Origin of the sequence: Bacillus sp. S/N-304-OC-R1 (assembly GCF_019749375.1) — a bacterium.
Classification (GTDB): domain Bacteria; phylum Bacillota; class Bacilli; order Bacillales; family Cytobacillaceae; genus Cytobacillus.
The window spans coordinates 1-47,865 of the sequence record NZ_JACWFE010000002.1; the positions used below are offsets into that span (position 1 = coordinate 1).

A 47,865-nucleotide genomic window follows, 5' to 3' on the forward strand; every position below is an offset into this window, starting at 1 on the left:
AATAAAAACTCTAACTTTAAGGGGTCACTACCTTTTGACTTTACTTTCTGTAGCCTTTTTTTGAGTAACGGAAGAAACGAATCAAGGGATCAAGTGATAGCTGGACTGGATCTAACCTCGTATAACGGACATCCTCCACTGATTTTCTTCAGTATCTGTCCAAAATGGGACGAAAGGTTCCCTTGTCCTACTAGAAAAAATATTATCTATTTTCTAAAAATTGAATTGACACAATTTTAGCAATACATTATATTTCTAATTAGGGACCATTTAGAGACAATTGTCACTAAATAAAAGGAGAATTCATTTTATGGAAGTTAATATTGCGGCTTTTGGTTCAAGGGGTAATATGCAGACAGTCTTAGAAAGTGTTCCTCATGACAATATAAAGATTACTCCCTTCATATATGAAGACCCAAAGGAAAGTCCTGAATTGGTGCGGAAAGCCTATGGTTTTGATGCTTTATTTTTTACAGGTCCTGTTCCTTATTATTTCTCGCTTAAAGAAATTGAAGACAAAAAGCTTCCATCTGCTTTTATTCCTTTTGATGAATATGTTGTATCTCTATCACTGTATTATGTGAGGCATCATTTAGGTATTAATTCTAGTAAGTTGTCGTTTGATATTCATGATTCTCGATATATTTATAGTGTTTTAAAAGAACTAAAGGTGAATCCGGAATCTGTATTTATTAAGGAGTACCAAACGCTTATTAAAGAGGAGCTTCCTTTTAGCGACGAGCTTGTTCAATTTCATTATGATCTATGGATAAAGGGAAAAATCGATTTGGTGATCACTAGTATTAACTCAGTTTATGAAAAGCTAACGGGGCTTGGAGTTAATTGCTTTCGGATGATTGTTCCTCAGAAGAATATTTTAGATACATTGAATACTACATATACTCGAGGCGAGCTCATGCTAAGCAAGAAGTCACAAATTGCGGTTGGATTTGTCTCGATTAAAGAGTACGACGAAATCATGAAGAGAAAAGGGAAACTTGGCAGTCAAGAATTAGTGTTAGAGCTTCATCAACTGCTGCTTCAATTTGGTAAAGAAATAAATGCTTCCATTCACTATCTTGGGAATAACCAATATATTATTTTTGGGACAAGAGGACCTTTAGAGTATATTACAAATCAATACCAGGAGCTGTCCATTTTATCTAAGATTTATGAGTTATTAAATATTCATGTGAGTATGGGCTTCGGGTTCGGCATTAATGCAAATGAGGCGGAAGAAAATGCTCAAATTGCTTTGCATTACGCAGACCAAATACGAAACAAGGGAAGCAGCTATATTATTACGGATAGCAAGCTAGTTATTGGACCTTTAAATGAGAAAGTAACAGATTTCCATCTTCGCAGTGAAGATGACCAGACATTGGGCATTTCAGAAAAAACAGGTTTAAGTGTTTCGAATATTAGTAAGCTAATCAAGTTTTGGGAAATTCGTGATTATAAAGGTTTTACATCAAAAGATTTGGCGGAATATTTTCAGTTTAGCAAAAGAAGTTCCGATCGGATGCTAAAAAAATTATTGGATGCAAATATCATTTATATAAATGGGGAAGAGCAGCCTTTTTCAAAGGGAAGGCCACGCTCAGTTTATAAGGTTAAGAATAACGATACTCAAGTTAACAAGAAAGATAAGAGTGAATTCCTTTCCTTTCCCTCATAGATGAAAGCGTTTACGTTATAGTATTTCAGGAATTCTATAAATCCTTATTGAACATAATTTTTTTACAAAAAAGGAGATGTTTTTTCTTGTACTTATTAAAAGCAGCTAAGGTTATTTTAGGCTTCCCAGGAGATGTAATTAAAAACGGTGCCGTACTTGTCGAGGGGGACAAAATTATTGCAGCTGGGGAATACAGCCAGATTTCTTTTTTAAAAGATGACCAAACAAAGGAAATTGATTTAGGGGATGCTACTCTAATGCCAGGACTCATTGATGCACATGTCCATTTAGGATTTGACGGCAGTCCCAATCCGGTAAAAGAGATGATGGAAGCAACTGATTACCAGCTTCTTACGCAAATGATCTATAACGCAAAATTGCTTTTGCGATCAGGGGTTACTACCGCACGTGAGCTAGGTGCACGAAATTTCCTTGATCTAGTTGTAAAAGAAGCGATTGAAAAGGGAATGGCTGAAGGACCTAGCTTACTCGTTTCAAACCGACCGATTACGACTACCGGCGGACATTGCTGGTATATGGGCTGTGAATGCGATAATGCGACTGAGGTACGGAAAGCCGTTCGAGAGCATGCGAAGGCTGGGGCAGATTTAATTAAAATTATGGCTACTGGTGGAGCTTTAACAAAGGGATCTTCTCCTTGGGAAGCAAGGTTTACATTAGAGGAAATGCAGGCAGCAACGAATGAAGCCCATACTTTAGGACTGAAAGTAGCGTCCCATGCACATGGAACACCGGGGATTGAAACATCCATTGAAGCGGGAGTGGACACGATTGAGCACTGCTCGTGGTTTACAGAAAACGGTATTCAGTATGATGAAGATCAAGCAAGAAAACTAATTGAAAAAAATATATATGTTTGCCCAACGACCAATATTAGCTGGAAGATCGACCAAAGGCGAATTACAGAGCGAATTCCTCAGTTAAAACGGATGCATGAAATGGGTGTGAAGTTTATCTATGGCACAGATGCAGGGATTCCTCATGTGACACATGATAAATATGTCGATGGCTTGGAAGTATTAACGTATGCGGGAATGACTAATGGAGAGATTCTTGAATCAGCAACATCATTAGCTGCGGAAGCACTTGGCGTTTCTGATGTTACCGGATCTATTCAGGCAGGGAAACGTGCAGATCTTATCGCCATCGAAGGGGATCCACTGACAGATCTCGCTGTACTCCGAAATATTCAGTTTGTTATGACCAATGGAAAAATTCCAAGCTTTGTTTACGGGCTAGCAGCTTCTAAGCAGGCATTAGGAAATCAAATATAAAAGGGGGAAATTGAAATGAGAAAGGTTTTATCATTAGTACTTTTAGCAGTCATGGTTTTTGCATTAGCAGCATGTGGAGCACCTAAAGCACCAGTGACCAATCAGAGTGCAGGTGAGAAAAAGGAAGAGTCTTCAAAATCAGGAGAAGTAACAAGTATCACGGTTGCGGGGAACGGCGGAAAAATTGAAACGCTGATTCGTGATGAAATCGCACCAAAGTTCACAGAAGAAACAGGTATTAAAGTTAACTATGTTGCTGGATTATCAGGTGAAATTTATTCCAAATTGGAGCTTCAAAAGGATGCACCACAAATTGATGTAGCGACCTTTACGCCTGGAGATGTGATTAAAGCGGCAGGTGCTGGCCTAGCGGAGCAAATTGATAAATCGAATTTTCCGAACTTAAATAAAATGGATCAAAAATACATTTACAGTGATTATGGAGTACCGATTTTCGGATACACGGTAGGAATTGCTTACAACACAAACATTTTTAAGAAAAATGGGTGGGCAGAGCCGACTTCTTGGAATGATTTATACCGCGAGGAGTTCAAAGGTAAAACAGCTTATCCAGAAGTATCGAACGCATGGGGACATGCTGCTTATTACAATCTAGTAATGGCTAATGGCGGGGACCTTGAAAATATGGATCCAGCTATTGATAAGTTAAAGGAAGTTGCCGCTATCTCAGATACATTCTATAAAAACTCAACACAATTATTACCTGTTATTCAGCAGGAAACAGCAGCTGTATCGATTCTAGCAAACTATGTCGTTACTGACCTAGCGGATAGTAATTTACCTATTAAAATGATTATTCCTTCAGAAGGAGCACCATTGCAATCGCTTACAGCAGTAGTTGTGAAAAACACGCCTAAGAAGGAAGCAGCAGAGAAGTTCATCAACTTCGTTATTACAGAAACGTCACAGGAAGCAGTTGCTGGAGGCGGTTTCTACCCAGTGTTAGAGGGTGTATCTCTTCCTGAAAAATACGAATCTGTAATTGGCATCAAAGAATCGGATAAAGTCTATACACCAGATTTCAATAAGATTGCAGAAGTACATGAAATGTGGATCGAACGCTTTGCGAAGGAAGTTGTGCCAGAGCTGGGCAAAAAGCTGAAATAGCAGCAGGAGGAGGAATCATAGGAATATGCCTAATATTCAGTATGATGTAGACATTCAAGGAGTCAGCATGAGTTATGGTAAAAATACTATTTTGAATCAAATAGACCTCCAAATCAAGCAGGGTGAGCTATTGACCCTGCTTGGCCCATCAGGGTGCGGAAAATCAACAACTTTAAACATTATTGCTGGTTTTCTACATCCTGATCAAGGAGAGTTATTGATAAAGGGAAAGAAAATGAATAATGTCCCTTCTTATAAGAGGGATCTGGGCATGGTGTTTCAGGCATATTCGTTATTTCCACACATGACCGTTTATGAAAATTTAGCATTTGGTCTTAAGCTTAGAAAAATAGACAAGCAGGTCATCGCACAAAAAATCGAAAAAGCTTTAGCTTTAGTTAAAATGACGGGATTAGAGCAAAGATACCCAAGAGAATTATCAGGTGGTCAGCGTCAAAGGGTAGCCATCGCCAGAGCCCTCGTGGTTGAACCTACCTTATTATTGCTGGATGAGCCGCTTAGTAATTTGGATGCGAAATTGCGTGTTGAATTACGTGCAGAAATCAAACGGATGCAGAAGGATGTTGGGGTGACAACCGTATTCGTTACCCATGATCAAGATGAGGCATTATCTATGTCTGACCGAATTGTCGTCATGAATGCAGGGAAAATTGAGCAAATTGGCACACCTACAGAAATTTATCAGAATCCAGCATCGGAATTTGTTTTTCAATTCATCGGCAGCTCTAATTGCTTGGAAGGAACAGTTACTAGTATTGAAAATGAAGAATTTCATATTCGAATTAATGAAAAATGGAATATTCAGCTGCCTAAGGATTCCATTATCGGAAATGCCCAAATTGGAGTCAATGATGAGGTTAAGCTATATATAAGACCGGAACAAATCCATGTTGGCAGCAGCGTAACGGAAAAGCATCATGAGCTTACACATCTTGCGAAAATCGTCCAGATGAACTATTTGGGCTCTGCTTGGGAAGTAGAGGTGTTGATCGAAGGCGAGTATGCAATTAAAATTACTTGTCCAGAAATGAACCCGGCTTTTGCAGTGGGAAATGAGGTGGTCATCGGATGGAAACAATCAGACATGCGGATGACAAAGAAGTCGTAATGCCAACACCTCCAATAAAAAAGCCAAACTCCAATCGCTTGAAAAAGTTTTTACCTGGGTTTTTGCTTTTGCTGCCGCTTTTGCTATTTGTGCTTAGTTTTTTCGTTGTACCGATGCTTTATATCTTTTATTTGAGCTTTATTGATGTAAAAGAAGGGTTAAACGTCGATAATGCCGTTTATAGCTTCAATAATTATGTGAAGTTTTTCTCGGATCCGTATTATTTAAATTCGTTATGGCTAACGATTAAAATCAGCTTCTATACAGTTGTTTTCTGCTTACTGTTAGGCTATCCAGTTGCCTTAACAATGGCTAAATCATCAGCACGAGTACGCAGTATTTTAACATTGCTAGTCGTTTCACCGTTATTGATTAGTGTGGTTGTTCGTAACTTTGGCTGGTATTTATTATTGCTGCCAAATGGAACGATTAACACGTTTCTGATGAAAATGGGGATCATTGAGCAGCCAATTAAGCTGTTATTCTCTGAGATTGGTGTTGTTATTGGCTTAGCGAGCGCTTATCTGCCATTTATGATTTTAGCGATTGCGACAAGCCTTTATAATATTGATCCTTCACTGGAGAAGGCGAGCGGAATTTTAGGAGCAAGCCCATTAAGAACCTTTTTCTCCATCACGCTTCCCCTTAGTTTGCCTGGAATTGTGGCAGGAACAACATTAGTTTTCAGTGTATCAATGAGTGCGTACGTAACACCTGTTTTAATGGGTGGTGCAGGTGTACCAGTATTGCCTGTCGTCACATATGAACGAATCATGACCTTGTTTCAATGGACGTTCGGTTCAGCTATGTCTTACATTTTATTAGCCGCAACACTTGTAATCGTCATGATGTTTACACGATCTTTAGAAAGAAGCAAATTTGGGGAGGTGTTTCGTTAAATGAAGCTCATGCAGCCGTTTAGATTATTTGTTACAGGTATGTGTATCTTGTTTCTCCTATTACCTATTATTGTAACTGTTGTATCTTCCTTTACCGAAACAAGTTATCCAACCTTCCCACAGAAAGGATTTTCATTGCAATGGTATACAAAAATATTAGAGCGTCCCGAGTTTATTACCGCTTTTCTTAACAGTATTAAGTTTGCAGCGCTGGCTTCCTTTTTCGCTGTTATATTAGGGACATTGTGCTCGATCGCCATCGCAAAATATAATTTTTACGGAAAGACATTTCTTATCTCCCTTTTCACGGCACCCTTAACGGTACCGCAAATCGTTCTTGGTGTGGCATTGCTTATTTATTTTACGCCAATGGGACTGTCCGGGACATCGGTCGGTTATGTCATTTCCCATATAATCATTTGTGTTCCGTATATCATCCGGTTTGTCTTAACAGGGTTAAGCGGGTATGACTATACAATTGAACGTGCAGCCGTCATTCTGGGAGCCAAGCCGCTCGTCGTATTTTGGAAAGTCACATTGCCATTAATTCGATCAGCCATGATCTCAGGCGCGCTCTTCTCGTTCCTGATCTCATTTGATAACGTAACCCTATCCATCTTCATGGTATCACCAGAAGTACGCACCTTGCCGCTAGAACTATTTTCAAGAATGCAAGACTCCTACGACCCGCTAATCGCTTCCGTATCCAGCATCGTCGTACTCATAACAGTCATCTTCATTGCCATCCTCGAAAAAGTCTACGGCGTCGGCAAACTTTATGGAAGCCAATAGGGACGGTTCCCTTGTCCCGAATTAGAGTTTAACAACTGACCTGATTATTATTGTCCAAAGAACATGTGAATTTTAGCATGTGTTCTTTGGACTTTTTAGTTTGAGCAAAAACTTTTTCTTTGATTTCCCGGTTTATTTTTAGCTCCAATCATTTCCTGCATATTATAAATCTAGTTAAATACTCATAATAGTTTCCTCTTTAGTAAAAAACACTCGTCCTTGTTATGTGTCTTATAAAGAACAAAAAGATATCTTTTCTCTTGTTTTATTCTATATAAAGAAATATAATTATTTTAATGTTCTTTATAAAGAACTAATTGAGCACAGGTTTTGCCTATTAAAGAACATAACTTGTTTTGTGGAAGGGAGGCAAGCAAGGAAGTTAACGCAAAAAATCTAAAAATACTATAAATAGGGGGAAAGCACATTGAAAAAGAAAATTAGTCTAAGTCTATTTGCGGTTTTATTTGTGGCAATTGCTATTATGGGAACAGTTGCTTATTTTTCTAAGAGCTTTACTAGTACTAATAATACTGCAACAGCGGCTAAATTTGAGGTAGATGCTGTGAATAAAGATGGGTCTACCATTGGGAGTGCTGAATTTAATTTAGATGGTAAGCTATATCCTGGTATGAAAACGATTGAGGCCTATAGCTTCCAAATTCATAAGAATAAAACGGAAGTGCCGGTAGAATACAAGGTAAATTTAACTCCTGACGGGGAGCTTTTTCCTGAAGGAGGGGGTTCACCTATAGCTATGACTTTACAAAGAGAGATTGAGAATGAGTGGGTTAATATTGATTATTCAACTGCCTTTAGACCAAATAATGACATAGAAAGCTTCAAAATTTTAATTGATTGGCCACATGGCGATAACGATATTGATTTTCAAGGAAAGACTGGCAATATTAAATTAGAGGTCGTGGCTACACAAGTAGATGGCGATGAAACTGGTGGACCAACTGATCCTGAAAATCCGAATGACATTACCGCCAATTTAGCAAATACTGTTGAAGGTAAAGCAGCAAGTGAGGGGCAAAGTGCTATTTATAGTTATAAATTTGAAGAGGGATATGCTCCAAAAATGAGCAACTTCAAATTCAATATTTATGATGGTGATGGGTACGTTAATGAATGGTATATGGGTGGAACACAAAAAGTGGTGAACGGGGTTGTGTATCCAAGAACAGGTGCCGAAGTAGCAGAGGCCATTGTGCAGGATTTTTATGTAACACTAAAAGGCTCCTTTACCTCATTAACGAATAAATGGGATGTTACAAATGTAGGCAGTGAAGTCGTTTTTACTTCCAAAGCTAAAAAGGCCTACGATGGATTTAAGATTGTTGTTCCTGAAAAGGACAATCGTTCAGAAATTAAAGGTGAATTTTTTGCAAAACAAGAAGGTTCTGCAGGGCATAGCGGGATTCAGCAAGTGAGCACATTAACAATTCAAGGAACCGCTCAAAAAGCTGGAGCGCTTGATGTATCTTTCTTTGACGGAGTAACTAATGTTACAAAGACTATTAATCTAAATGCCGGTGACACTCCTGAAGCAATTGCTGCAAAAATTGCAAGTGAATTTGGCAGTTTAGCAGATTGGCATACAGCCCATGCAGAAGGTTCAGCAAACGTAGTCTTTACTGCAAAGGCCGCTGGAGAGAACAAGGAACTTACTATTACATTGACAAATAGGTAAATTAAAAAAGTGTACATGCTTTGTAAAATGTACCCTATAGAGTAGACACTTAAAAAAAGTGCTTTCTATAGGGTACTTTTTTTATATAATTTAATAACACAACTAGATCATACTGGAGACGGAGAAACATGAGTAAAAAGACTTTTACAGAGAAAGAAATCGTAATTTTATCTAAAAACCCCTATGTTAAATCTGTTAGTTCAAAAGGAATCACTTATTCAGATGAGTTTAAACAACATTTTGTTTCAGAATATAGTAAGGGGAAGTTTTCAAGGCAGATCTTTGAAGAAGCGGGTTTTGACGTTGATATCATCGGAATGAAAAGAATTAAATCTGCTTCCGAACGTTGGAGAGCTGCTTATAAGGCTGAAGGCGTATTGGGGTTTAGAGACACCAGAAAAGATAGCTCTGGAAGGCCACGATTAAAAGAACTAACAATTGAGGAGAAATATGCGAGATTAGAAGCTCAGATGAATCTTGTAAAAGCAGAGAATGAACTCTTAAAAAAGATTCGTATGTTAGAAAGGGGGCTGAAAAGCTAAAGCTTCCAATTAGTCAAAAGTACATTCTTATTCGTGAAATTATTGAAAAATTCAACTTGAAACACATGGTTAAATACCTCTGTGAGGTTGCCGGTGTGTCAAGAAGTGGTTACTACAATTATTTCTCAGCTAAGGCAGAAGAAAGACGGAAATATCAAGAAGTGAAAGATGAAGAGGCAAAAGTCATAATCTTAAAGGCTTTTCACTTACGTCAATCCATGTCCAGAAGAGGAAACTGTTGGGACAACGCACCTATAGAATCATTTTTTGGTCATCTTAAAGATGAAGTTGATATAAAATTATGTAAAACAATTGAAGAGCTTCAACGGGAAATCGACAAATATATCCGCCACTATAACCATACAAGATATCAATGGAACCTAAAAAAGATGACTCCTGTTCAATACAGAAATCATCTTCTTCAGGTAGCATAGGCCTTTTTTAAAAATGTCCTTTACAAAGGGTACACTTTATTGTAAAGTGTACCCTTTTTATTCTCTTTACATCCTGTCAGAGTGGGACAAATGGGACCAGACCCTATGTCCCACTTTTAAATTCCTGAATCGACATCCGATTTTCATCATATCGCTCAGTATATTTATTATTGGTATATTCGGAAATGACACTTCTCCAAAAAGCTTGGGCAGGATAGTTTTTCTTTACCTGTGTAACAAACCAGTTTCCTGGGAATCTATTGAATAATTCAACCGCTGCCATTTTTCCGTATCCTTTTCCTTTATATTTTTTAATGATAAAAAACTCCTCCATCGCATTTGGAGAGGTGTCTGTTTCACTTTCAACTAGAGCAAAGCCAATAAACTCATCTCCAAGCTTCACAAAAAAAGCATGATACTGATCTTCCGTCCAATATTTATCTAAATCAAACGGCTTATAAAGCCCGTTATCTTCTAATGTAATAGATGAAAGATATTGACTAAATTCATAAATATAAAATTGAATCAGATTTTGTAATATATTCTGCTGGTGCATTTCGACTGGAACTATTCTTAACATATTAATTCTCCTTTTTTGATGGAATAGGGTGACTGGCATTGTACTATACTACCATAATTTTACATCTTACATGTTAACTAGTGTTAAAATGAACTTTTATGTAAAAACAATAAATAACAATATAACCAATTAATAGAATCATAGCGTTATTCGTACTTGGAAATCAACACATGGCCCTATCTATATATCGAAAAAAGCTAACAATCACGGAGTTTTTTATTTTCTCCATTGTTAGCTCTAAGGTTAAGTCTCGAATGAAACTTAATTTTGCTTTTATACAGTGGTTTCCGAAGTATTAGACACCGGTTTATTATCTTCAACGTCTTTTATAAATTGTTTAATATAGTCAAAGTACGCATCTGCGTCATCCCACATGGAGAGGTGACTGCCTTTTTCGCAAATGCAGACACGGGAGTTTGGAATGCGGCGTCCCATTTCTTCTTTGTCTTCAACAGCCATTGTATCGTATTTGCCGCCAAGGAGAAGAGTAGGTACTGTTATTTCTTGCAGGTTATCCCAACGATCCCAGTCCTTAAAAGTCCCCGTCACTAGAAATTCGTTTGGCCCTTGCATTGTATTGTAGATTTGTTCATTAATGTTAGAGAGACCCCTAACAACAGGATCCGGCCATGGGTCGAGTCTGCAAATATGCTTTTTATATAAATGCTCTTCTAAAAGTTTTTCGTATTCTGGGTGTTTATAGTTTCCTTGTTCTTCATATACTGCTAGTTTATTAATGATTTCTGCCGGAAGCTTATTTCTTAAATGATTTATACTTTTTACATACGAAGGAATACTAGCCGTCATATTAGAGATAATTAATCCTTTTAAATTTTTCTGGTATTTAAGAGCATATTCGATGCCGAGAAAACCGCCCCATGAGGAACCAAATAAATAAAATTGATCTAAATCTAAATGCTTTCGAACTTCTTCAACCTCTTCCCGGAATCGTTCCACATTCCATAACGATGGATCATTAGGCTGATCGGAATGATAAGATCCTAGCTGATCATAAAAGTAAATCTCAATACCTTCCTGTGGTAAATAATCTTGGAATGATAATAAATATTCGTGAGTACTTCCAGGGCCGCCATGCAAGAGAAGAATTTTAATTGGGCTATCTCCCACTTTTCTTGTCCAGACATGAAAACCTCCGCTGATTGGAACAATTTGTGTTTGACCTTTCATTCCTAACACCTCGTCATTTGAATTTTGATTTTCAAAAAAATTATATTAACCGTGGCATATTATTAATTTTAGGCATTCTAAATCGAGCAATTACATCTATTGGAGAGGGTTTGCAGCATTGGCACATTTGGACATCCCCAGCGACCGACATAAGTAAATAGGCATCAGTAGGAGAGAGATTCCATTTTTTTACTAAGAGATCCTGCATATCTTCACATGCGATTTGGATTGCACGAGTGGTATCATCACTTGATGCGACAGTATACCAGCTATCATCTGTTTCTACTAAAGGCCGTGAAAGGGATTCTCCCTTTAGAGTAGAAATAGTTGTTTCCACGATCCCTGCCGTCTCCACGCCAGTCCCGCAGATTTCACCATCCCCCATGGAGGCATGAACATCTCCAAGACTAAACAAAGCTCCCGGAACATTTACAGGAAGGTAAACGATTGAACCTTTTGTAATCACATGATTATCAATATTACCGCCGTGATCACCAGGTAAACCGCATGGAACATCTTCGTCAGCGGGAGCACAGCCAATGACACCGATCATAGGTGTTGCATCAAATGAAATTTCCTCATTAAAATGTATAGTTCTGCTGTTTTCGATTTCTACTATTTTTGTCCGGGTTTCTGCTCGATGGACTAATACACCTATATCTGGAAGGGTGCTGATTACTCCCCAGCTCCTTACTGTCACATCATGAATTTCAACCTTCAAAATATCACCAGGACGAGCATCCTCTACAAAAACAGGGCCGGTTGCTGGGTTTACTTTTGAAAAATCGATCGATGTTACAAAATCTTGCTCTGTTTTAATCTGGTTTGTAAAACAATCATAAGTTTCAAAAACTACCTTTTCCCCGCTTCTAATCGTTAACTTGGGCTTATTATTTTTTGAAAAGCTATAAATAGATTGTTCAGGCTTTAACCTATGCACTTTTTCCCCTCCCATTGTTAAAGTACGACAGAATACCGACTAAGATGTCTTTTCGGAAATAACATTAAGGGAGGTGGAAACATTAGTCAATATATTTAGATAAATAAAACTATTTTAAATATTATGATGATTAAATATTTAAGATATCATGATTCATATTTGAAACTTTATAAGTTTCATAGTTGCCATAATGATGACAACATCAAATATAGAAAAAGGAGCTGATTTGTTTGAAGAAGGTAAACTTAGCATTTTTTGCAGTTATTCTTGTACTATCAATCTTTTTAAGTGCCTGCAGTAATGACAACAAAGCCTCGACAAATGATAAAGAAAAAGGGGAGGCAGGATCTGGGGGGACTGTCACGTTTGGATTACCAGGTGATATCGTTTCGTTAGACCCAGCGTTTTCTTATGACTTTACAACAAACCCTGTTGTAACACAGATTACTGAAGGATTATTAAAGTTTGATGAAAATGGACATCTGCAGCCGTTGTTAGCTGAAAGCTGGGAAAATCCCGATCCACATACTTATATTTATAAACTAAGGCAAGATGTAAAGTTTTCTGACGGAACGCCAATGACAGTAGACGATGTTATTTTTTCAATGGAAAGGGTAAAGGAGCCAAGCACGGCATCCTATGTTGGATGGATGTATGCGAATGTTGATAAGATTGAAAAGGTTGATGATTGGACAATTAAAGTAACATTATCTCAGCCGGACACACTATGGCGCTATGTACCTGCTACAACAGGTGGTCATGTTATTAGCAAAGCTTATTACGAAGAACATAAGAATAACTTTGGAAAACCAGACGGCGGCGTCATGGGAACAGGACCGTTTAAATATGTAAGCTGGCAAACAGGTTCTGAAATTGCACTAGCTAAAAACGAGAATTATTGGGATAAAACTGGAGGGCCATATCTAAATCAAGTTGTGTTTAAAGTACTTCCTGAAGGAACTACAAGAGTCACTGGTTTAAAAACAAACCAAATTACCGCTACGATTGGCTTGCCGCTTGATTTAATCCCTGTTGTTCAAGGAATGGAAAATGTAAAGATTGATATGGTAGACAGCTTTTTAAGTGACTTTATTGCTATGAATGTTGAAGTAGAGCCTTTTAATGATGTTAATGTTCGAAAAGCACTTAACTATGCTTTAGATAAGAAAAAAATTATGGATGAAATTGTAAAAGAAGCAGGTTCCCCTGCAAAGGCAGTTCCAATTGGCCCTTCACAATGGTTATTTGCCGAGGATAAATGGGAAAAGGCATATAATGAACTGCCAGATTACACATATGATTTAGCGAAAGCGAAGGAATATATGGCAAAGTCATCGGTTCCTAATGGATTTAATGCTACAATCCTTACTGACAGTGACACTCTAAGATTAAACTCTGCGTTGGCTCTACAAGCTGCAGCTAAAGAACTGGGCATCAATCTAGAAATTGAGAAGGTCACAAATGAAGAGCTAAATACTAGGGCATTTGGTGGTGCTAGAGATTACGATATATTAATGATTGTTTGGGGATCAGATTTCCCGGATCCTGTAGGAAATCTCCAGCCTGTATTCCATTCAAATAATCGTGGGGATGGCGGTTCTAACTTTGCTAATTATAGCAATCCAACGGTTGATAAATACCTAGATGAACAAGCAGTACTAACAGATGATGAAAGACGAACAGAATTGATGATTGAAGCTGAAAAAATTATTGCAGAGGATACACCGTGGATTATGATTGATCATCCAAAGCAAATAATGGCCTCGAACAAAGATTTAGAAGGCTATAATATTTCATCATTCTGGTATTGGGATGCATTTACTAAAAATATGAAATTGAAATAATTCCTAAGAAAGGGGAGGTTTGTAAAAATCTCTTCTTTCTTTTTTGGGTCTAAAGATATATGATGTAATTAATATAATATTCTGACAAAATAAGGGGAATCATGAATGGTTTTGTCACTTTCTATGTTCACAGTTATTATTGTTTTTGGAATTGTTGGCGGTATAGCCGGACTAACGATTTTTGTGTCCCTTCTTATATTTGAACAAGAACATGAATATTTAAAAATAGATAAAAAGAAAACAGAATTAGAAAGTTTATTAAAAGAAGCACAGTTAAGTCATTTAGCCTCCCAAATCCATCCGCACTTTTTATTCAATTCATTAAATACCATTACCTCGTTAATTAGGCTTAATAAAAACCATGAAGCTGAGGATGCAGTCTATGCCATTTCTTCGCTATTACGGTATACCATTAGGGAAAATCACCAGCTTGTTAAAGTTAGTGAAGAAATCCAAAGTATTCAAATGTATTTAAAAATTCAGCAGCTGCGTTTTGGAAGCCGATTAAATTGGGAGATTGATCATAGTAAGGATTTAGATGACTTTAAAATACCAATGCTGACTATTCAGCCTTTGGTTGAAAATGCCTGTAAGCATGGAATCGAACCTAATATAAGAGGAGGGTTCATTAAGATTTCAACTTATAAAAGCAATGGCAGGCTGCGAATTCGAATTATGGACAACGGAGTTGGGATGCCAATAGAAAAGATTGAACACTTTAATCAATGGAAAGAACGTGGAGGAGAGGAAGGGGATTTTGGTATTGGCATTAAAAATACTTATTTGCGATTGAAACATTTTTTTGGTGAAGCAGCTGACTTAGCTATTGTTAGTTCTTCAGAAGGGACTAGCTGTCTCATTTCGCTTAAGGAGGGAATAGAGTATGAAAATTCTGCTAGTTGATGATGAACCGCTAGAACTTCTAAATCTAAAGAAAATCCTGAATGACTTTGGCGAGAGAGATGTGATTCTTGTTGAAAACGGTCTAGACGCTATAGATACTTTAAAAAACGAACAAATTGATATGATTTTTTTAGATATAAAAATGCCAGGATTATCTGGGCTAGAAACATTGGAGATTATTAGGAAGGATTGGCCGGATAAGGTTGTTGCCATCGTCTCTGCCTATAGTGATTTTCAATATGCCCAAAAGGCAATCGAATTAGGGGCAAGCTCCTATTTATTAAAGCCTTTCCGTAAACAAGACTTTATTGAAACCTTTATGAAGCTGCGTACTCTTTGGGATGAAAAAAGGTCTAGGAATATGCTGTTCAAACAATCATTATTGGAAAATTTAATTTACGGAGAAGGACATCTTCCGAATAGTGAGGTTTTGCGTTACTTTACGTTTATTCCAAAAGTCGTTGTCACCATAAAATGTGAGCTTGCAAATTGGAAGGAGAACTTCGTAAACTATTTCTCGCAGATAGAGGGATATTTAACTCCTGAGCCTATCGGGGATGTCTTTTTGTATATTACAAGCAAACAAAACTTAGAAATCACGATGGAAAAAATCCTTCAGCTAGAAATTGAATTAGGGGATTCGTTTGTTTACGGTTATGGAGTGTCTAATCAATTAAAGAATTCTTATCAGGATGCTCTGAAATATATGGATACGAAGGATGAATCCATTGTAAACCGCAGTATGCAATTTATTCAAACTAATTATTACAAGGCCCTTACCTTAACTGATGTGGCGCAAGCAGTCCATGTTAGTGTCTCTCATTTAAATCGCCTTTTGAAAAAAGAGAAGGGGAAGACATTTACGGAGATTCTATTAAATGTACGAATCAATAAGGCTAAGGAGCTGTTAAAACAAAATTATAATGTAGAGGTTGTCTCCGATATGGTTGGCTTTAATAGCCCAGCATACTTTGCTGTTAGCTTTAAAAAATTTACCGGTATATCGCCAAGCCAATATAAAAGGGGAATTGGGTGAACGGATCATGGCGACAAAAATGCTTAATAAATTGGCTGCTTGGATCACTCCTGTCATCTTCCTATTATCAGCTCAAATTGCTATAGAGCATGGTGTTTTTGGCCTCCTCGGCTTTTCTTTCTTAGGTGCTTTGTCATTTTTGCTCATTTACTTTCTGCAAAGACGACACCGATATATGCTATTGGATGAAAAATTTAAAAGTCTAATTTATGTTTTACTATTATTTGAGATTACCGCTTGTACCATTAATGTCGTTGAAGTGATTGTTTCGAAGTCGTTTCAAAACTTCTTATCCATTATTAATGTTTCCATCATTCTGTTTATTGTAGTTATTATCATGTTCCTACAAAGTAAAAATAGGAATTGGCTTTATGTATGTATGATTATTCTAGGCTTAATTTTTTCCTTTTTAATTCCTACGTTGGTGTATTTGAAAGTAAGCATTCCGACAGTCTATTCAGGGCTGCACTTTCTGGCGAATGACATGCTGCGCTTTGATAACCATTTGACATGGCAGTTACTTGTTGTTATAGGCGTTATTTTCCTTTCTCATCAAATTCTTTATCATTTATTTTTTATGAAAAATGAGAGTACGGCTAAGTTCGGAATATATCTTGTATCGTCCCTAATTTGGCTAGTTGTCCCAATTTCAATAGGGTCTCTTGCTTTTCTAGCAAAAGCTCAAGCCATCTGGCCCGAATTAAGTGATCAAGTAAGTGTCCTTGTTATCAATCAATTTGGCGGCGCTTTTGGTCAGACGATATTATATGTCACCTGTTTCTTTCTTTTAATAAGCCAAAGTGTTGTTATTTGGGATAACTTTAAGAAACGTTACCAAGATAAACTGCCATTTATATCGATCCTTTTAGTGGTTATACCTTTAATTATCGTGCTAACTTTTAAAATCACACTCCTTGATATTCTCCTTTTCTTCGGATTGTTATGGGGTCCTTTATTAGGTGTGATCGTTTGGCCGTCACATAAACATCTTATCAATCGGTTTGTGTTTTCAGTGGGAGTCTTAATTGCCTTTATTCTAACCGCACTATATTCAACTATGATTGCAATAGTAGTTAGCACTCTATTTTCATTCATGATAATGATGATATTCCATTATGCAGGATCGATTAAAACATATGAGAAAAGAGAGGTTTTTCATAAGGGCTAAATCCACAGGTTAACAAAAAGAGCTTTCCAGAAGTCAAAGGATGACATGATGGAAGGCTTTTTTTATTTGGCTGTTTTCTAAAAGATTGTTTCTTTTTTTACAATCTTGATAACGCATAGTGGATTGGAGCGGAAGGCACTTGACTCCTCCAAAATACATCCGTATTTTGTCGTGCGGTGTTAATCCAAGGATGTTAATCAATATCCTGCGGGAAATAGAGGAAAGTCGAGACCCCGCAGACGGAACAGCGAGAAGGCTCGACTTCCTCCCCGCGATCGTTGCGTGCCTGAAGCGGAAAGGAACGGTTCACTATTTAGTGTTAAAACAACAAAGTTTACGAAAACAGCCTTTTATATTGTCAGGTTGGATGTCCTAACATTTAAGAACTGCTAATGAATTAAATATTTAAGAAATAATGATTAAATTTTTAAAAGATGTAGGTAAGGATGTTGTTAAAATAATTATTAATATTCGGAAAATTATATCAATAGGAGGTTAAGTCAAATTGTGTTTTCAAAAGTTTAATAGATAAAATTTTATTATAAAGGTGGTGTAGTGATGTTTTTTTATATTGTTCGAAGGTTATTGCTTCTAATCCCTGTGTTGTTCTTAGTTTCGATTTTAATATTTGGGATGTCCCATTTAAGCCCAACAGATCCTGCTTTAGTAATGGTTGGGGGCAAACAGACGACGCCTGAGGTACTGGAAAGTATACGAGAGAAATACCATTTGAACGAAGATATTGTCACTCAGTATATGTATTGGATTAAAGATGCTATCCGGGGGGATTTAGGAGAAAGCTTTAAGATGAAACAGTCAGTTTCCAGTATGATCGCTGACCGTTTGCCATTAACCATCCAGCTCGTACTTATGAGTGCAGCCATTACCTTTTTAATAGCAGTGCCCCTAGGGATTATTGCAGCTGTGAAAAAGAATACATGGGTGGATTATGTATCTTCATTATTTGCTCTGAGTGGGGTTTCATCTCCTGTATTTTTCACAGGGGTTTTACTAGTACTTTTATTTTCTTATAAACTTGATATTTTACCAGCGTTTGGGACAGGGGATAACGTGATTGAGAACTTTAAATATTTATTCCTGCCTGCCCTTGCTCTCGGAGTGAATATGATTGCTCTTAGCTCACGGATTACGAGGAGCGGAATGATTGAGGTATTGAACACAAATTATATTCAAACAGCTATTGCAAAAGGAATGCCGAAAAGCGTCATTATCATTAAGCACGGGTTGAAAAATGCACTCATTCCATTACTGACGGTAACAGGACTGCAGCTTGGCTTTTTAGTTGTAGGGACCGTTTTAGTCGAGTATACATTTGGGCTTGGTGGAATAGGGAGTTTAATTATTAATGGGGTTCAAACAAGCGATTATCCAGTTGTTCAGGGGACAGCCCTATTTATGGTTACGATTTTCCTTTTAATTAACCTTTTAGTAGATGTATTATACGCAGTTATTGATCCTAGAATTCGATATTAATATTTTCGGAGGTGATTGCATTGGCGCAGATAGAACCATCTCAATCCATAGCCATAGCAGCAAAGCACAAAAGGCCTTTTTTTCGATCCTCTTTCTTTAAGAATTATTTAGCAGTTGCAGCAGGGGTTGTGATTATCATGATTGTCCTGCTTTCGATTTTTGCTCCAATTGTTGCTCCGTATGGTCCAAATGATCAAGATTTATCCTTGTCTTTGCAGCCTGCATCAGGGGAGCACCTATTTGGTACTGATAAGCAGGGAAGGGATATTTTTAGCCGGGTAATCTTCGGCGCTAGAACTACTCTTCTTGGTGCTGTGTTTGTTGTTGGGATTGCGACAGTTATTGGTGTTCCTTTAGGGTTGATTGCCGGGTATTACGGCGGCCGAATTGATAGTCTAATAACGAGAGCATTTGATGTTATATTGGCTTTTCCTGCATTGCTTCTTGCATTCATTATCGTTGCGGTATTTGGAAGAGGCTTAGAAAATGCTGTTATCGCGCTGGGGATTGTTTACATTCCTATGATTGCGAGAGTGGTAAGATCCGTTACCCTCGTACAAAAGGAACAAACTTATGTGGAGGCAGCACGTAATTTAGGTTTCTCGAACCTTCGTATAATTTTTATTCATATATTACCAAATTGTATTTCGCCTATAGTCGTACAGTGCACTATTGATTTAGCCTATGCCATTCTGGATTTAGCTGCGATGAGCTTTCTTGGATTAGGTGTTCAGCCTCCGACAGCTGACTGGGGTGCAATGCTAGAGGAAGGCAGACAGTATCTTCTCATTTCTCCAAACACTGCTTTGGCATCAGGTTTTGCCATTATGATAACGGTTATTGCCTTTAATCTATTTGGCGATGGTCTACAACAGCATTTTGATCCAAAGCAGAGAAAGGTGTAATTAACCTTTTCATTCGGAACAGCTTATTGATGATTGGAGGAATAAGAATGACGAAGCTTATCGAGGTTAAGAATTTATCAACAAAATTTAAAACGGAGAGAGGTCTAGCCCATGCGGTTCGATTTGTTAATTTTTCGATTGAACGAGGCGAAACTATGGGACTTGTCGGAGAGAGCGGCAGCGGGAAAAGTGTAACGGCAAAGTCCATAATGAAACTAATTGATTTTAGCAGAGCTTCTATTACGGGCGAAATCCAGTTAGATGGCATTGATATACTATCGAAAAAAGAAAAAGAAATGCAGCATATCAGAGGGAATATTGTTTCGATGATTTTTCAGGATCCTATGACCTCGTTGAATCCATTGTTGACTGTTGGAGAACAAATTGCAGAAGTATTTCGTTATCATAAAAAATTAAATAAAAAGCAGGCAAAAGAAGAATCGATTAAATTGCTATCGCTTGTCGGTATTCCCTCGCCAGAAAATCGATATAGCCAATATCCTCATGAATTTAGCGGAGGGATGCTGCAAAGATTAATGATCGCAATTGCCTTGGCGTGTAAGCCCAAGCTTTTGATCGCTGATGAGCCTACGACAGCATTGGACGTAACCATTCAAGCCCAAATTCTTCGGATCATTAAACAATTGCAACGGGAATTTAATATGGGCGTATTAATGATTACTCATGATCTTGGGGTAGTAGCTGAAGTGTGTGATAAAGTATCTGTCATGTATGCGGGAGAAATTATTGAAAGCGGTGATGTAAATACGATATTTGAGTCATCGATGCATCCATATACACTTGGCCTCATTGCCTCAATTCCAAAATTAGGGGGAAGATCGAAAACGTTACAGCCAATCGAAGGAAGCCCGCCTGATTTACATTTGGAGCTTAAGGGCTGTGCTTTTGCGCCGCGTTGTCAGTATAAAACGGATGTATGTGAAAGGGAGGCACCATCCTTGCGCTCTATGAAAGATGGGCATTTAGTTTCTTGTCATCATGCCGAGAACCTAATTTCGGAAAGAGGTGCAGTCGTATGACGGAGACGCTTTTAAAGGTTGAAAATGTGAAAAAGTATTTTCCTACGGGGAAGCGGAATTTTCTCGGTAAGCATACGCAAATTTTAAAGGCTGTTGATGATGTTTCGTTTACCATTCAAAAGGGTGAAATCTTTGGTCTTGTTGGGGAAAGTGGATGTGGAAAGTCGACATTAGGACGCTGTATTACAAGAATCGTTGAGCCAAGTGAAGGGAAAGTCATATACGATAATGAGGACATTACTTCTGCAGATTCTAAAAGGTTAAAGTTATTGCGCCGGCAAATGCAAATGGTTTTTCAAAATCCGCATTCATCATTAAATCCTCGCAGGACTATTAGACAAACCTTTATGGAAGTGCTAAAGGTTCATCAGCTTGCAAGTGGTAAAGAACAGAAGCGGATGGAGGAGATTTTAGAGAAGGTTGGTTTACCCGTAGATGCTTTGGACCGTCATCCCCATGAATTTAGCGGCGGGCAGCTGCAAAGGATTGTTATTGCACGTGCTCTGCTTGTAGAACCTGAATTTATTATGGCAGATGAACCAGTTTCGGCTCTTGATGTATCCATTCAAGCTCAAATCCTAAATTTATTGGTACAGCTAAAGGATGAATTAAATTTAACAATTCTCTTTGTTGCTCATGATCTTAGCGTCGTTGAACATATAAGTGACCGGGTTGGAGTTATGTACCTTGGGCAAATAGTGGAAATGGCGGAAGTAGAGGAATTATATCAAAATACCTTGCATCCTTATACAAAAGCCTTGATGGCTGCAATCCCTATTCCCGACCCTAAGGCAAAAAAGGAAGATTTAATCCTTGAGGGTGACTTGCCGAGCCCAATTGATTTACCAGCTGGCTGCCGCTTTGCGAGCCGGTGCAGTGAGTGTATGGACATTTGTAAGAATGAAAGTCCCGCTTTAAGAGAGGTAAAACCAGGACATTTAGTTGCCTGCCATTTATATAACGAATAGGAGGGTATTTTAAATGTATAAAGTAATACCGATGACAAGACTGGGTCTTGCAACATATCAGGGAAAGCTTTCAAACGTTTATAAGCAGATTAATAGAATGCTATATAAGGGTGAAGAAGTATACCGCGTTCAGAAAAAGGCAAAGTGTGCAACAGAGCAATTTCCAGAAGGACATTTTATTTATCCCGGCAGCTTTATTGTAAAAGGAGAAGCTGTGTTAGAGGGGGTAAAATCAGATACCTTAAAGGATGGGATGGTACATGAAGCTGAGCGTCTTTTACTAAAATCTAAAATTGCTTTTTTAGATGGAATGAACTGCGCTCCGTTTTGTTCAGAGCCGTTTATTCAATTTTTTAATGCTTATGGACTTAAGGTTGATATTATTTCTGATCAGGATGTGAGGTCTGGAATTTTAAAAGATTATGAAATTCTAATTGTTCCGGGAGGACCAGATGCGGGGGAGTCGTATTATGAGGGATTAGGGGAACTCGGCTTTAATGAAATCAAGTCCTTTGTTGAAGATGGCGGCTTATATCTTGGTTCGTGTGCAGGGAGTTATTTTCCGCTTTCTGCGATGAAGGATACACTAGCCCACGATGTATGGCTCAATATGCTGCCGGTTACAGATTTGAGCGGGTTGGATTACTGGCGAACAGGGACTGGTTTTGTACGCGTTGAGATTGAAGATCCTGGACATCCTGTAACCTTCGGATTAGCAATGGGGAGTCCTAGTACGGTTGATATGATTTATTGGGAAGGTCCAGCATTTGAAATCCTGCATTTAGAAAATATCCAAGTTATAGCACGATATAAGGATTTTATTGCATCAGGAAAAGAACTGCCATCCTGGAGCTTGGAAAATAATCCAATCGCAATTGAAGCGATGAAGTGGTCGAACCCACTTACGAAAGAAAGATTTAAGAAACATTTAGAAGGTTCCCCTGCTATTATTGAAGGCACTTATGGAAAGGGACATATGGTTCTCATATCTCCGCATGCCGAATTTGGAGACTGCGGAACAGAGCATGCAATGGCAGACAACACACACTATCAACTATTAATGAACAGCCTATATTACTTATCGGGGATAAAAGGTGAATAGGGAAAGAGCAGCGAATTATTGGGACATTGGGACGTGTTTCTTGTCCCATAAATTTTAAGGTGATGGTGGAATAAGGGGCACTTCCCCTATGTTCCACTCCATTTATCGATTTAGGGGGAGGAATTTTTATAATGGTAGTGTTAAGTCGAGAAAAAGGGATTATTTATGATTTTAACAAAAATCACAAACCAGTTATGTCGGTGCCTTCAGGTACTACACTGGAAATTGAGACATACGATTGTTTTAAGGATCAGATCGAATCTAGTGAGACAGCTGTTACAGAAATTGACTGGAATCAGATTAACCCAGCGACAGGGCCTATCTTCGTAGAGGGAGCGATGCCTGGTGATGTGTTAAAAGTAAAAATTGAAAAGCTAGAGGTTGGGAATCAAGGGGTTATGGTAGTTGGACCAAATTTGGGTGTAATGGGGCATCGAATTGGCAAGATGGAGTCCAAAATAATCCCTATACGAGATGGAAAGGCTATATTTAACGAGATTGAGATTCCAATGAACACGATGATTGGGGTCATTGGGGTTGCGCCAGAGGGAGACGGTGTCAATTGTGGTACTCCAGGGCCACACGGCGGCAACATGGATAACAAGATGATTACAGAGGGTGCTACACTATACTTCCCCGTCTTTGTAGAAGGGGCTTTATTTGGATTAGGTGATTTCCACGCTGCCATGGGAGATGGAGAAATTAGTGTATCTGGTATTGAGGTTCCTGGTAAGGCTACAGTCACTTTGGAGGTTCAAAAAGGGGTAAAGCTTCAACACCCAATGCTTGAAAATGAAGAGGTTGTCACACAAATCGTCTCCGCAGAAACACTAGACCAGGCAGTAAAACTGGCAACTGAAGAAATGGTCGATCGACTCGTAGACAAAACAGGTATGCCTATAAGTGAAGTAACTATGCTATTAAGTGCTGCTGGCCAAGCAGAAATCTGCCAAGTTGTTGATCCCCTCATCACAGCGCGATTTGTTGTACCTAAATGGCTGTTACGGCAATTGAAGGTTGATCTTATTTAATTGGGATAGGGGACGTAGTACTATGTCCCAAAATCGTGTTTATTGGAGCAGAGTGAAGTAATGTTCATAAATAGTAGGGGATGTTAAGAAACGAATATGCATTCCATAAAATTTTTTACTATGTACTAAAAACCTTTATCTCTTCTGCTAGTAAGAGATTTGAAACAAATTTAACCTCTCATTGCGGGAGGTTATTTTTGTTTTAATTTGCCTACTTCCATATGGCTAGTAGCACTCTTTAAGGTCTGTTTATTTCTTGGTGACATCCACATTAACATTATTGAAGAGTAAGCCTTGTAAAGTGCTTTTTCACTAATAATATGGGAGAATTGGGAATAAAGGTCACTTTCTATTGGAAGTGGTTATTACTTAGAATGAGATAAGAAGCTATAAGGCGATGGTTGAAGTATTTTGTGAGGACCCTGTAATTTTTTTTATCTAGGAGTGTGAATGATGAAATTATTAAAATTTTTAATTGTGACGTTTATTTTATTAGGCGGAATTGGTTATGGTGTTTATCACTTTGGTACAAAGATTGCATCAGAAAAGCTAGTCTCAACGATTTCCACTGAGCTTGAAAATAGTGGAGAATTAGAGAATATCAAAAAAACGATTGAAAGCGACCCCCAGCTCAAATCATTTGTAGAGGAGGCAAAAACAGCCGATAACAGCAAATTGCCATTTACAACAAAAGAAGAGGCTACAAAAGTGCTTATCAAAAAGGTCGGTATTTCAGAACTAAATGATATTCGGGTACAAGTCCAAAAAGGAACCATTTCTAAAGAAGAAATCATTCAAGAAATGGAAGGCAAACTAACAGATGAAGAAATTATGGCCTTGAAAGTTATAGCTTATAAAGAGCTTTATAAATAGAGAGGGACAGATAAACTGTGCCAAAAACAATCTAAAATAGGATAAAAAAACGAAAAGAGGCGTAGGGATGAATAAGGGATTTACGTCTGTGGGCTGCTTTTTCATTGGTATTGCAGCTTTTTTGTACGCGTCTAAGCATATGACAGCTGCCATTATGTCTTCCTATATAAATACACCGCAGGTTACCTATTTTAAAGGGGCCCATAAATTAATTGGATTTGGAATGACATTCTGGATAGCGGCTTCCTTTTTGGCAGGAATAATCTTTTTTGTTGTTGGGATAGCGCCTGCTATCCAAGGACTATTTCGGGTGAAAGGGATAAAGACACCAATTGATAAAGATTTGCATTAACTAATTTAGCCCCCATATATATTATGGGGGCTAAATTAGTTAAGATAGAGTCCATTAATTTTTTGTAAGGGAATTTTACATGGACTATGTAACCTTTTTACTCAAAAGAAACTGGTGATCCTGTTGAAGTATGCTCGTTTACCCAGTTGAGAGAAAGTTGGGAGATCCCCTGCCAATCTGGTATCTGTGATTTATGCTGTTCTACCCAGCTCATGCAATATTGCGGGTCGATCCCTTGCTCAAGGCACTGTTCTAAGAAGTCCTTTATGCTGGTTTCCGTGCAATTCTCCCATGATCTAAATGTATGTTGAAAAATTTTCTCCATTTTATTTTGAATAGAGTGGTCGTTTGTACTAGACATTGGTGGTATCCTCCTTAATGAAAAAATCGATACTGCTAACAAACAGTTTGTCCAGATGCTGTTTATTTATGTTTTTAGGTAAGATACTTAATTGTTTATTGTATGAAGGAAATTATTAAAATTGTATCTTTAGATATATTGCCTACATATTATTTCCGCATAGAAAAAGAGCATTCAATCAAAACTAGTTTGGTCTAAAACCTACCGCTTTTGGAATACTAATACCGCAGCTAGAAAAACAATTGGAGGTATTTTCATGGATGAAAGACCAATCGAAGTAACAGGGGATGAGCTGGACGAGCGTAATACGATAACCGGTCCGGATAAAGGGAAGGCATCGTTTCCTAGACGTCCTCAGAATGTAGAAATTCAAAAGGAACGCAAACACCCCCATGCTTAGGTATCCGCTTGGATGAGATGGGGATTATGGCCTATTGCTCAGGAGCAACTATCTTTACGAATTGTAAGGACAGTTGCTTTTTTCTATTAATGAGGCCGTTTGTTACCCTTGAAAAATATTTTTTCTCCCCTATTAAATATTTTATCAGTATACCGATTACATTAAAGTGATATGAATCTTATATTGGGGGAAAACAAACAGATGAAGAAAACAAAAAGTATAGCGTGGAGATTGTCAGGGTTAATAATAGGACTCTTCTTACTATTATTCCTGCTATCTTCCATTGTGACGAATGTTAAGTTATATAATAAAAGCATTCAAGATGCCGAGCTGAATGCGAATGAACATACGCTAGTTTATGCCTCTGAAATAGCGCTTCATTTTAATGAAACAAGAGAGACATTAACAACAAGCAAGTATTCGCTAGAAGCACTAATAAGAGAGGGTACATTAACTCCGCAAGATGCAATGAATTTGATAAAAAATGTGGTAGCTGAGAATAAAGAAATTATTGGTATGGGGCTTATTTTAGAAAAAGGGGTTTTATCTGACATTTCTTCTGTTGATCCAATGTTGGTGGATAAGCAGCAGCGTTTTATTCCGTATATGTTCAAGAAAGGCGGCGACATTGGTATCCAACCGATTCTAGGCTATGATTCAGAAGAAAACGGACAGTGGTATATTGTTCCCAAACGAGAGAAGAAGATGATTTTGACAGAGCCTTTAGAATATAAAGTAGGAGATCAGGAGATTAGTATGACTACGATGGCTGTTCCCTTGCTTTCGAAGGATAATCAATTTTTAGGGGTATTGACAGCTGCCTTTTCGGTAGATTATTTAAATGAATTAGTCATGAATATGAAGCCTGATGGTGGCTTTGCAAGCATTATTACAGATGAAGGAACTGTAGTGGCCAATAGTATAAATCCGAAATTGGTTGGTACCAATATGGCTGATGCCGTCGATTGGAAAAACATTAAATTAGGCTTATTGGAAGGAAAACCAGCTAATTTTTATATTGAATCTAAGCAATTAAAGGAGCAGGCATTTAATGTCATTGCGCCTGTTTCAATAGATGGATTTGATGAAGTCTGGTCCGTGCAGACGGTTATTACAAAGTCAACGATTCTTAAAACCTTTAATTCTATTGTTATGTTGACCATTGCAGCCGGCATCGTTATGATCTTGCTAATGGCGTTTGTTTCATCTATGTTTATCCATCGCCAGTTAAAGCCATTGACTTATTTAAGAAAAGCAATGGAAGTTGCAGCATCTGGTGATCTAACAAATAAAGTAGATGAATCCAAGCTGCGCAGAGATGAAATTGGAACGGTGGCAATTGCGTTTAATGATATGTTAGAAAAAACGAACGCTGCCATTCATACGGTCAGACACTCGTCAATTCATTTAAATCAATCCTCTAATGAAGTGTTTCATACTTTCGAGGAAGTTTCTGCCTCTAGTGAAGAGGTAGCGTCGGCAGTAGAAGAAATTGCACAGGGAGCTTCACAGCAATCAGCGGACGCGGAGCATACAAACCAGCGAATGACTGAATTGGCCGGCCAAATTGATTTGCTTTCTAACCTGTCGAATGAAATGAACCAATTATCACATGAGGCAAGACAATCGACTCTAAAAGGAATAGAACAGGTCAACCAGCTACGCGAACATAATGGAGCTACAAATGAAATGAATGAAAAGGTTCAGCAGCAAATTCAGACACTTTCACAAAAAATTGCTGATATCGATGCGATTATCACTTCGATTAATGAGATTACAGCGCAAACGAACCTGCTTGCATTAAATGCCAGCATTGAAGCTGCCCGTGCCGGGGAACATGGGAAAGGCTTTGCTGTTGTAGCGGAAGAAGTAAGAAAGCTTGCTGAGGAATCGAAAAGAGAAACAGATATTATCCAGAAGACGGTTCAGGAAATCCTGGATGAATCTCAGCAGACGGTTGCACTGATTAATGAGAACATGAAATTGATGGAAGTGAATAATCAGTCTGTCTCTAACACAGAGTCTTCGTTCAAACATAATGCTCTAATTGCTAAACAGCTCGGTGAATATGTTGTGCAGTTATCTCAGAAATTAACGGACATGAACAATCAAAAAGAACAAGCGGTTGAGGCGATTCAAAGCGTATCCGCTATATCAGAAGAAACCGCTGCATCCGCTGAACAAGTCAGCGCGTCCGCAGCCCAGCAGCAAACCGAAATGGAAAGAGCCGCCAAGCTAACCGAAAAAATGAACAATATTGCAGGAGAACTGCAGGAGGTTGTGAATCGGTTTAAATTATAAATTGGGACAGGTAATTCGCCAAACGACAATGTTAAAAACGGAAAAATTGAATGTAAATAAAGTTTGCAGCCAAGGTCCTTGGCTGTTTTTATTTTGAAATAAGAGCAATCGTTTCAGTTTTATAAATAAAAATAGCGTGGATGAAAGCCCAATTGAACTGGCTGATACAAAGAAAAGACCTAACTTTCAAAAGGTCTCTAAACGTTAAAGTCTAATAGAACGAAACAGCTTGTTCTAAGATATCCGCTTAGGTGAAGGAAGCATGGTTAATGCTGTGCTTTTTGGGTTAACCTGCAGAAGGGATAAAGGGAGAGCAATCCTAATTCTTGTGTATTAATTAGAAACACATAAATTCTCAGTGCATGAAGCTGATAAAGGAAAAGGGGAGCAAGGGCCATCTTGCTTCCCTGAACCATATTTATTTTAATTTAAATTATTGTTATCGAGCAGCATATTGGCAATGCCTACCCAATCGTTAATCGATATCTCACCATTGTCATTCAAATCGGAGTTCCATTTTGCTTGTGCATTCGGAGTGGACTTATGCAGTATAAATCTCGCAACCAATTGCCAATCGTTAATATCTACATCTCCATCTAAATCTGCGTCACCTTTTAACCCAAGGGTTACAAAAACAGTATAGGTTTTTACTGTTACCCCATCTTCCGCAGCTACTGTCACTTCGATTTTGTTTAATCCGGGCTTTAGTGTTACAGAAGGAGGAGATGGAACAACAACCCCATTTACCTTTAAAGCCATTGTCGCTTTCATATCTGATTGGAATCCTTTAACATCTACTTCATACCTTGTTGGATTATTCAAAGCATAGGTAAAGGTTGTTTCTCCATTAGCAAGGCCATTTGAAAAGTCTACAATAGGTGTCTCTTGATCATTAAGTGATAGATGGCCTAAATTTGCATCTGAGCTCTTTGGGGCTTCTTTTGTAACTGAAATCGTATAAGTTTTGCTTGAATTGCCACTCTCTGATGTAACCACAATTGTGACCTCTGTGTTGATCCCATCAAAAATTACCGGGAAGCTTGTCTGACTGTTTGTAAGTGCATTTCCATTACCTGTAATAGTTGACCTGCTATAATCGACTATTGGAGTGACAGTGAAACTAGTTAACTGCATATCTCTAGGGATTGTAACCGTGTAATTTAGGTTATCCTTATTAAAAGTCTCATTTAATATTAGACCTTCCGATAGGGTTAGTCCTCTTAAATCTGCATTATTATTTTTTTCGATTGAAATTTTTGCTGAGCTGTTCGAGTATTGACTAGCTTTACCGTTAATATCTGAAACTTCAATTCCAGATAAATTTACTAGAGCATCTTGTCCTCCAGCAACCCCATCTTTTACCTTAAATTCTAATACAGCAACCTCACCATCAGTGATAGATGCATTGTTTGACGTTCCCCCAAGAGTAAGGATATCACCGTTTTCTTGTGGATCCGAATTGCCTAAGATTAACCCTGTATTATGAACGGTGGAATTTTTGATTCCGATAAACTCTAAATTATTGGTATCGAAACCAATGTTAAATTTAATCGCTACAGGCTCGTTTCCGTTGGATAAAACAACTGGAATATCAACTGCTTCTCCAGCTTGGGCTGTTTTATCGATTATGTTTAATTTTCCTGCTGTAATATTATTCGTACCGGATGCATCTGATGGGTCGCTATCTAGAATCCATGTGCCATTGCCTTTATCAATTACCGTAAATGTATAGGATCCAAGACCCTCACTAGTAATAACTGAAGAGAAATCATAGCTTTTCTGTGACGAATTCACTGCTTGTCCTATAGGAACGCCATTTTTATATAACTGAACAATATAAGGGCCAGCGCCGCCATCAGTCCATTTGGCGATATTGCCCTTCCATGATAAATTGCTAACTATAGGCAGCTTTATAATTTCTATTTCATTTGAAGCCTCTGAAACTGGCCCATCGGTGTATGTCGTACCATTTCCTTTTGCCTGAACAGTTACTTTGTATAGTCCAGGTCCCGCACTTTGAATTTCATTAATTAAGTTAATGTTTGATTCAATTGTATCGATGCTAGACCCTATTGGAGTACCGTTTTTATACAATTGCACATTATAACCAGTTGCATGGGTTACTGCTGTCCATTCCGCAGCTACTGATAGGGCTAAACTAGGAGTTAGAACTTTTTCCAATGGCATTGGTGGATCAACCGGAACAACCGGAACAATTGGATCATCCACATCAATATTTAGGATATCAATTGATAACATATATGCTTCTTCATCTTTCAGACTAATTCTTAGTTCATCAATATTATTCCATGTATTTTCATTAAAGGTAACCTTTGTACCAGAAGAATTTTCAGGTATTTTTAATGTTTTTTCAGCTCCTGGAACAAAGGTATTATCCTTGTACCCTGTTACTATTAAGTCATTGATATTATTAAACTGAAAGTTATTAATGGTGAATGCATTTAATTTAAATGCACCTTTAGCTGATTTAATGGAGGCAATTGATTTACCTACAAAAGGTTCACCTTCTAACATAATCCCATTATTAAAAGAACTAGGACCTATAGTGGTACCATCCATAGTTAAAGATCCATTCATGTCTATTATTGAAAATTGCCAATCCCCTGAAGTACATGGATTCATAGGTTTCTTTTTATTATGATCATAACAGTCAGATTCTAATGAGGTAAAATCGGCAGGCGTTTCCCCCTCCACTGCTTCAACCGGTTTTTGCGGTATCATCCCTAAAACCATCATCATAATTGCTATGCAAATCAATAATTTACTTTGTTTCATTCTCATCTTCCATTCTAGTTTAGTGTCTTTCTATCTATTGCTCTAACAATCTATTAGCCAACGAAACCCAATCCCCTAAGGAAATTTCCCCATCATCATTAAGGTCAGAATTCCATTTGGCTTGTACACTTGGTGTCTTTTTCCCGACGATAAAATGTGACATGGCGACCCAGTCATTCAAATCTATTTTTCCATTCACGTCTGCATCGCCTTTAAGGCCGACTATAAGGTTAACTGTATAGGTCGTTTTTGTACCATCTTCAGCAGTAACGATAATGTCAATTTTATTTTTTCCTGGAACAGGAATAATCGCTTCAGAAGCGGATGTATCGTTTAACTTATAACTAATTGTTGCCTTGTTGTCTGCCTTGATTGCTGTTATTTCAATAGGTTCATTCGGCGGGGTAAGAAGTTTACTAGAATACGTTAATGTATTTGGTGAAAACTTCTCATTGAAAACAACGCCTGACAGAGAGAGTTGGCTTAAATTTGCATTAGTATTTTTCTTAATCGTAAAAGTCGCTGACTGTTCGGAGTAATTCTTTTCCAGACCCGATTTATCTGCCATTTTAATTTTATTTAAGGTTGCTTGAAGTATTTCATCACTTGAAAGGTTGTCGTCAACTTCAAATTGCAAAATCGCCACTTCGCCATTTTCAATCTCCTTATTACTCGAACTTCCAACAAGAACCCTGGTTATTCCATTACTTTGCATATGTGACTCAATTGTTAGCTCATTATTTATAATCGAATTTTGTACTCCTTTAAACGCAAGGGCAGAAGAAGATTGAACGTCAAACTGTAAAGCTACAGGTTTTATATCACTTTCTAATAAAAGAGGAACGGTAATGGTTTGTCCCGCTTGAACAGCCTGGCTTTCCATGTATAGACCTTTATTCACTGACGGTTCCTCATTTTTAACTGCCACAGAGATTGGATTAATCTCATCATCTGTGAATAGTAGGTTTGCAGCTTTTGTTGAATCAATTGTGAGCGGTTGGCTTACATGTCCATTTTTGACCTTTAAGGTTACTTCAAAAAGCTGTGTATCCGCTGAAATCAGGTTGTTTCCTCCTGACTCATCTACCCACATAGCACGAATCCACCCCTCATTGTTACTATAGCGGGAGTCAAAACAGGAGGAATCGCTGTTATAGCATTGGCTCCCACTTGTTCCGTAGTTTGGGGTTACAGCTATTACCTCTACATCCGCCGGATTAAAATCTAGCTGCATATTATAGGCGGCAACATTTTTACTAACGTTATGAAGAGCTACTGGAACGGTAACTTGTTCGTATGTTTGTACATGGCCACTGCCAATGAATACTTCCATAGAATTATTGTTTATCGCTAAGGCTTTGAAGGGGGATTGACTTAAACCAACACTTATCAGCAAAATAGCTAGAAGACATTTTGCATATTTATGAAAAGACATCTTAGGCTTCACCTCATTTATTCCAAAGTATGACTGCCAAAATAATTGAATAATTGACTGCCTGAATGCGATTCCCACTCATTAGTGTGATATTGTTTATTTCCGGCTTTAATACCTGATTTACGTACCATTGTTTGTCCCTTTGGCAAAATATCAGTCGTTCCGCTTGGATTTCCGACAAGGTCGATCACGTTACCTGCTTCATCCTTTAACACTAATGCGGTAATGACTTCGTCAAAATAATATTCATGATTAAAGTATGGTGCATTTGTTTTATCCATAAGCTCGTAAAAACGGCCATCAATAGTAATATTCATTCCGCCTTTGAGTAGCATGATGGAAACAACACTCTTATTTCCCTTTGATGGATTATATTGATGAACCTCCAATTTATAATTAGAAGGTACCCAGATTCCGCTTGTTTCTGGGAGATAAACCTCAATCCCCGTCTCATTATTTCCGCCATTCAAGAATTCGGAGATCAATAAATTAGGTACCGGATTCACTGTTTTAAAATTCCAGCCGCTATCATCTGAAAACCCGATAAATTCCGATCCATCCTCATCTGCAAAAGCTCCAGGTTCAATTACAATCGAATATTGGCTGTTATGGGCAAGACCAGGATTTTTAATCGTTACTTTGTTTTGATCGATAAACACATACTGTGTGTCATTAGCATGATACTGGGCTATGACATTGCCAGTTTTCACGATTTTGATCAGCTTATTTGTCGGAGTCACATTTTTATTAAAAGTAATTGTAAAATCATCGGTATGACTCGCTTCAACCTGATCATCCTGTGGTGATAATGACTCTAAGATCAGAGGGGTAGACTGAACAGCTGTAATGAGATTGCTTGCTGCACTGATGACTGTTTTCCCTTGTTTTATTCCTTTGCTTGCAATAGGTGTCACTTCAAAAAATACGTATTTGTCTTTATCTAAGTCTGTTAATGTGTATGTCAGTTGCGTTGCTCCACTAATTTGTTCCTTATCAGAACCATCAGCGTTTGATCCGCGATACCATTGGAACAGGCTATGTCCTTCAGGGTCGCTTTCTATATCGCTATACTGGTAAGAGCCAGTTACTACTTCGCCAACTCTGCTTGTCCCATTAACCTTCGCATTTTGTGCGACGGGAGCGTCATTTATATCTTCAAGCTTAATATAATATTCATCAAAGCTTGGTTGATAATTTGGACCAGCAAGAAAAATATCCTTTAATTTGATCGCATCATTACGAGTAATGGCGCCATCTTTATCAATATCATATTTAATCTTTTCTTCCTCACTAACTGTTATTCTTCCACTAATAATCTGATTAATAAATAGAATATCAGCAGAGGTGATCACACCATCCCCATCTCCGTCGCCCATTCTATCAACTTGGATATGGAATGTTTCGATTATAGTGTTTCCCGCTGAATTTTCTGCCTCAATTTTAATGGTGGATTTTCCACTAGAATGAACGATTAGGTGAAGGTTTTGTCCGCTCATTTCAACAGCAGCGGCTCCATTGTTACTGGAATCTGCATGGACTATGCTTAAGCTTCCTGCGATTTGAAAATGCCCGTGTAAATCAATACTTATTGTGTCATCATTGACAGCAAGCTTTGACTTTGCCCATTCCATATTAGGAGCAAATGTGATATTCGGCGGGGGGGTTATATTTTCAGCATATTTTATATCGCTTCCCTCTATATTTCCTAACAAAATGGTTGAAACTAATGCTCCGCATGTCATTGCTAGAAATCCTCTCTTCACGAAAGGAAATAAAGTTTTCCTCACTTTCTCACATCCTTTATACTTTTAGGTATTTCTTACTAGTAGTTTAGCAACTCATTCTCAACAAATTCTGCACAAATAGACATAAGACGACAAAAAACAAAAAACTAACTCCCAAAAAAATGCGGAGTTAGCTTTCTTTAAAATTTTTAATTTAATAGCATATTTGCAATTAACACCCAGTCGCCAATGCCTACGTTATTGTCATGGTTTATATCTGCATTCCATTTCGCTTGAGAGCTTGGCTTCTTTTTATTTAAAATAAAGCGTGCGGTTTCTTGCCAATCGAAAATATCGACATCCCCATCGACATCGGCATCTCCTTTGAGCCCAACTGTTATCATGACAGTATATGTTTTTACTGTTCCATCTTCTGCAGTAACAATTACTTCGACTTTATTTTTACCTGGGCTTAACTCTAATGTGTCTGTAGATTGTTCGTCATTTAGTTTATAAGCTACCTGAGCTTTGCTGTCTGACTTTGTTGCTGTGAGTGTTACTGGGCCTGCAGGGGGCTGGGTTATATTTGCTTCGTAATTTAATTTCTCTTTATCAAAGAATTCAGTTAAACTAATTTGGTCTGAAAAGCTTAATGCACTTAGATCGGCATTGGAGCTTGCTTCATAAGCTGTTTCGTTTACAGTAATTGTGTAGGTTTTTTTGGTTCCATTCGCAGCGGTCACTAATACAGAAATAGTAGTCGAACCATCGGGATCAAGGGTTACTTCCTGACTTTCTGAATTTATATTATTAATGCTAATTGATGCATTCGGATCTGTTGCGGTTGCATGAACGTTCACTTTTTCAGTGCCATATGGAACAGCTGCAAAATAATTTTCTTTATCTGATGCAAAAGGCTCTGTAAATGCAAATGGTGAAATTGTTAAATTCGATAAGGCTGCATCCGAGCTTCTCTCATTTTCCCATTTTGCGTACAAGGTAATATCACCGTTTACGGCAGTATTAAAATCAAACTCTGTTGTGTATTCATTATCTTTGTACCAGCCGGCAAAAGAATACCCTTCTTTTATTGGATCTTCTGGTTTACTTACTTTTCTATCTTCCTGAATAAGTTGAGAATCGATTGAACTGCCACCGTCAACTTCAAAATGTACATTATAGCTGTTCACGACTTGGACAGCACCATTTATTACATCTGAATGGATATCTTTTATATCAAAATCATTAAAATTAAGGTTTTCTTTTTTACTTTTATCAACAGTCATGAAAGAATTCCCTAGTTCAGCACCGAGTTTAACCTTAACTTTAATCTTAAATAACTCTGTTTCATTCGTTATGAGGGAATCCTCATCAAAAATATCAACCCATCCAGCTTTAAACCAATTTTCTTCCTTTGGAATATTTGAGTAAAAGCCTAAATCATCAGGACTATTCGGAATAATCTTCAATATTTCTAGAACAGCAGGGTCATAATCTATTTGAATTCCATATGACCCTATTCCTGTAGGAGGGGTATTGATTGAAACTGGAATTTCTCCTGTAAGTCCTTTGCCAATTTTAACATTGCCAATGGTTACGATGATACCGGGTACAGACACCTCACTATGGGTTGTTACCTGTTTCATTGAATAAGCACTTTTATTCCCGGACTGATCTTTAACGATTACGTTAAAATAATAGGTTGTGTTTGGGGATAGGCTAGTAACATCAAAGCTTGAGATATCTTTCGTAAATCCACTTCCTAACAATATCCCGTTTTCTTCAATATTTGAAATGGTATCAATATTATTGCTATCAGATTGATAGACTTGATATTCTAAGTCACTTTGAGCTGTAATGCCATCAGTTGCCTTTGCCCAGATCAATTTCGCACCTGATGCAGTAATGTCTGCTGAAGAAATCTCACCGCCGTTTCCTGCAGTTGGTGCTGTTGAGTCTGCAACAACTGGTTCAGAAACAATTAAATCGTCAAAATCCAGCTTAATTGTTTCATTCGCATAAATTCGAAACTCATCAATATTTTGCCAAGCAGGATCATTTGATACATCTACTGTGTAAAAACTACCTGTTGGGGGACTAAAGGTCTTTTCAGCCCCATCTACCAGGTTTCCTATAAGATATCCTACTATTCGATAGTTATTTGGGGTACTATTCCGTTCGATGACCTGAAATGAATTAAGCTTGAATGCGCCTGTGTTGGACTGAACACGACCGTACTCACTTGCTGAAGCCTGAAAATTCCCCAAAAATAACAAGTCATTCGTAAAATTAGGACTTACCTTTCTGATTTGAGTCCTAGGCGCCCCCCCAACGGTACTAACCATACTAAACGTCCAATCATTTATGATCTGAGGTGATGAAATGCCTGTTCCTGTCGATACGCTATCAAAGTCCTCACTCAGCGGTGTCGTTGCTGCGTAAGCTGATGTTGAGTCAAAAAATAATTGTACTGGTGTGACAATAGTTAAGACTATACTAAACAAAGTCAACCATATTACCACTTTCCAAGATGACTTTCCTTTTCTCATATCAATCTCCCTCTAAACATTGTAATAATAAAACAATTTCTAATTAATAATTCCTCAGAAAAGCGGTGAATGTTGGTCCTGGGTTATTCTGTAGCCCCTACAGTTTAAAGCAGAGGGAAGGAGGAACCCTGTCCCTCTGGTTTCCCCTTAAATCTCAGGAAAAGTGTTATTCAGTAACAAGTTGGCAATTCCAACTATTCACTAAGGGGAATTTTATTAACGTCATTTAGGTCTGCATTCCATTTTGCTTGTGCATTAGATATAGCTTTTTTTAGTTTGGCTACTAGTTGCCAGTAAAAGTTGATGTCGACATCGCCATCTGCGTCGGCGTTACCCTTTAATAACTTAGTTATCGTAATTGTAAGCATCACCTGAATACTGGGGCAGCTTTGTTTGATCAATGGGCAACGAGTCTTTATTCTTTCACATCCTCTGAATATATTCTCAATAAAAATTCCTGCATTATTGGAATACAATAGACTTTTAGGAATTCTTTACTAGTAGCCTAGCACCTGATTCTCAACAAATTCTTAACAGAGGAAGCAAAAAAACCGCACCCACGCTTTTTCCTCAGGAGTAAAAAAATAAACTATCCTAGATACCGAAAGTTATTGATAGCCACCCCGAATGGACATAAAATCAAAATATCGACCTAGAGTTCGGTGAGAAACATCATTTTTAAATATGTATGGTAAGGAAGCAAAAGAACTGTCCCCGTGTTTCCCGCCATGGTTAGGAAGTATATATGAACATAAAGCACTATAAGTTCTTAATTTTGATTGTTATTTTACTTATTGCATTAAGCGGTTATCAATATTTTTTTCATCAGGATAAAGTCATTGAGGTTAAGGCTATCGATGGAGTTTTAGACTTGCGCCAATACGAATTAACAGAACTTGGACCAATTAAGTTGGACGGGGAGTGGGAGTTTGTTCCGGGCAAGCTTGTTAAACCTGAGGAGTTTGATCAACAGAATGTTCATACAGTTCCCGTGCCATCCCTGTGGAAAAATTACAGCCTAGAAGGGAAGGAAGTTCCTAGGCATATGAAAGGTACATATCGGCTGAAAATTTTAGTCAGTCATCCTAATCAAATCTTTGGTGTTAAGACAAGCAATATTCGCATGTCAAACACAGTTTACGTGGATGGGAAACTGGTGGGACAGAGTGGGATGCCGGATGAGAAGCGAACCTATGTACAGCATAATATCCCTTATGTTGCGTATTTTTCCCCTAAGGGTAAAGAAATTGAAGTACTTGTGCATGTGGCTAATTTTGATTATGCCTCTGGAGGGGGAATTATTAGTTCCATCTTTTTCGGGGACCAAGCAGGGATTGGATCCATGAGGGAAAACGCTCTTGCTTATGATTGGGTAACCATTGCAGCTTTTTCAACTATGTTTATTTATTTTTTAGGGACTTATTTTCATGCGAGAATTAGGATTGAGCAGTTGTACTTTGCTTTGTTTTGTTTTGCCAATGCTTTATATACGTTATGCCACGGGGAGAAAGTTTTTCTTTCTGTTTTTCCCAATACTCCATATGAAATCTTTGAGAGACTGCAATCTATTTCCAGCATTATTATCGGTCTATTTATGCTGTTGTATTTCTATCAAGAAATGAAAGATTTTGCCCACAGAAAAATTGCAAAAGCATTATACATAACAGGCATTACGCTGAGCTTCACGTCTCTACTGCCTGTATCTATTAATTCTACCTTGCAAATCTATTACTCTATCTATATTTTTCTAGTGTTCGTTTTTATTTTTTATATCGAAATTATTGCCATCAATAGGCGTGCTAAAGGGGCCATTTATCTTTTAATGAGTTCAATGGCCATATTTGTTTATTTCATTGTTGGCACACTAAATGTCATGGTAAATGTGGAGCTTACCCTTCTGCCGCCTTTGCTGCCGTTTATTTGTTTAGCTATGCTGTCCTTGTTTATCTCCGGCCGATTTACAGATTCCTATTTAGAAAAAGAGGAATTAACAACGGCATTAATGAAGGTAGATAAATTAAAGGATGAGGTACTAGCGAAGACCTCTCACGAATTTCGAACGCCTCTGCATGGGATCATCTCTATTTCACAATCCCTGCTGGATAAAAGGACAGACGCTTTGACAGATGAGCAGAGGGAAAAGATGACGTTAATTGTTAATATTGCAAGGCGTTTGTCTCTTCTAGTTAATGATATTTTAGACTTTTCAAAATTAAAGGAACGCGAACTAAAGCTTCATATAACTGCAGTTGATTTATTTTCATCCACACATATGATTGTTGAAACATTTGCTTATATGTTGAAAAAGGAAGTAAAGATTTTTAATAAAATTGAACGTGGCCAGACAGTTCTTGCAGATGAGGAAAGACTTAGACAAATATTATACAACGTGATTGAGAATGCGATTAAATACACATCACACGGCTATGTAGAAATAAGCAGCTATGCACAAGGAGAAAGTATTGTGATCCAAATTAGCGACACTGGTGTAGGGATTCCTCCTGATAATATGGGGACCTTATTTGAACCATTTCGGCAATTTGAAAATTCAGTTGGCGGTACAGGGTTAGGGCTTAGTGTAACGAAGGAGCTTGTAGATCTGCTAGGTGGCTCCATCTCTGTTCAATCAACGGTTGGAGAAGGTACTAGCTTTTTTATTACACTTCCTAAGTCGGGAAGAAAGACATCCGAAAAGGAGAAGAGAGATCAGCTCTCCCTTCAATTAGCCATTCCATATGTAGTGGAGAAAACCGGCAAGAAAAAGATTATTGTGGCAGATGATGATCATGTCAATCTAAAAGTGTTAATTGATACATTAGCAGATGAGGAATACTTCATTATCGCAGTTGACAGCGGCGAGGCAGTATTGAGTCAATTACAAAAACATCGAGATGCAGACATAATGATCTTAGATATTATGATGCCTGGAATGTCGGGGTATGAAGTCTGTAAGCTGTTAAGGAAATCCTATCTTCCTTCTGAGCTTCCGGTCCTCATGCTAACCGCAGCCGTTCGCCCAGAGGATATGGTTGCTGCATTTCAATCAGGTGCCAATGATTTTCTTCATAAGCCACTAGATTCTTCTGAGTTAAAGACGAGAATTCGGAACCTTTTATTAATGAAGGAATCTGCACAGACTGCAACGAAGATGGAAATGGCCTTTTTACAGGCTCAGATTAAGCCGCACTTTATTTATAATGTACTAAATTCCATCCTCTCACTGAGCTACATAGATTTGGATAAAGCCCGTTCCATGATTACGGATTTTGCTCAGTTCTTAAGAGGAAGCTTTTCATTTGAGAATACGAATATGCTTGTGCCGCTGGAAAAGGAACTTTCACTTGTGCAATCCTATGTTAATATTCACAGGGTGCGGTTTCCGAATCAGCTAAATTGGGAAATTAGAATGGAGGCGGAAATAAACAGTTTGATTCCGCCATTATTGCTGCAGCCCATCGTAGAAAATGCCATTCTTCATGGCCTAAGTCAAAAGCATGCTGGCGGAAAGGTAACCCTGAGCGTGAAAGAGGAAAAGGGAATGGCTATTATTCAGATTACCGACAATGGAAAAGGCTTATCCCAAGAAGAGATACACCAACTGATATCAGGGGAACAGAATGAAAGACAAGGAGTGGCTATTCATAATATTATAAGACGGTTAAAGTATTATGAGGATGCTTCCATTCACTATTATAGTGTGGAAGGAGTCGGCACTACTGTAGAAATAAAATTTCCGCTTAATCCAGTTTCAATGGGGAGAAAACAGGGAGAGGTGCAATCGTGCTGAAAGCTACATTAATAGACGATGAAATACTAGGATTAACTTTATTGGAGGCCATGTTAAAAGAAATAGAAGGCATAGAAATAGCGGGAAAATTTATGAATCCGTTAGACGGTTTAAAGGAAATAGAAATTGTAAAACCCGATGTTGTTTTCTTAGATATAGAAATGAATGAAATGAACGGAATTAAAGTAGCTGAACAATTAGAAACGATTGCAGAGCAAACAGAAATAGTATTTGTGTCTGCCTATGATCAATATGCTCTTGATGCCTTTAATGTGCGTGCCACAGATTACATCCTGAAGCCTATTGAAAAAAAAAGATTGGAGAAAACGGTAGAAAGAGTTCGGCAAAGAAAGAATCAAGGTAATTCATTGCCTAAAGGAGAATCCTTTTTCAAAGCTCATCTTCTAGGAAACTTTTCATTTAAATCGGGGAATGAGCTAGTAAAATGGAGGACCAAAAAAGTGAAAGAACTCTGTGCCTATCTTATATACTGTCAGAAGCCTGTACATAAGGATAATATTATGGAGGAGCTTTGGCCTGAGCAATCATTGGAAAGAAAAACGGCTATGCTGCACACGACAGTATATTATCTTCGCAAGGAATTAAAAAGCCGCGGCTTTCCCGAAGGAATTAAGTATGAGGATGAAAGATATTCACTTGTCATCGAGTTAGATTATGATGTTAAAGATCTAAACAGTCTCTTAAATAAAGCAGCTGATGCAAATCAGGATATAGATAAATTGTTAACTTGCTATAAGGGAGATTTTCTAGCTGAGGAGGATTATCCTTGGTCTACTGGCGAAAGGGAAAACCTGAAAAGAAGGGTTTCACAAATTTTAAAAGGTTATATTGACAAGGTGCGGCCATCAGGAACTGTTAATAGGGAAGTATTCATAGCACTAGAAAAGCTAATCGAAATAGAGCCTTGGGAAGAGCAATATATAATTGATTTAATCGAATTGTATATCTCCCAGGGAAAAGGGCGAGAAGCATTATCTATCTATGAACACAACAAAACAGAGCTATCTAAACTTTTAAAGGAGGAGTCCCATAGAAAATTGAAAAACCTAATTGACATAAATAGATAATTTCAAAACCCGCTTTCTATTGATAGAGAGAGGGTTTTTTGTTGTATTGTGATGAAAATTGTTGAGAATTTGTCGAGATGCAACTACTACAATAAAAACAAATGATTTCATGCAAGTGAATTTTTCAAAGAGAAGGAGAATGAAAATTGAAAATGATACAGAAATGGGCAATTAGTCTAATCGTAGTCATTTTAGCGATAGGGATTGGCCTTTCCCCAGCACATGCTTCAGAGAATGTTGGGCAATTAATTGCCGGAACGAAAACTGGAAAGGCTAACGAAACGGTGAACCTTCCGATTATATTGTCAAGCAATGGGGAAGTAGCAGCCATGCAGTTTCAGATTAAATATGATTCAAGTGCTTTAGATTTAAGAGAAGTTAAATCAGGTTCGGGTTTGAATGGTTTTTCTGTTTTTTCCAAAGTAGAAACAGGGAAAGTTTTAATTGGTAATATAAGTGGAAAGACAATTCCCGCTGGCAAAAATGAAATTATTTATGCAACCTTTAAAATTAAAGAAAGTGCTCCTTTAAAAACTTATAATATCACCCTTCAGGATGTGGCTATTTCAGATAGTGATGCAAAAGATATTACAAATCAATTTTCCATTTCTACGGGGGGAATCACCGTTCAAAAGGAGCAGTCTCCAACTCCGCCTCCAGTATTGAATGATAATGAGAGTGAACAATCTCAACCGCCAGCAAATATTGAGCAAATCAAGGTTGACGTAGAAGGTGAAAATGGAAAAAACTTAACTCAAACACCAATTACACGTACAACTGAAGCTAACGGCAAAGTTAAAGACTATGTTTCCATGTCAGAAGCAATTGCCAAAGATACAGTTGAAAAAGCAAAACAACAAGGCGTGGATACTGCACGTATTGTGATTCCAGATACAAATGATAAAGTATCTGAGGTTATGGTTGAGATTCCGAAGTCCGCTTTAAGAGAATTAAATAATGGCAAAATGAAGCTTGAAATTGCAACAGACAATGCGATCATTTCGATTCCAACAGAATCAATTTCTTCTTTCAATGACAATTTATACTTCCGAGTTGTTCCGCTCAAATCAAAGGAACAGCAAAAGCAAGTAGAAGAACGGGCGAAGAAGGAAGAAGCAGTTCATAAAATCGCACAAAATCAAATTGTTCAGGTTTTGGGAAGACCAATGGAAATTGAAACAAATATGCAAAGTCGTGAAGTTTCTATTGTATTGCCATTAAAAGATAGCTTGCCTGCAGATGCAAATGAGCGTGAAAAGGTCCTTAATAATTTGACTGTTTTTATCGAACATAGCGATGGGACGAAGGAAGTTTTACGAGGAAAAGTGATTTCATTAAAGAACAATGGCGAATTAGGACTCTCATTCAATGTTAATAAATTCAGTACCTTTGCGATTGTCTATATGGACGGAGCTCAAGCATTCTTTGATGGAAAAGCGTGCGGGAAAGATATAGCTAATGCAATCGGCTGTTTAAATGCTAAGAAGTCAGTACCATTATATGAATTAGTTAACAACCGATTGAAAAAAGTGGATGTACTTAAAGCAGGACAAACAATACCAGCATATGAAGCAATTTCACCGATGCTTGGACTAGGTGGGGACGTTTGGGTTGAACGGACAGGTGCGATTAAATATGAAACTCCATCCAAATCGATGCTAGTGAAAAACGCAGCCACAGGGTCAAAACGCACAAAGCAAATTTGGAAGGGCCTTGAACTGCGACCAGGTCAAATTGGAAAAGTAACGGTTTTACAAGACACGGTCGTATGGGAAAAGATCAATAAAACCCAAAAGCTACCTCGTATATTGAAAAAGGGAGAACAATACCGTGTATACCGTTATGTGCCGGGTATGTACGACCTAGGGAATGGGAAATACGTAGTCCAGGATGAATTTTTAAACTTTAAAAGCTTTTAATAATGGGACGGGGGGACAGGTACACTGTCCCCTTTTTAAATAGGGAAATTGGGTAAAGCTGCTATAGATTATGAAGAATATAATATAGCGTAATCAAGTTCCGTTTCCAATTTAGGCTACGAACCCGTCTGTTTCTTCATTACTATTTCCTAGCTAATCCTCTCCGGTGTTGAAGTATACAAGGGAAATATGATTAAATTAAACCGGGATATAATGTAAGGGAACATGACGAGCAGTGAATTCTAGGGGGGATTATTTTGGATTTTAAGCAGTCCTATAATAGATGGTTACAATTCGAAGGCCTAGAGCCTGAATTAAAAAATGAATTACTAACGTTTGGAGATAATGAGACTCTCATCAAGGATGCTTTTTTCAAGGATTTAGAGTTTGGAACGGGCGGCATGCGTGGGGAAATTGGCGCAGGTACGAATAGAATGAATACGTATACTGTCAGAAAAGCTACGCAAGGAATGGCGGAGTACATAAAGCTTTCAGGCGCAGCATCCATGTCACGTGGTGTCGTTATTGCTTTTGATAGCAGAAGGAAGTCACCTCAATTTTCACAGGAGGCGGCAGCAACATTAGCAAGGAACGGAGTGAAGGTGTATTTATATGATGGTCCGCGGACAACTCCGCAGCTATCTTTTTCTGTTCGAAAGCTGAATGCTTTTATGGGAATTATGATGACGGCTAGTCACAATCCGCCTGAATATAACGGATATAAGGTGTATGGAGAAGATGGGGCACAGCTTAATTTAGAGCAAGCTGATGCTGTCATCGGGCAGGTACACAATGTGGGGGATGAGCTGGCGGTTCCTTCTGGCGAGTTCGCTGAATTAAAGGCAGACGGAATGATTGAAATCATCGGCAAAGAATTAGATGAGGATTATCGTGCGCAATTATTAACGGTTCAAAAACATCCAAGTATGGCGGAAGCTTCTTCATTAAGAGCAGTTTTTACTCCGCTGCATGGAGCTTCGGGACAATCAGTTCGTGATTTATTTGCTCATACAGGCTATAAGCATATTTACTATGTTGAAGAGCAAATGAAGCCAGACGGTGAGTTTCCGACAGTGAAGTCACCAAATCCGGAGGAAGCTTCGGCATTTGAGCTTGCCATCCGTGATGGACAAAAGCACGGAGTGGATATTTTATTAGCGGCAGATCCTGACGGAGATCGCGTAGGGGTAGCAGTTCGTAAAAATGATGAATATCAATTGCTGACTGGGAATCAAACAGGTGCGATATTAATAGAGTATTTATTATCTCAAATGCACGAGAACGGTGATATTCCTGCCAATGGGCGAATTTTTAAAACGATAGTTACTTCTGAGTTAGGGCGCGTAATCGGAGAGCATTATGGTGTATCTACAGAAGATGTGTTAACCGGTTTTAAGTTTATTGGCGAGAAGATCAAGAACTATGAAGCAACAGGCGAATTTTCGTTCCTATTTGGGTATGAAGAGAGCTATGGATATTTAATAAAGGATTTTGCTCGAGATAAAGATGCGTTGCAGGCGTTACTTGCAATTACTGAGGCGGCTGCTTTTTATAAGGAAAAAGGGAAATCTCTACTTGATGTATTAGATGAACTTTATGATCGTCACGGTTATTATTTGGAAGGTTTAGTGTCTGTTACCAAGAAGGGGGCAGAAGGGGTCCGTGCTATACAACAGGCAATGGATGCGCTTAGAGAGCAGCCGATTAAGGACATCGGCGGGCTTAAAATAGCCTCTCAAGAAGATTATTTAAAACGGGAAAGAACTTTTGGAAATGGCCAAGGGGCTGAAGCTCTGCATTTACCAAAGTCCAATGTCATGAAATACTTCCTTGAAGACGGTTCATGGATATGCGTGCGTCCAAGTGGAACGGAGCCGAAGATTAAATATTACTTTGGGGTTAGAAGTGATTCTAAACAAGGCAGCGAAGAGCGATTAGCAAATCTGAAAGAACTTTTTACAGCACTTATGGAGAACCTGTAAAAATCTAAAAAGGCGAGGTCGGGAAGTTTCTGACTTCGCTTTTTTGGGACATGGGGACAGGTTCACTGTCCCAAATTCCCTCATAAAACACAACATCATTTAGCCTGTTCTAGACAATCTAATGGTTTATGATGTTGAGGTATACTTAGTACACATCATGTATTATGGATTTTTCACATTGCTAGGACTAGGAACACATCCCTCTGTCCCATGTAGACTCAAAGGTCTGTATTCAAGGAGGTTTACCTATGAATTTTAAAGGGCAAGTGGTAGTGATTACTGGTGCGGGGAATGGGATTGGTAAGGAGCTGGCTAAGGTCTATGCGGAGCAGGGAGCCATGGTCGTTTTGTCTGACATTGATGAAGCGGCAGGAAATAGGGTGGCTGATGAAATTAGAGCGAAGAAAGGGCAGTCGATTTTTGTTCAAACGGATGTCCGGAAGGAGGAAGATGTTGTTCGACTTATGGGGGCAGCGAATGATACATATGGAAAAATTGATATTCTAATAAATAATGCAGGGATTTCTAAAAGAAAGTCACCCTATGAGCTAACAATTGAAGAGTGGGATGATGTTCTTTCCACCAATCTTCTAAGTGTTTTTCTTTGTTCTCGGGAAACGGCAAAATATATGAAGCGGAATGGTAATGGTGGAGCAATCGTTAATCTTGCTTCTACACGAGCGCTAATGTCAGAACCAAACTCAGAAGCCTATGCAGCTTCAAAAGGCGGCATCGTTGCTTTAACCCATGCCCTGCCATGTCATTTAGTGATGACAGAATAAGGGTAAATGCCATCTCTCCAGGCTGGATTGAGACTGGTGACTTTCAGGACTTAAGAAAAATAGACCACGAACAGCATCCCTCCAAGCGGGTTGGAAAGCCAGAGGACATTGCAAAGGCATGCTTCTATTTAACATCAAAGGAAAACGACTTTGTCACCGGCATTAATCTCGTTGTAGACGGTGGAATGACACGAAAAATGATATATGAAGAGTAGGGACAGTGTACCTGTCCCCCCGTCCCAATGAAGGACTTTCTTACTTTGTGTAGAATACTGATGTTTATAATTGCATTGCTGAAATGCAGGTACTACCTCTTTAGTTCTCCTCTCAATTACCCCTTGATTAATTTTTTCTTTTCCTCAAACGATATCTAGTTTATTTCCTGTTTATGATTTCAGGCTGCAAGTCATTTGTTTATGAAAAATTTGAAGGAGAAACAATTAACAATTTCAATTGTTCTTCTGAGAAGATAAATAATTTAGTCCTAGGTGAGTTTCCTAAAAAAATGTTTTTTTTTAATAGTGGTGCAGAGGCTGTAGAAAATGCAGTTAAAATTGCTAAAAGGTTTACAAAAAGAAAGGCAGTAATTTCCTTTGAAAGAGGATTTCATGGAAGAACCCTGTTGGCGATGACACTAACAGGGAAGGTGAAGGGATTTAGGAATGGGTTTGGCCCGATTTCCACTGATGGTTACAGGGCTCCTTTCCCTTATTACTATCACAATAAACTGGATGATGAAAACGCTCTAAAACAAATTGATAAATTGTTTCAAAATGATGTTGATCCATATGATATTGCGGCTTTTATAATTGAACCCATTCAGGGGGATGGAGGGTTCATTATTCTTTCTGAAAATTTTATGAAAGGCTAACATGAGATTTGTGTAAAATATGGGATTTTATTGATAGCAGATGAGGTTCAGACAGGCTTTGGAAGAACGGGAAAATGGTTTACGATGGAGAACTTTGATGTAGAAGCGGATATGACAGTCATGTCTAAATCAATAGCTGCAGGGCTGCCATTAAGTGCTGTCAGCGGCAGAAGTGAAATTATGGATTCCCCTGAAGTAAAAGAATTAGGCGGAACACTAGGGGGAAACCCACTAAGTTGTGTAGCAGCGATAAATGTAATAAAGATGATAGAAGAGCAAAATTTATTAGATCGGTCCAATTTAATTGGTGATCAAATCCGCAACAGGCTAACCTTTCATTCAGAATACGTTGGTGAGGTTAGGGGGATTGGCGCAATGGTTGCGATTGAATTTGTGAAAGATAAAAATTCAAAAGAGCCATTTCCTGCATTTGTTCAAAATGTTGTTCGCCGCTGTCAAGAAAAAGGGGTAATCCTAATAACAGCCGGACCGAATGGGAATATTATTCGTTTGCTTCCTCCTTTAGTAATTAGCGAGGACGAATTGACGTTATCGTTGAAGTAATACAGGAAGTTGAACATGCGAGTGTCATGACTGTTTAGGAAGGGTGTATAAAATACTTAGATGTTAGTAGTTCTGGTAGAATCCTTTTTGTGAGGTAGTAAATATAGTGGTGAAATGCTTAATCTTTATAGAGATAATATTTGGTTAGCTTAGACAGCCCTGCAGTGAGAATGAACTGCCCCCTGTCAAATAGACAGTGGAAATAATAAAAAGTGACTTAAGCGGCCTTAGCCCTATATTCCATTGGGCTAAGGCCATTTAATCGTTTTTGTAGTCTTTCATTATTATA

Annotated in this window: 33 protein-coding genes and 5 pseudogenes; 29 read left to right on the forward strand and 9 right to left on the reverse strand. The window is 38.2% G+C overall.

The features are described 5' to 3' along the window. The first annotated feature begins 310 nt into the window (after nt 1–310). From H0173_RS04045 to H0173_RS04080, 8 genes and pseudogenes are all read left to right on the forward strand, one after another. Entirely contained in the window at nt 311–1,678 is a 1,368-nt protein-coding gene (locus tag H0173_RS04045) for a hypothetical protein (protein WP_221844853.1), read from the forward strand. Nucleotides 1,679–1,764: 86 nt separating this feature from the next. Beyond that, nucleotides 1,765–2,973 carry a metal-dependent hydrolase family protein gene (locus tag H0173_RS04050; protein WP_221844855.1) on the forward strand — a complete coding sequence of 403 codons (1,209 nt, stop codon included), beginning with the start codon at nt 1,765–1,767 and terminating at the stop codon, nt 2,971–2,973. Nucleotides 2,974–2,988: 15 nt separating this feature from the next. Beyond that, a complete protein-coding gene (locus H0173_RS04055) occupies nt 2,989–4,101 on the forward strand; it encodes an ABC transporter substrate-binding protein (protein ID WP_221844857.1) in 1,113 nt (370 codons plus the stop codon). 25 nt (nt 4,102–4,126) lie between these two features. Then, nucleotides 4,127–5,230 carry an ABC transporter ATP-binding protein gene (locus H0173_RS04060; protein WP_221844859.1) on the forward strand — a complete coding sequence of 368 codons (1,104 nt, stop codon included), beginning with the start codon at nt 4,127–4,129 and terminating at the stop codon, nt 5,228–5,230. Continuing rightward, nucleotides 5,191–6,129: an ABC transporter permease gene (locus H0173_RS04065; protein WP_221844861.1), complete on the forward strand. Its 939-nt coding sequence runs from the start codon at nt 5,191–5,193 to the stop codon at nt 6,127–6,129. Before H0173_RS04060 ends, H0173_RS04065 begins: the two co-directional genes overlap by 40 nt. Further along, a complete protein-coding gene (locus tag H0173_RS04070; RefSeq protein ID WP_221844863.1) occupies nt 6,130–6,921 on the forward strand; it encodes an ABC transporter permease in 792 nt (263 codons plus the stop codon). Between the two features lie 427 nt (nt 6,922–7,348). Then, a complete protein-coding gene (locus tag H0173_RS04075; protein WP_221844865.1) occupies nt 7,349–8,617 on the forward strand; it encodes a hypothetical protein in 1,269 nt (422 codons plus the stop codon). A gap of 128 nt (nt 8,618–8,745) precedes the next feature. Next, nucleotides 8,746–9,593, forward strand: a pseudogene (locus H0173_RS04080) (IS3 family transposase). A 103-nt stretch (nt 9,594–9,696) separates the two neighbouring features. Here the strand turns inward: H0173_RS04080 and H0173_RS04085 are convergent. The 3 genes from H0173_RS04085 to H0173_RS04095 all read right to left on the reverse strand — a co-directional run bounded on the left by H0173_RS04085 (nt 9,697) and on the right by H0173_RS04095 (nt 12,301). Continuing rightward, the gene (locus H0173_RS04085; RefSeq protein WP_221844867.1) at nt 9,697–10,173 is read right to left on the reverse strand and encodes a GNAT family N-acetyltransferase; all 477 of its coding nucleotides are present in this window, start codon (nt 10,171–10,173) and stop codon (nt 9,697–9,699) included. A gap of 273 nt (nt 10,174–10,446) precedes the next feature. Continuing rightward, nucleotides 10,447–11,361 (reverse strand): proline iminopeptidase-family hydrolase, encoded by a 915-nt coding sequence (locus tag H0173_RS04090; RefSeq protein ID WP_221844869.1) that lies wholly within the window; start codon nt 11,359–11,361, stop codon nt 10,447–10,449. Nucleotides 11,362–11,401: 40 nt separating this feature from the next. Then, complete coding sequence (locus H0173_RS04095; RefSeq protein ID WP_221844871.1) at nt 11,402–12,301, reverse strand: acetamidase/formamidase family protein; 900 nt, start codon at nt 12,299–12,301, stop codon at nt 11,402–11,404. Nucleotides 12,302–12,531: 230 nt separating this feature from the next. Here H0173_RS04095 and H0173_RS04100 point away from each other — a divergent pair, with 230 nt between their 5' ends. The 12 genes from H0173_RS04100 (at nt 12,532) to H0173_RS04155 (ending at nt 25,017) form a co-directional block, all read left to right on the forward strand. Then, a complete protein-coding gene (locus tag H0173_RS04100) occupies nt 12,532–14,145 on the forward strand; it encodes an ABC transporter substrate-binding protein (protein ID WP_221844873.1) in 1,614 nt (537 codons plus the stop codon). Nucleotides 14,146–14,250: 105 nt separating this feature from the next. Next, on the forward strand, nt 14,251–15,048 hold the full coding sequence (locus H0173_RS04105; protein ID WP_221844875.1) for a sensor histidine kinase: 798 nt from the start codon (nt 14,251–14,253) through the stop codon (nt 15,046–15,048). Further along, nucleotides 15,029–16,084, forward strand: coding sequence for a response regulator transcription factor (locus H0173_RS04110; RefSeq protein ID WP_221844877.1), 1,056 nt, complete (start codon nt 15,029–15,031; stop codon nt 16,082–16,084). The genes H0173_RS04105 and H0173_RS04110 overlap by 20 nt, the downstream gene beginning before the upstream one ends. Before the next feature lie 7 nt (nt 16,085–16,091). Continuing rightward, on the forward strand, nt 16,092–17,252 hold the full coding sequence (locus H0173_RS04115; RefSeq protein ID WP_221844879.1) for a hypothetical protein: 1,161 nt from the start codon (nt 16,092–16,094) through the stop codon (nt 17,250–17,252). Nucleotides 17,253–17,810: 558 nt separating this feature from the next. After that, the gene (locus H0173_RS04120) at nt 17,811–18,746 is read left to right on the forward strand and encodes an ABC transporter permease (protein ID WP_221844881.1); all 936 of its coding nucleotides are present in this window, start codon (nt 17,811–17,813) and stop codon (nt 18,744–18,746) included. A gap of 20 nt (nt 18,747–18,766) precedes the next feature. Beyond that, nucleotides 18,767–19,651 (forward strand): ABC transporter permease, encoded by an 885-nt coding sequence (locus H0173_RS04125; RefSeq protein ID WP_260631022.1) that lies wholly within the window; start codon nt 18,767–18,769, stop codon nt 19,649–19,651. Nucleotides 19,652–19,698: 47 nt separating this feature from the next. Further along, entirely contained in the window at nt 19,699–20,691 is a 993-nt protein-coding gene (locus H0173_RS04130; RefSeq protein ID WP_221844883.1) for an ABC transporter ATP-binding protein, read from the forward strand. After that, entirely contained in the window at nt 20,688–21,659 is a 972-nt protein-coding gene (locus tag H0173_RS04135) for an ABC transporter ATP-binding protein (protein ID WP_221844885.1), read from the forward strand. Before H0173_RS04130 ends, H0173_RS04135 begins: the two co-directional genes overlap by 4 nt. A gap of 13 nt (nt 21,660–21,672) precedes the next feature. After that, nucleotides 21,673–22,761, forward strand: coding sequence for a BPL-N domain-containing protein (locus H0173_RS04140; protein ID WP_221844887.1), 1,089 nt, complete (start codon nt 21,673–21,675; stop codon nt 22,759–22,761). Between the two features lie 131 nt (nt 22,762–22,892). Further along, on the forward strand, nt 22,893–23,792 hold the full coding sequence (locus H0173_RS04145; protein WP_221844889.1) for an acetamidase/formamidase family protein: 900 nt from the start codon (nt 22,893–22,895) through the stop codon (nt 23,790–23,792). Nucleotides 23,793–24,245: 453 nt separating this feature from the next. Next, complete coding sequence (locus tag H0173_RS04150; protein ID WP_221844898.1) at nt 24,246–24,665, forward strand: hypothetical protein; 420 nt, start codon at nt 24,246–24,248, stop codon at nt 24,663–24,665. A gap of 67 nt (nt 24,666–24,732) precedes the next feature. Beyond that, nucleotides 24,733–25,017, forward strand: coding sequence for a hypothetical protein (locus tag H0173_RS04155; protein WP_221844900.1), 285 nt, complete (start codon nt 24,733–24,735; stop codon nt 25,015–25,017). Between the two features lie 97 nt (nt 25,018–25,114). Here H0173_RS04155 and H0173_RS04160 read toward each other — a convergent pair whose 3' ends face one another. After that, nucleotides 25,115–25,378 carry a hypothetical protein gene (locus tag H0173_RS04160; RefSeq protein WP_221844902.1) on the reverse strand — a complete coding sequence of 88 codons (264 nt, stop codon included), beginning with the start codon at nt 25,376–25,378 and terminating at the stop codon, nt 25,115–25,117. Between the two features lie 256 nt (nt 25,379–25,634). Here H0173_RS04160 and H0173_RS04165 point away from each other — a divergent pair, with 256 nt between their 5' ends. From H0173_RS04165 to H0173_RS22875, 3 genes and pseudogenes are all read left to right on the forward strand, one after another. Next, the gene (locus H0173_RS04165; RefSeq protein ID WP_221844904.1) at nt 25,635–25,778 is read left to right on the forward strand and encodes a hypothetical protein; all 144 of its coding nucleotides are present in this window, start codon (nt 25,635–25,637) and stop codon (nt 25,776–25,778) included. A 468-nt stretch (nt 25,779–26,246) separates the two neighbouring features. Then, nucleotides 26,247–27,131 (forward strand): annotated as a pseudogene (locus tag H0173_RS22615) (PDC sensor domain-containing protein); the annotation flags it as partial. A gap of 393 nt (nt 27,132–27,524) precedes the next feature. Next, a pseudogene (locus tag H0173_RS22875) lies at nt 27,525–28,079 on the forward strand (methyl-accepting chemotaxis protein); the annotation flags it as partial. A 423-nt stretch (nt 28,080–28,502) separates the two neighbouring features. Here H0173_RS22875 and H0173_RS04175 read toward each other — a convergent pair. The 4 genes from H0173_RS04175 to H0173_RS04190 all read right to left on the reverse strand — a co-directional run bounded on the left by H0173_RS04175 (nt 28,503) and on the right by H0173_RS04190 (nt 36,583). Next, nucleotides 28,503–30,875, reverse strand: coding sequence for a cadherin-like beta sandwich domain-containing protein (locus H0173_RS04175; protein ID WP_221844908.1), 2,373 nt, complete (start codon nt 30,873–30,875; stop codon nt 28,503–28,505). A gap of 34 nt (nt 30,876–30,909) precedes the next feature. Beyond that, a complete protein-coding gene (locus H0173_RS04180) occupies nt 30,910–32,310 on the reverse strand; it encodes a cohesin domain-containing protein (RefSeq protein ID WP_221844910.1) in 1,401 nt (466 codons plus the stop codon). A gap of 17 nt (nt 32,311–32,327) precedes the next feature. Further along, nucleotides 32,328–34,097 carry a dockerin type I domain-containing protein gene (locus H0173_RS04185; protein WP_221844912.1) on the reverse strand — a complete coding sequence of 590 codons (1,770 nt, stop codon included), beginning with the start codon at nt 34,095–34,097 and terminating at the stop codon, nt 32,328–32,330. 146 nt (nt 34,098–34,243) lie between these two features. Then, complete coding sequence (locus H0173_RS04190; RefSeq protein WP_221844915.1) at nt 34,244–36,583, reverse strand: cadherin-like beta sandwich domain-containing protein; 2,340 nt, start codon at nt 36,581–36,583, stop codon at nt 34,244–34,246. Nucleotides 36,584–37,328: 745 nt separating this feature from the next. Here H0173_RS04190 and H0173_RS04195 point away from each other — a divergent pair. From H0173_RS04195 to H0173_RS22145, 6 genes and pseudogenes are all read left to right on the forward strand, one after another. After that, complete coding sequence (locus H0173_RS04195) at nt 37,329–40,370, forward strand: hybrid sensor histidine kinase/response regulator (protein ID WP_221844917.1); 3,042 nt, start codon at nt 37,329–37,331, stop codon at nt 40,368–40,370. Next, nucleotides 40,364–41,458, forward strand: a complete 1,095-nt coding sequence (locus H0173_RS04200) for a response regulator (RefSeq protein ID WP_221844919.1) — start codon at nt 40,364–40,366, stop codon at nt 41,456–41,458. The genes H0173_RS04195 and H0173_RS04200 overlap by 7 nt, the downstream gene beginning before the upstream one ends. Before the next feature lie 152 nt (nt 41,459–41,610). Then, nucleotides 41,611–43,377 (forward strand): cohesin domain-containing protein, encoded by a 1,767-nt coding sequence (locus H0173_RS04205; RefSeq protein ID WP_260631025.1) that lies wholly within the window; start codon nt 41,611–41,613, stop codon nt 43,375–43,377. A 257-nt stretch (nt 43,378–43,634) separates the two neighbouring features. Then, nucleotides 43,635–45,359 carry a phospho-sugar mutase gene (locus tag H0173_RS04210; RefSeq protein ID WP_221844924.1) on the forward strand — a complete coding sequence of 575 codons (1,725 nt, stop codon included), beginning with the start codon at nt 43,635–43,637 and terminating at the stop codon, nt 45,357–45,359. Between the two features lie 248 nt (nt 45,360–45,607). After that, nucleotides 45,608–46,356 (forward strand): annotated as a pseudogene (locus H0173_RS04215) (glucose 1-dehydrogenase). A gap of 173 nt (nt 46,357–46,529) precedes the next feature. Beyond that, nucleotides 46,530–47,576 (forward strand): annotated as a pseudogene (locus tag H0173_RS22145) (aspartate aminotransferase family protein). 217 nt (nt 47,577–47,793) lie between these two features. Here H0173_RS22145 and H0173_RS22625 read toward each other — a convergent pair. Continuing rightward, nucleotides 47,794–47,865: IS3 family transposase (locus H0173_RS22625; RefSeq protein WP_221844930.1), on the reverse strand; the 72-nt coding region annotated here is incomplete at its 5' end.

Coding starts and splice junctions, on each gene's coding strand:
- H0173_RS04045 (WP_221844853.1), top strand. CDS start 311: ATGGAAGTTAATATTGCGGCTTTTGGTTCAAGGGGTAATATGCAGACA.
- H0173_RS04055 (WP_221844857.1), top strand. CDS start 2,989: ATGAGAAAGGTTTTATCATTAGTACTTTTAGCAGTCATGGTTTTTGCA.
- H0173_RS04060 (WP_221844859.1), top strand. CDS start 4,127: ATGCCTAATATTCAGTATGATGTAGACATTCAAGGAGTCAGCATGAGT.
- H0173_RS04065 (WP_221844861.1), top strand. CDS start 5,191: ATGGAAACAATCAGACATGCGGATGACAAAGAAGTCGTAATGCCAACA.
- H0173_RS04070 (WP_221844863.1), top strand. CDS start 6,130: ATGAAGCTCATGCAGCCGTTTAGATTATTTGTTACAGGTATGTGTATC.
- H0173_RS04085 (WP_221844867.1), bottom strand. CDS start 10,173: ATGTTAAGAATAGTTCCAGTCGAAATGCACCAGCAGAATATATTACAA.
- H0173_RS04090 (WP_221844869.1), bottom strand. CDS start 11,361: ATGAAAGGTCAAACACAAATTGTTCCAATCAGCGGAGGTTTTCATGTC.
- H0173_RS04105 (WP_221844875.1), top strand. CDS start 14,251: ATGGTTTTGTCACTTTCTATGTTCACAGTTATTATTGTTTTTGGAATT.
- H0173_RS04110 (WP_221844877.1), top strand. CDS start 15,029: ATGAAAATTCTGCTAGTTGATGATGAACCGCTAGAACTTCTAAATCTA.
- H0173_RS04115 (WP_221844879.1), top strand. CDS start 16,092: ATGGCGACAAAAATGCTTAATAAATTGGCTGCTTGGATCACTCCTGTC.
- H0173_RS04120 (WP_221844881.1), top strand. CDS start 17,811: ATGTTTTTTTATATTGTTCGAAGGTTATTGCTTCTAATCCCTGTGTTG.
- H0173_RS04130 (WP_221844883.1), top strand. CDS start 19,699: ATGACGAAGCTTATCGAGGTTAAGAATTTATCAACAAAATTTAAAACG.
- H0173_RS04135 (WP_221844885.1), top strand. CDS start 20,688: ATGACGGAGACGCTTTTAAAGGTTGAAAATGTGAAAAAGTATTTTCCT.
- H0173_RS04140 (WP_221844887.1), top strand. CDS start 21,673: ATGTATAAAGTAATACCGATGACAAGACTGGGTCTTGCAACATATCAG.
- H0173_RS04145 (WP_221844889.1), top strand. CDS start 22,893: ATGGTAGTGTTAAGTCGAGAAAAAGGGATTATTTATGATTTTAACAAA.
- H0173_RS04150 (WP_221844898.1), top strand. CDS start 24,246: ATGAAATTATTAAAATTTTTAATTGTGACGTTTATTTTATTAGGCGGA.
- H0173_RS04155 (WP_221844900.1), top strand. CDS start 24,733: ATGAATAAGGGATTTACGTCTGTGGGCTGCTTTTTCATTGGTATTGCA.
- H0173_RS04160 (WP_221844902.1), bottom strand. CDS start 25,378: ATGTCTAGTACAAACGACCACTCTATTCAAAATAAAATGGAGAAAATT.
- H0173_RS04165 (WP_221844904.1), top strand. CDS start 25,635: ATGGATGAAAGACCAATCGAAGTAACAGGGGATGAGCTGGACGAGCGT.
- H0173_RS04175 (WP_221844908.1), bottom strand. CDS start 30,875: ATGAAACAAAGTAAATTATTGATTTGCATAGCAATTATGATGATGGTT.
- H0173_RS04180 (WP_221844910.1), bottom strand. CDS start 32,310: ATGTCTTTTCATAAATATGCAAAATGTCTTCTAGCTATTTTGCTGATA.
- H0173_RS04190 (WP_221844915.1), bottom strand. CDS start 36,583: ATGAGAAAAGGAAAGTCATCTTGGAAAGTGGTAATATGGTTGACTTTG.
- H0173_RS04195 (WP_221844917.1), top strand. CDS start 37,329: ATGAACATAAAGCACTATAAGTTCTTAATTTTGATTGTTATTTTACTT.
- H0173_RS04205 (WP_260631025.1), top strand. CDS start 41,611: ATGATACAGAAATGGGCAATTAGTCTAATCGTAGTCATTTTAGCGATA.